The 57,671-nt window shown below is 41.3% G+C and carries 59 protein-coding genes and 3 pseudogenes; 41 read left to right on the forward strand and 21 right to left on the reverse strand.

The window, feature by feature from the left end; genetic code table 11:
- A partial coding sequence (locus ACIQXQ_RS16430; RefSeq protein WP_402958888.1) for a hypothetical protein occupies window positions 1-342 on the forward strand: 342 nt, incomplete at its 5' end.
- A gap of 151 nt (window positions 343-493) precedes the next feature.
- Here the strand turns inward: ACIQXQ_RS16430 and ACIQXQ_RS16435 are convergent.
- The gene (locus tag ACIQXQ_RS16435) at window positions 494-943 is read right to left on the reverse strand and encodes a MarR family winged helix-turn-helix transcriptional regulator (RefSeq protein ID WP_402958890.1); all 450 of its coding nucleotides are present in this window, start codon (window positions 941-943) and stop codon (window positions 494-496) included.
- Between the two features lie 187 nt (window positions 944-1,130).
- On the opposite strand from ACIQXQ_RS16435, the gene ACIQXQ_RS16440 reads away from it, so the two are divergent.
- Both ACIQXQ_RS16440 and ACIQXQ_RS16445 read left to right on the forward strand, forming a co-directional pair.
- Window positions 1,131-1,985, forward strand: coding sequence for an alpha/beta fold hydrolase (locus ACIQXQ_RS16440; protein WP_402958892.1), 855 nt, complete (start codon window positions 1,131-1,133; stop codon window positions 1,983-1,985).
- Between the two features lie 653 nt (window positions 1,986-2,638).
- Window positions 2,639-2,923: pseudogene (locus tag ACIQXQ_RS16445) on the forward strand (IS110 family transposase); the annotation flags it as partial.
- Between the two features lie 359 nt (window positions 2,924-3,282).
- Here the strand turns inward: ACIQXQ_RS16445 and csaA are convergent.
- On the reverse strand, window positions 3,283-3,612 hold the full coding sequence (gene csaA, locus ACIQXQ_RS16450; protein ID WP_402871847.1) for a chaperone CsaA: 330 nt from the start codon (window positions 3,610-3,612) through the stop codon (window positions 3,283-3,285).
- A 571-nt stretch (window positions 3,613-4,183) separates the two neighbouring features.
- Entirely contained in the window at window positions 4,184-4,528 is a 345-nt protein-coding gene (locus ACIQXQ_RS16455) for a winged helix-turn-helix transcriptional regulator (protein ID WP_402871844.1), read from the reverse strand.
- A 196-nt stretch (window positions 4,529-4,724) separates the two neighbouring features.
- On the opposite strand from ACIQXQ_RS16455, the gene ACIQXQ_RS16460 reads away from it, so the two are divergent.
- Together ACIQXQ_RS16460 and ACIQXQ_RS16465 are read left to right on the forward strand one after the other, a co-directional pair.
- Window positions 4,725-5,453, forward strand: a complete 729-nt coding sequence (locus ACIQXQ_RS16460; RefSeq protein WP_402871841.1) for an SDR family oxidoreductase — start codon at window positions 4,725-4,727, stop codon at window positions 5,451-5,453.
- Between the two features lie 584 nt (window positions 5,454-6,037).
- Window positions 6,038-6,652, forward strand: coding sequence for a TetR/AcrR family transcriptional regulator (locus ACIQXQ_RS16465; protein ID WP_402958894.1), 615 nt, complete (start codon window positions 6,038-6,040; stop codon window positions 6,650-6,652).
- Window positions 6,653-6,728: 76 nt separating this feature from the next.
- Here ACIQXQ_RS16465 and ACIQXQ_RS16470 read toward each other — a convergent pair whose 3' ends face one another.
- The 10 genes and pseudogenes from ACIQXQ_RS16470 to ACIQXQ_RS16515 form a co-directional block, all read right to left on the reverse strand.
- Window positions 6,729-7,607 carry an NmrA family NAD(P)-binding protein gene (locus tag ACIQXQ_RS16470; RefSeq protein WP_402958896.1) on the reverse strand — a complete coding sequence of 293 codons (879 nt, stop codon included), beginning with the start codon at window positions 7,605-7,607 and terminating at the stop codon, window positions 6,729-6,731.
- A gap of 24 nt (window positions 7,608-7,631) precedes the next feature.
- Window positions 7,632-8,042 carry a nuclear transport factor 2 family protein gene (locus ACIQXQ_RS16475; RefSeq protein ID WP_402958898.1) on the reverse strand — a complete coding sequence of 137 codons (411 nt, stop codon included), beginning with the start codon at window positions 8,040-8,042 and terminating at the stop codon, window positions 7,632-7,634.
- A gap of 87 nt (window positions 8,043-8,129) precedes the next feature.
- A pseudogene (locus ACIQXQ_RS16480) lies at window positions 8,130-8,680 on the reverse strand (IS3 family transposase); the annotation flags it as partial.
- Window positions 8,681-8,886: 206 nt separating this feature from the next.
- Window positions 8,887-9,753, reverse strand: a complete 867-nt coding sequence (locus ACIQXQ_RS16485; RefSeq protein ID WP_402871831.1) for a YihY/virulence factor BrkB family protein — start codon at window positions 9,751-9,753, stop codon at window positions 8,887-8,889.
- A 254-nt stretch (window positions 9,754-10,007) separates the two neighbouring features.
- On the reverse strand, window positions 10,008-11,231 hold the full coding sequence (locus ACIQXQ_RS16490; RefSeq protein ID WP_402871828.1) for a cation:proton antiporter: 1,224 nt from the start codon (window positions 11,229-11,231) through the stop codon (window positions 10,008-10,010).
- Between the two features lie 6 nt (window positions 11,232-11,237).
- Entirely contained in the window at window positions 11,238-11,735 is a 498-nt protein-coding gene (locus tag ACIQXQ_RS16495) for a cation:proton antiporter regulatory subunit (RefSeq protein WP_402871825.1), read from the reverse strand.
- 51 nt (window positions 11,736-11,786) lie between these two features.
- Window positions 11,787-12,350, reverse strand: coding sequence for a tyrosine-type recombinase/integrase (locus ACIQXQ_RS16500; protein ID WP_402958900.1), 564 nt, complete (start codon window positions 12,348-12,350; stop codon window positions 11,787-11,789).
- A gap of 79 nt (window positions 12,351-12,429) precedes the next feature.
- A complete protein-coding gene (locus ACIQXQ_RS16505; RefSeq protein ID WP_402958902.1) occupies window positions 12,430-13,107 on the reverse strand; it encodes a hypothetical protein in 678 nt (225 codons plus the stop codon).
- Between the two features lie 125 nt (window positions 13,108-13,232).
- The gene (gene mreBH, locus ACIQXQ_RS16510; RefSeq protein WP_402958904.1) at window positions 13,233-14,237 is read right to left on the reverse strand and encodes a rod-share determining protein MreBH; all 1,005 of its coding nucleotides are present in this window, start codon (window positions 14,235-14,237) and stop codon (window positions 13,233-13,235) included.
- 87 nt (window positions 14,238-14,324) lie between these two features.
- Window positions 14,325-15,581, reverse strand: a complete 1,257-nt coding sequence (locus ACIQXQ_RS16515) for an MDR family MFS transporter (RefSeq protein WP_402958907.1) — start codon at window positions 15,579-15,581, stop codon at window positions 14,325-14,327.
- 137 nt (window positions 15,582-15,718) lie between these two features.
- Here ACIQXQ_RS16515 and ACIQXQ_RS16520 point away from each other — a divergent pair, with 137 nt between their 5' ends.
- The 10 genes from ACIQXQ_RS16520 to map all read left to right on the forward strand — a co-directional run bounded on the left by ACIQXQ_RS16520 (window position 15,719) and on the right by map (window position 25,344).
- Complete coding sequence (locus ACIQXQ_RS16520; protein ID WP_402958909.1) at window positions 15,719-16,810, forward strand: AbrB family transcriptional regulator; 1,092 nt, start codon at window positions 15,719-15,721, stop codon at window positions 16,808-16,810.
- 177 nt (window positions 16,811-16,987) lie between these two features.
- Entirely contained in the window at window positions 16,988-18,127 is a 1,140-nt protein-coding gene (locus ACIQXQ_RS16525) for a YibE/F family protein (RefSeq protein WP_402958911.1), read from the forward strand.
- Complete coding sequence (locus ACIQXQ_RS16530; RefSeq protein ID WP_402958913.1) at window positions 18,124-18,897, forward strand: YibE/F family protein; 774 nt, start codon at window positions 18,124-18,126, stop codon at window positions 18,895-18,897. The genes ACIQXQ_RS16525 and ACIQXQ_RS16530 overlap by 4 nt, the downstream gene beginning before the upstream one ends.
- Window positions 18,898-19,506: 609 nt before the next feature.
- Entirely contained in the window at window positions 19,507-20,298 is a 792-nt protein-coding gene (motA, locus tag ACIQXQ_RS16535; RefSeq protein WP_402871803.1) for a flagellar motor stator protein MotA, read from the forward strand.
- A complete protein-coding gene (motB, locus tag ACIQXQ_RS16540; protein WP_402958915.1) occupies window positions 20,291-21,046 on the forward strand; it encodes a flagellar motor protein MotB in 756 nt (251 codons plus the stop codon). Before motA ends, motB begins: the two co-directional genes overlap by 8 nt.
- A 45-nt stretch (window positions 21,047-21,091) precedes the next feature.
- A complete protein-coding gene (locus ACIQXQ_RS16545; RefSeq protein WP_402871797.1) occupies window positions 21,092-21,373 on the forward strand; it encodes a late competence development ComFB family protein in 282 nt (93 codons plus the stop codon).
- Between the two features lie 201 nt (window positions 21,374-21,574).
- Window positions 21,575-22,150: a TetR/AcrR family transcriptional regulator gene (locus tag ACIQXQ_RS16550; protein WP_402958917.1), complete on the forward strand. Its 576-nt coding sequence runs from the start codon at window positions 21,575-21,577 to the stop codon at window positions 22,148-22,150.
- A gap of 56 nt (window positions 22,151-22,206) precedes the next feature.
- Complete coding sequence (locus ACIQXQ_RS16555; RefSeq protein WP_402958919.1) at window positions 22,207-23,427, forward strand: MFS transporter; 1,221 nt, start codon at window positions 22,207-22,209, stop codon at window positions 23,425-23,427.
- Window positions 23,428-23,970: 543 nt separating this feature from the next.
- Window positions 23,971-24,486 carry a type 1 glutamine amidotransferase domain-containing protein gene (locus ACIQXQ_RS16560; protein ID WP_402958921.1) on the forward strand — a complete coding sequence of 172 codons (516 nt, stop codon included), beginning with the start codon at window positions 23,971-23,973 and terminating at the stop codon, window positions 24,484-24,486.
- Between the two features lie 111 nt (window positions 24,487-24,597).
- Window positions 24,598-25,344 (forward strand): type I methionyl aminopeptidase, encoded by a 747-nt coding sequence (gene map, locus ACIQXQ_RS16565; RefSeq protein WP_402958924.1) that lies wholly within the window; start codon window positions 24,598-24,600, stop codon window positions 25,342-25,344.
- Window positions 25,345-25,390: 46 nt separating this feature from the next.
- On the opposite strand, the gene mobB is transcribed toward map, so the two are convergent.
- The 3 genes from mobB to ACIQXQ_RS16580 all read right to left on the reverse strand — a co-directional run bounded on the left by mobB (window position 25,391) and on the right by ACIQXQ_RS16580 (window position 27,493).
- Entirely contained in the window at window positions 25,391-25,909 is a 519-nt protein-coding gene (gene mobB / locus ACIQXQ_RS16570) for a molybdopterin-guanine dinucleotide biosynthesis protein B (RefSeq protein ID WP_402959064.1), read from the reverse strand.
- Window positions 25,906-27,171: a molybdopterin molybdotransferase MoeA gene (locus ACIQXQ_RS16575; RefSeq protein ID WP_402958926.1), complete on the reverse strand. Its 1,266-nt coding sequence runs from the start codon at window positions 27,169-27,171 to the stop codon at window positions 25,906-25,908. Before ACIQXQ_RS16575 ends, mobB begins: the two co-directional genes overlap by 4 nt.
- A gap of 97 nt (window positions 27,172-27,268) precedes the next feature.
- Window positions 27,269-27,493, reverse strand: a complete 225-nt coding sequence (locus tag ACIQXQ_RS16580; protein ID WP_402871786.1) for a DUF1128 domain-containing protein — start codon at window positions 27,491-27,493, stop codon at window positions 27,269-27,271.
- A 209-nt stretch (window positions 27,494-27,702) separates the two neighbouring features.
- On the opposite strand from ACIQXQ_RS16580, the gene ACIQXQ_RS16585 reads away from it, so the two are divergent.
- Together ACIQXQ_RS16585 and ACIQXQ_RS16590 are read left to right on the forward strand one after the other, a co-directional pair.
- Complete coding sequence (locus tag ACIQXQ_RS16585; protein ID WP_402958929.1) at window positions 27,703-28,104, forward strand: YtxH domain-containing protein; 402 nt, start codon at window positions 27,703-27,705, stop codon at window positions 28,102-28,104.
- 15 nt (window positions 28,105-28,119) lie between these two features.
- The gene (locus ACIQXQ_RS16590; RefSeq protein ID WP_402871780.1) at window positions 28,120-28,956 is read left to right on the forward strand and encodes a YihY/virulence factor BrkB family protein; all 837 of its coding nucleotides are present in this window, start codon (window positions 28,120-28,122) and stop codon (window positions 28,954-28,956) included.
- 347 nt (window positions 28,957-29,303) lie between these two features.
- On the opposite strand, the gene ACIQXQ_RS16595 is transcribed toward ACIQXQ_RS16590, so the two are convergent.
- Window positions 29,304-31,223, reverse strand: a complete 1,920-nt coding sequence (locus ACIQXQ_RS16595) for a heavy metal translocating P-type ATPase (RefSeq protein ID WP_402871777.1) — start codon at window positions 31,221-31,223, stop codon at window positions 29,304-29,306.
- A 329-nt stretch (window positions 31,224-31,552) separates the two neighbouring features.
- Window positions 31,553-32,719 carry an MFS transporter gene (locus tag ACIQXQ_RS16600; protein ID WP_402871774.1) on the reverse strand — a complete coding sequence of 389 codons (1,167 nt, stop codon included), beginning with the start codon at window positions 32,717-32,719 and terminating at the stop codon, window positions 31,553-31,555.
- 190 nt (window positions 32,720-32,909) lie between these two features.
- Here ACIQXQ_RS16600 and cax point away from each other — a divergent pair, with 190 nt between their 5' ends.
- Both cax and ACIQXQ_RS16610 read left to right on the forward strand, forming a co-directional pair.
- Complete coding sequence (gene cax, locus ACIQXQ_RS16605) at window positions 32,910-33,974, forward strand: calcium/proton exchanger (protein WP_402871770.1); 1,065 nt, start codon at window positions 32,910-32,912, stop codon at window positions 33,972-33,974.
- A 463-nt stretch (window positions 33,975-34,437) separates the two neighbouring features.
- Window positions 34,438-35,267, forward strand: a pseudogene (locus ACIQXQ_RS16610) (YfkD family protein).
- A 374-nt stretch (window positions 35,268-35,641) separates the two neighbouring features.
- Here ACIQXQ_RS16610 and yfkAB read toward each other — a convergent pair.
- On the reverse strand, window positions 35,642-36,763 hold the full coding sequence (gene yfkAB / locus ACIQXQ_RS16615; protein ID WP_402872303.1) for a radical SAM/CxCxxxxC motif protein YfkAB: 1,122 nt from the start codon (window positions 36,761-36,763) through the stop codon (window positions 35,642-35,644).
- 155 nt (window positions 36,764-36,918) lie between these two features.
- On the opposite strand from yfkAB, the gene ACIQXQ_RS16620 reads away from it, so the two are divergent.
- Entirely contained in the window at window positions 36,919-37,107 is a 189-nt protein-coding gene (locus ACIQXQ_RS16620) for an SE1561 family protein (protein WP_402871764.1), read from the forward strand.
- Between the two features lie 210 nt (window positions 37,108-37,317).
- On the forward strand, window positions 37,318-38,886 hold the full coding sequence (locus tag ACIQXQ_RS16625) for a fumarate hydratase (RefSeq protein ID WP_402958934.1): 1,569 nt from the start codon (window positions 37,318-37,320) through the stop codon (window positions 38,884-38,886).
- A 42-nt stretch (window positions 38,887-38,928) separates the two neighbouring features.
- Here the strand turns inward: ACIQXQ_RS16625 and ACIQXQ_RS16630 are convergent, their stop codons facing one another.
- The gene (locus ACIQXQ_RS16630; RefSeq protein WP_402958936.1) at window positions 38,929-39,174 is read right to left on the reverse strand and encodes a hypothetical protein; all 246 of its coding nucleotides are present in this window, start codon (window positions 39,172-39,174) and stop codon (window positions 38,929-38,931) included.
- Window positions 39,175-39,288: 114 nt separating this feature from the next.
- Between ACIQXQ_RS16630 and ACIQXQ_RS16635 the strand changes: the two genes are divergently transcribed.
- From ACIQXQ_RS16635 to ACIQXQ_RS16700, 14 genes are all read left to right on the forward strand, one after another.
- Window positions 39,289-39,474, forward strand: coding sequence for a hypothetical protein (locus ACIQXQ_RS16635; protein WP_402871756.1), 186 nt, complete (start codon window positions 39,289-39,291; stop codon window positions 39,472-39,474).
- A 45-nt stretch (window positions 39,475-39,519) separates the two neighbouring features.
- Window positions 39,520-39,894 (forward strand): hypothetical protein, encoded by a 375-nt coding sequence (locus tag ACIQXQ_RS16640; protein WP_402958938.1) that lies wholly within the window; start codon window positions 39,520-39,522, stop codon window positions 39,892-39,894.
- Window positions 39,824-40,600, forward strand: a complete 777-nt coding sequence (gene pdaA / locus ACIQXQ_RS16645) for a delta-lactam-biosynthetic de-N-acetylase (RefSeq protein ID WP_402959066.1) — start codon at window positions 39,824-39,826, stop codon at window positions 40,598-40,600. The genes ACIQXQ_RS16640 and pdaA overlap by 71 nt, the downstream gene beginning before the upstream one ends.
- A 123-nt stretch (window positions 40,601-40,723) precedes the next feature.
- Complete coding sequence (locus ACIQXQ_RS16650) at window positions 40,724-41,608, forward strand: DNA-3-methyladenine glycosylase family protein (protein ID WP_402958941.1); 885 nt, start codon at window positions 40,724-40,726, stop codon at window positions 41,606-41,608.
- Window positions 41,605-42,987 (forward strand): 23S rRNA (uracil(1939)-C(5))-methyltransferase RlmD, encoded by a 1,383-nt coding sequence (rlmD, locus tag ACIQXQ_RS16655; RefSeq protein ID WP_402871745.1) that lies wholly within the window; start codon window positions 41,605-41,607, stop codon window positions 42,985-42,987. The genes ACIQXQ_RS16650 and rlmD overlap by 4 nt, the downstream gene beginning before the upstream one ends.
- A 181-nt stretch (window positions 42,988-43,168) precedes the next feature.
- Window positions 43,169-44,146 carry a tRNA dihydrouridine synthase gene (locus ACIQXQ_RS16660; RefSeq protein WP_402958943.1) on the forward strand — a complete coding sequence of 326 codons (978 nt, stop codon included), beginning with the start codon at window positions 43,169-43,171 and terminating at the stop codon, window positions 44,144-44,146.
- A gap of 232 nt (window positions 44,147-44,378) precedes the next feature.
- Entirely contained in the window at window positions 44,379-45,026 is a 648-nt protein-coding gene (locus tag ACIQXQ_RS16665) for a hypothetical protein (protein ID WP_402958945.1), read from the forward strand.
- Window positions 45,027-45,064: 38 nt separating this feature from the next.
- A complete protein-coding gene (locus ACIQXQ_RS16670; RefSeq protein ID WP_402958947.1) occupies window positions 45,065-45,379 on the forward strand; it encodes a hypothetical protein in 315 nt (104 codons plus the stop codon).
- Between the two features lie 166 nt (window positions 45,380-45,545).
- Window positions 45,546-47,633, forward strand: coding sequence for a GmrSD restriction endonuclease domain-containing protein (locus ACIQXQ_RS16675; protein ID WP_402958949.1), 2,088 nt, complete (start codon window positions 45,546-45,548; stop codon window positions 47,631-47,633).
- A gap of 189 nt (window positions 47,634-47,822) precedes the next feature.
- Complete coding sequence (locus ACIQXQ_RS16680; protein ID WP_402958951.1) at window positions 47,823-48,659, forward strand: DUF1835 domain-containing protein; 837 nt, start codon at window positions 47,823-47,825, stop codon at window positions 48,657-48,659.
- A gap of 51 nt (window positions 48,660-48,710) precedes the next feature.
- On the forward strand, window positions 48,711-49,376 hold the full coding sequence (locus ACIQXQ_RS16685) for a hypothetical protein (RefSeq protein ID WP_402958953.1): 666 nt from the start codon (window positions 48,711-48,713) through the stop codon (window positions 49,374-49,376).
- A gap of 789 nt (window positions 49,377-50,165) precedes the next feature.
- Window positions 50,166-51,272 carry an acyltransferase gene (locus ACIQXQ_RS16690; protein WP_402958955.1) on the forward strand — a complete coding sequence of 369 codons (1,107 nt, stop codon included), beginning with the start codon at window positions 50,166-50,168 and terminating at the stop codon, window positions 51,270-51,272.
- A gap of 171 nt (window positions 51,273-51,443) precedes the next feature.
- Window positions 51,444-51,893 carry a hypothetical protein gene (locus tag ACIQXQ_RS16695; RefSeq protein WP_402958957.1) on the forward strand — a complete coding sequence of 150 codons (450 nt, stop codon included), beginning with the start codon at window positions 51,444-51,446 and terminating at the stop codon, window positions 51,891-51,893.
- Window positions 51,894-51,942: 49 nt separating this feature from the next.
- Window positions 51,943-52,146: a hypothetical protein gene (locus ACIQXQ_RS16700; RefSeq protein WP_402958959.1), complete on the forward strand. Its 204-nt coding sequence runs from the start codon at window positions 51,943-51,945 to the stop codon at window positions 52,144-52,146.
- An 87-nt stretch (window positions 52,147-52,233) separates the two neighbouring features.
- Here the strand turns inward: ACIQXQ_RS16700 and ACIQXQ_RS16705 are convergent, their stop codons facing one another.
- A complete protein-coding gene (locus ACIQXQ_RS16705; protein ID WP_402958961.1) occupies window positions 52,234-52,674 on the reverse strand; it encodes a GNAT family N-acetyltransferase in 441 nt (146 codons plus the stop codon).
- Window positions 52,675-52,793: 119 nt separating this feature from the next.
- Between ACIQXQ_RS16705 and ACIQXQ_RS16710 the strand changes: the two genes are divergently transcribed.
- The 6 genes from ACIQXQ_RS16710 (at window position 52,794) to ACIQXQ_RS16735 (ending at window position 57,546) form a co-directional block, all read left to right on the forward strand.
- Window positions 52,794-53,246: a MarR family winged helix-turn-helix transcriptional regulator gene (locus tag ACIQXQ_RS16710; RefSeq protein ID WP_402958963.1), complete on the forward strand. Its 453-nt coding sequence runs from the start codon at window positions 52,794-52,796 to the stop codon at window positions 53,244-53,246.
- Between the two features lie 24 nt (window positions 53,247-53,270).
- On the forward strand, window positions 53,271-53,789 hold the full coding sequence (paiA, locus tag ACIQXQ_RS16715) for a spermidine/spermine N(1)-acetyltransferase (protein WP_402958966.1): 519 nt from the start codon (window positions 53,271-53,273) through the stop codon (window positions 53,787-53,789).
- 260 nt (window positions 53,790-54,049) lie between these two features.
- A complete protein-coding gene (locus ACIQXQ_RS16720; RefSeq protein WP_402958968.1) occupies window positions 54,050-54,808 on the forward strand; it encodes an SDR family NAD(P)-dependent oxidoreductase in 759 nt (252 codons plus the stop codon).
- Window positions 54,809-54,960: 152 nt separating this feature from the next.
- On the forward strand, window positions 54,961-55,545 hold the full coding sequence (locus ACIQXQ_RS16725; RefSeq protein ID WP_402958970.1) for a helix-turn-helix domain-containing protein: 585 nt from the start codon (window positions 54,961-54,963) through the stop codon (window positions 55,543-55,545).
- 202 nt (window positions 55,546-55,747) lie between these two features.
- Complete coding sequence (locus ACIQXQ_RS16730; RefSeq protein ID WP_402958972.1) at window positions 55,748-56,809, forward strand: LLM class flavin-dependent oxidoreductase; 1,062 nt, start codon at window positions 55,748-55,750, stop codon at window positions 56,807-56,809.
- A gap of 203 nt (window positions 56,810-57,012) precedes the next feature.
- Complete coding sequence (locus ACIQXQ_RS16735; RefSeq protein ID WP_402958974.1) at window positions 57,013-57,546, forward strand: YehS family protein; 534 nt, start codon at window positions 57,013-57,015, stop codon at window positions 57,544-57,546.
- Window positions 57,547-57,671 lie beyond the last annotated feature (125 nt).

Genomic DNA, 57,671 nt, shown 5'->3' on the forward strand with positions numbered 1-57,671 from the left:
ATTAGTTATTTTTACATTTTTGGTGCAATTATATTAATCTTTACAGCAATATTTTTTGAACCTAATGCAGATGAATTAGGTTTAGTAGAAAGATTTGGAATAGACTACCTTCCAGAACGGCTATTTAGAATTTTATTGGCTGTTTTTACTTTTATTATGATTTATGGTTATATGCGATTAAAAAGATGGGGATTTTGGATGATGATTTTGTATTCAATTGGATTTGGTTTTATAAGCTATATACTAACTCCATCATTCAATCAACAACCTTTTATAGGCAATGTTATTTGGTCAGGTATCATGTTAATTTATTCATTCTCTATTAGAAAGTCCTTTCAATGACTTTTGCTTATTAAACTAACGGGGGCTTTAGCTCAACAAGGATTTCAATAATAACCAACCTATTTACAACACAACGGGTCCCCGAATAGTTATTAACCGATGCATACGAAAAATCCACTCTTAGGTAATAGAGTGGATTTTTCGTATGCATCTATTTCTCGTCTTTTACATTCAGCAGGTGTAACAGACGCATTATTGTCTTGTTTATTTCACCCAGTTCCTTTTTACTCATACCAGAAGCGTCGAATAAGGATTGAGGAACGCACGATGCCTTCTCCTGTAGAGCTTTGCCTGCTTTAGTAATGAGAATGTTCACGACGCGTTCGTCCACTGTGTCACGGCGACGCTCGATGAGACCGGCAGCTTCCATACGTTTGAGTAGAGGAGTCAGTGTACCGGTATCAAGATTAAGCGCTTCACCTAGCTCTTTAATTGTGCTTTGTTGCTTCTCCCACAACGTAACTAAGACCAGATATTGAGGGTAAGTGAGTTGAAGTTCATCTAGGTAAGGGCGATAAAGTCGTAATATAGCCCTTGAACAGGCATACAACGAGAAACATAAGTGATCCTCTAAGTTAAGATTATGCGGGTTAGTCTCCATGGTTGCACCTCGAATAATCAGTATTTTCTTCATTAATATTTTAACATAACTCGTGGACAATAAAAAATGTTTTGCAAAATTAAATTGTTGACAATATTTTGTAAATAGACTAAGATGAATTCACAAATTATATTTTGCAAAATACAATTTTGTAAAATATAAAATACTGATAATGGAGGAATTTATAATGAGTAATATTACAGTTGGATTTGAAAATGGTGCACCTATTGAGCTTCACTACGAGGATGTAGGATCTGGAAAGCCGGTCGTGTTGATTCATGGTTGGCCACTCAGTGGAAGATCTTGGGAAAAACAAGTTCCTGCACTTGTGGAGGCTGGTCACCGAGTTATTACGTATGATCGACGAGGGTTCGGACAGTCTTCTCAGCCCTGGAATGGTTATGAGTACAATACGTTTGCGGCTGATCTGCACAAACTGCTGGAGCATCTTGATCTTCATGACGTGACTTTGGTTGGATTCTCAATGGGTGGCGGTGAGGTGGCTCGTTACATTGGCACCTACGGAACGGATCGTGTATCGAAGGCTGTGTTAGCGGGGGCAGTTCCACCATACCTTTACAAGGCTACAGATAACCCCGATGGAGGATTTGATGATGCAGTGATCAAAGGCTTACAAGATGGGGTTAAGGCGGATCGACTTTCGTTCCTCGATACGTTTACAACTAACTTCTTCGCCTCCGGGGACAGAACGGATCTAGTGAGCGAAGAATTCCGGTTATACAATCGTGACATTGCAGCATTCGCGTCTCCAAAGGGCACGCTTGACTGTATCTCAGCGTTTAGTCAAACAGATTTCCGAGGTGATCTAGATAAGTTCGACTTGCCGACACTTATTCTTCATGGGGATGCGGATGCAATCATTCCGGTCGAAATCAGTGGCCAGAAGGCACATGAGCGCATTCCTAACAGCCAGCTTGTGGTGATTAAAGGTGGTCCGCATGGATTTAATGTGACGCATGCCGAGGAGTTCAACGCGGAACTCATTCAATTCTTGAATACTACTGAATCAGATTCTATATAACTGCTATTCTTAAAGCAAACAAGGAAGGCACCCAATTGTTAAATTAAGATATTAAATCATAGGATAGTTAGTCCATTCTGAGGGCTAATTATCCTTTTTTATTTACATATTGTATTAAGAAAATAAAGGTACTCAACAAATGATTGCTAACGCTGTATATTATGCAATTAAATCAGCAGATTGGTTGTTTCTATGAGCTTTATAGATATTTCTAACATAAATGAAGAGATTCGTAGTGTTATTTACGAAATTCTTGCCACTTATAACCTAATATTACTTGATAGAGGCGTGAGCCCTTACTGGATGTAATAAGAAAAGATTATAGACATATGGAAATTCTGGATTTGAATGATAAAGAATTGAAAAGCAAGTTATCATCTTTATTTAAAACCCAATGGGATGTTTCGTTAGAAGAGGTCATTAAAGAATGTAAGAGGATGACGTATTTTCAGAGATTACTAACACTCCAACTTTTCGTCTTATACTTAATCATTAAAATCTTCTTCAACTGACTGTCCTTTAGTAGTTTAAGTACAATCCACCACAATGTTATCTATGCAGTTTGTGTAATAAAAATATCCTATATATCAACAAAGGATTTTTATCGAATTTTTTTATAAACATCGGAAGTTTATTTCAAATCTACATCTATGGGACATTATCATCTGCCTATCGTTCAGTATTTCGAGAAAAGAGGATATCTGTTAATCATTATGAATCCACTCATTTCTTACAAAGCGAAAAGTTCAAGTTTACGCAAAGTCAAAGCAGACATAACTGATGCCCGCCTTCTCTGCGAGCTATATTATAAAGAGGATTTATAACCCTATAAAAAGCGTGGAATCCAGCTTTTGAACTTGCGTAATCTGATGAGACAGCACGATGATATACGGACTCACAAAGGGTTCCAGAGGCAGGTCAGCTTTTCTTCACTGCTACTATAAAAAAAAGTAGCACAAACCATGGCCTAGGTTTGTACTACTGATGTTAGTATGTTTTGTATGTATCAGTTAAATAGCTATTCAGGTACTCGTTGGGTTGTGAAAATTTTGGCTATTTCTCTTAGCATAAAAAGAAAACGGAAAAACTCATGTTAATCAGTTCTAGCCCCAGCGTGCTGGTTTTGTTCCACTACTTTTCTTAGCAAATACCGTTATCAGGATTTTCTTATTAATTGTTTTAGGAACGATTATTCTTTATCAAATGATCTTCCTTTAGTGCTTTTTGCACCGGTTCCATTACTTATGGCATTGAAGCCACGGCAAAGTAAATATCGTGGCATGCGATACAGATCCGATCAGGCAATCGGCGTTCCATTTTTGACAGTTTCATCCGGTTTTAAAAGCACGACATCGCCTTCTTCCGGCACACCTCCGATTACCAATACTTCTGATTCAAAACCAGCGATTCGCCGAACGGGAAAGTTTATTACTGCAGCAACTTGACGGCCGATAAGCTGCTGAGGTTCATACCTTCTCGTAATTTGAGCGGAAGAGCGTTTGATGCCCATCTCGCCAAAATCAATCTCTAACTTTAATGCAGGTTTTCGAGCTTCCGGAAACGGTTCTGCCGTTATTACAGTACCGACCCGAATGTCCAACTTCAAAAAATCTTCAATTGTTGTCACAGTAATCCCCCGTTTCAATTGTTCATACCAAATTGTTTTAAATAATAAATATTATACCATTTTTCTCCAGATCAATGAGCGATGCGTTACATGAAAAAATGGACCCTTATAAGGGAGGACCCTGAAAAATATACGTTTTACGTGAAGCAGCGTCTCCGTTTGCAACTAACCTACTTGCCCACTCACGCTCTTCAAATTGTGCCCGACAACCCGAACGCGCCCGGTATGCGGCGATTTTTTTGCCCCCACTCTATGATTTCGAGCCGCGGATATTCCACGCCCAGCAAGAGAATCGGGTCGAATAAAATTTTTAAGAAGAATGCTCCAGACAACGGATTAAAGCCGTCCAATCCATTTCATCATAACCATGGTTCATTCCTTCAGCAATAGTTATGGATCAGTTGGCCCACAGGCAGAGGAGCATAGACGGACTGCGCAACCTTTATAGTCAGTTCAATGTTTTAAAACCGGTCGGTCCAAAACGTGTTCTGTCATTATCGATTCATAGTTCTGATTTACCGGAGATTGAAAAAGAGCATCCACGACACGCTAAGACTTCCCAATCGCAGACTTAGGATAGAAACTCTTTTCCCCATACTCTTATAGAATCGATGATGCTCGACAATTTATTTCCTTGTTCAGTGAGGAAGTATTCTGTTTTGGGTGGCACAGTGTCATCTACCACCCTCTTCACAATTCCATCCGCCTCGAGTTCCCTGAGCTGTAATGTCAGCATTCGTTGTGAAATCCCCGGTATTAAGCGTCTAAATTCATTAAATCTGACCGATTTTTTGGATAGAATGTCGATAATGATTCCCTTCCATTTGCCTCCTATCATATGTAAAACTATTTCAACAGGGCAGGCCCTTATAACCTCTTCACTACAATCGCCATAATTTTTTAATCCATATCCCATATTTCCACTCCATTCTTTAAGTTACAAAAATGTGCCTACTTACAATTATCAATTTTTTCCATTATATTAATTATATCAAAAATGAAAGGAGTTCATATCATGATTACATGTACATATAAAAGGCCGGGACAAAGAAAGAAGTAAATATGTACTCGTAAGTACAGGTTTTAGAAAAATAGACTAGGGAGGCAATTTTATGAATAAATCCAAGATCGTATTAATTACAGGTGGAAACAAAGGTATTGGTTTTGAGACAGCAAGACAATTGGGAAACATGGGGTATGAGATTTTAATAGGAGCAAGAAACGAAAAAAAGGGACATGAGGCCGTAACGTTATTGGAAACGGAGAAAATTAAAGCTAAAACAGTGCTTCTTGATGTCACGAACCCCAGCTCTCTTCTCTCCGCAGCAGATTGGATTGAACAAGAATATGGATTGCTTGATATCTTGATTAATAATGCAGGCGTGTTTTCGGAAGGTAACATACCTCCAAGTGAACTGGAACTGTCCGTTCTAAAGAGCACATATGAAACAAACGTTTTCGGCGTATTTTCTGTTACTAAAGCAATGCTTCCATTGCTCAGAAATTCTTCTTCTGGAAGAATTGTTAATCTTTCCAGCGGATTAGGTTCCTTAACCTTGAATTCAGACCCAGCTTCGGAATTTTATAATGTGAATTCGCTCGCCTACAATAGCTCCAAAACGGCTGTGAATGCTTTAACTGTTTTCTTTGCTAAAGAATTAAACAATTCTCCTATTAAAATCAACTCAGTTTGCCCTGGATTTACAGCTACCGATTTAAATGGTAATAGTGGCTATCGTTCAGTCGAACAAGCAGCTTCCATTGTAGTGAAGCTTGCCACAATAAATAGTGATGGTCCAACTGGTGGCTTTTTTGATGACAATGGAGTTGTGCCTTGGTAAAACTGAAGGAATAAGTTAGCTTTAATGTCCAAAGCATCTGGATAAAAAATATTTCCTCATACATTATCTTATCCATTTTCTGCACGAGTGAAATACTACTATATATTTTAGCAGTTATATCCATTTTCTATGGATATAACTGCTAACTCTGTTACTTCTTACACTTCCCTACACTCTTGTTTTTCAACCTCATAGATGAGTTGATAATCCCCTTTCGTATTCTCTTTAAGATTTATTATACTTGTTTTTTTCTTTATAGACCCCAAGATTTACGTTCATTTTAATCAATTGTTACATGTAGATCGCCATAATCCACTTTTCCTGACGACCTACCGTGTGAGGAGTTCTGACCAAAGCTATTCAGCGTTTTGACTATCTATTTAGCAACAACAAGTATCAGATTTTGGTTCGGATACGGAATATGTGAATCAGGAGTAATTGGGCGAATAAACCATATGGTGGAACAGTCCCCAAGTGGTCGGTTTCTTAAAGAAACGGATGGATTTCGGGGAAATACGTCAAAGCGGGTTCGCCCATAGCATAGTATAATTACTTATATGAATAATTGGAAAGGGGCGCTTACAGTGGCAAGAACGAAGGCCTTTGATACGAAAGAGATTCTGCATAAAGCCATGTATATCTTCGGGAATCGTGGCTATGAAGGCACCTCGTTGCCTGATTTAATCAATGGGCTGGGCATTGCCCGCCAAAGTATATATGATACTTATGGAACGAAATGGGATCTGTTTTTTACAGCTGTCCAACATTATATGGAACAGAAAAATCAAGAGTTGAAGAGACTTTGCGATGGGCCGGGAACGGTAGTTGACAAGGTAGAACTAGTATTTACTACAATTGTTAAAGTCCTTATAGACCCTGAGCTGCGTCTAGAGTGCTTCATTATTAGCAGCGCTATTGAGCAGGCGCCTCACAATGAGGAGCTGGCAGCTTATCTGCAGACGAACACCGAACTGTCGGAGCAAATCTTTTACAATATGCTGGAACGCGCGGTGAAAGAAGGGGCAATAGGCCCGGAGGTGAATATCCGAGATCTGGCCCGGTTCCTGGTACATGAGCGAATCGCCCTGATCACGTCAGCCAAGTTGGGAATGGATGAGCCGAGGCTGTTTGCCATCTCAAATATGGTACTAACGGTCTTTCGGACTATACAGGGCAGCCAAGCGAAAGATTTCATATAAATGTGGACATCAAAAGGCTCTCCTATGGTCATCTTAAACGGTGATGACTGGAGAGCCTTTTATCTTAAAGTACCTCTTAGTTAATTAGACGGAAACCATGTTTATGCTGCAAAATGAATTGCTCTAGGTAACGCGGCTCTCGCCCGGCTACTCGAAATACCGTGTCTGTTATCTGATTCTCCATTCCTTCGAGACAAATACGAACATCCATTCCGGCTAGGTATTCGGCATAGTTATCCGGCAAGCTGGCTGCCTTATGCCTCTCTGTAAGTTGCTCCGGTGTAACACGAATATGCTTGGCTTCCAGGCCGGTAACGCTGCGGATCACTCCGGCCACATCATCATAAGTGAGGGATTCTGGGCCAGTAATGATATGCTCCCGGTTATGGGGCTCCTTGTCGGTTAGGGCATGAAAGCCGACAGCTGCAATATCATCTACGTCGACGAAGCCTACCTTACCGTCTCCGGCAGCAGTATAGATGTGCCCGCTGTGGCGTAAGGAGTGCCCGTGACCATGGCTGGGCTCCGTGAAGTTCTGCATGAAATAGGAAGGGCGCAGGACGGCCCATTCGGGGGCATGGTCATGCAGGTAACGGTGAACTCCCCCGAAGACGGGGCCATCCTCCGGAATCGAGGCACTGGATAACAGGACGAAGCGCTTAACTGAAGCGTCAAGTGCTCTGCGGATAAAAGGAATCATGACTTCTTCAGGATGCAGACTTGCAGGTGCAACCAAATATACGGCATGGACGTCCTGCAGGACGTCATCATGGTTAGAGTCATCGAACCAGTCGAATGGTATGTGTTCACCGACTTGTTCATCCCCAGGCTTGGGAAAACTGCGTCCGGCTCTCCGAATCAGATAGCCCTGATCTTGTAGCAACTGTGCAATGCGGGAGGAGGTCTTGCCCTGTCCTCCGGTTAGTAGAATACGAGTAGAGGATTGATTTTGCATACGATTATCTCCTTTAGTTCTTATTTATGTCATGTTTAAAGTGACTGCTAATGGATTCCAGTAGTCCTGATAGCGGATAATCCTACCATTTTGAACTTCGACTACGGATATATAGCTTTGTTCGTAAGATCCGCCTGTGACTAGGATTTTGCCACTTGCTTTGAACTGAGCGAAGAACACGGGGGCATCGGCTGCTATATGAATGACCGGTGTGGTGAATGAAGTGATTTTAAGCACATCCTCTAATTCTTCCAGATATTGCTGCAGCACCGCCTTCCCATCCAGTCGTTTTGGATTTGGTTCCTGGGCATAAGGAAATTCGAAGACGATATCGGCAGCAAACAAATCTAGAAATGTAGCATACTCCTTACGAATATAAAGGTCTGAGAAAAGTTGAATGAGCTGCTCAACTTGATCATAAGACAAGGTACTCATTTCAGGTGCCTCGCTTTCTTGAGAGAATGGAGGGGTGGAAAATGGTGGAATTTATAAGACTACTATATCACTTTTCGGACCGAACAGTCAAATATATTCGGACCGAACAGGGGTCATCTTTTTTAGGTTCCATTGGTGTCTATAGTAATGTAAGCTTCATCCTTAAAGTGGCCAAAGAAGGACTCCTGAGGAGCATTATCCCAACAGTTTCCTCGTCTAGACATCGATTGATATAATCCTAATTTCTTCACTAACTTTTGAAAGTCGGGGTGTGTGTAGTGGGTACCTTGATCCGAGTGTAATAAGGCACTTTCTGCTTTTTTATATCATCGATTCTTCTTTAGCTTCAGAAAGGTGTCTATAGCTAAATCCATGGTGATTCGGTCTGATACGTGGTAGGCCAAGATTTCATTGGTCGAGCCATCTTTAATGGTAGACAAATAGGCTTTGTGGCCCGTTCCGTAAAATAAATATGTGATATCGGTTAGGAGTACTTTTCCGGGGATATCTTGCTTAAATTGACGCTTTAATAGGTTTGGCATGACCCTATGTTCTTGGGTTGCTTTCATCATTCTCCGATAGGGATTTGCTTTTCTAATGGGGCAGACAATCCCATACTTCTTCATTATTCTTCGGATCTAATCCCCTTTCGGCTAATCCCCTTAACATAAGGATTCTTTGATAAGGCCTTCATTTCTTTTTCTGTAAAAGTCTTGTTACTCATTTTGATGTATCTCCAATCCCATGTATCTTCTTTATACATAAAAGTACCCTACAGAGAGACTTTTTTTAAGTGTCTACTCTATAGGGTACATTCTATCATTATAGGAACCTGGTTTTTTCTTTATCGTTTTAAAGGTACAGGATGTACGAGTGTTCGAGACTTCTTTTGAGGTGTGGTATTTTGACGGTGTAGAATCGCATTGATTTCGCCGCCGAGCATTAAGATCAAACCGGTCAGGTACAGCCATAACATTAAAACGATGACGCCCCCTAAACTGCCGTACGTGGACGAATAATTAGCGAAATTGCTGACATAAAAGGAAAAACCGATGGAGATGACAAACCAGAGTATTGTGGCCGTAATTGCACCCGGAATGACGTGTTTGAACGGGAAGTTCTTATTCGGTGCGTAACGGTATAGAATGGCTAGCACGAAAGAGATAACCGCAACGGCGATCACCCATCGCAATATACTGAATAGACTTTGTGTTTCTTCTGGAAGGGACACGACTTGTTCCATTAAATCGATGAGTACTTTCCCAAAAACGGGAAGAACCAGCATCACGATAAATGCAAAGACCAATCCTAATGTTAACAGGATGGAAATGAGGCGAGCCTTGATGAAGCTGCGCGTTTCTTCCACATCATAGGCAATGTTCATCGAATGAATAAATGCATTCATTCCATTCGAAGCGGACCAGATGGTACCAAGGATACCAAAGGTCAGCAAGCCGCCATTCCGTTCATTCAATATCTTGATAATATTCTCTTCGATGGTTTTCATCGTTTCCGATGGCATGAATGTCTTTAACGTATCCAAAGCTGTTTGCGTATCGATGTTCAAGTATGGCAAAATCGACAGCAATAAAATGAGTAAAGGGAATAGTGCGAGGAGGTAATAGTATGCCTGTTCAGCTGCCAATCCTGTGACACGATCCTCCTTGACTTCCTTGATGAGTTTCTTGCTAAAATCAATCGACTTATTCAATCGGCATCACTCCTGAAAAGTTTCTTCGTTTATCTGCTTCTTTTCCCTCAGATGGGGTACCTTAACCCTCCTGAGAGGAAATATTGTAAAGTGGTTACCCATTTAATATTCGAAAATCTCTTTCAACATGTCTATGGGATGGAAAATAAGAAGGGATGACTAGGTGGGAGTCGGCACATCTTGCAAGTTAGTAATCTAAGAAACTCAGAGAATATCGAAAAAGGTCCAGACGTAGGTGTCTGGACCTTTTTCGATTAGCCTTCTTTTTGTTGTTCTTTTTGGACTTTTGGCGGCGTCCATTTGAAGATTTTATTGAGGATATTATATATATGCTTGGATTCTTTCGTAAGGACTGGTCCAAGAATCGCTAATGTCAGCACATATAATGCCGCAAACGGGGTTAGGATAGGCATCAAACCGCCGGCAATGCCTAGGTTTGCGAGAATGATGGAGAATTCACCGCGTGAAACGATCGTCAAGCCGATATTGGCTGAGGCTTTATGGGACAAACCGGATTTACGTCCAGCAATCATACCAGCAACGAAGTTACCGATAATGGTAATGATGACGGCTCCAAGTACCATCCAGACTGCTCCACCTAGCGTTGTCGGATCGATACTCAATCCAAAGCTGAAGAAGAATATGGCTCCAAAGAAGTCCCTGAAAGGAATGACAAGTTTTTCGATGCGGTCACTATGTTCCGTTTCAGAAAAGACGAGTCCGAGCAGTAATGCGCCGATTGCTTCTGCAACATGAATCGTTTCAGAGAAACCTGCGATAAAGAACAGTAAGGCGAATACGACAATGATGAAAATCTCATCAGAGGTAATATTGAATAATTTGTTGAGGAAACCGGATGCTTTTCGAGCGATGACGAAAAATAATAGCATATATCCGATTGCGATAAACGTAGATAATAATGTTCCCCAGACTGAACCGGATGAGCTTAATACCAATCCTGATACGACGGATAAATAAACGGCAAGGAATATATCTTCAAACATGATGATTCCCAGGATAAGTTCCGTTTCGTTATTACCGGTCCTTCTTAAATCAACAAGTACTTTGGCTACTATGGCACTTGATGAAAAGCTGATGATCCCGGTTAAAATGAGGACTTCTTTCAGTGGAAGACCCATGAGGAAACCATAAGCCATCGCTAAACCAACGTTTATGACAATATAGATGGATCCGCCTGTCACGATGTTTTTTCCGGATTTCATCAATTTTTTAACGGAGAATTCAAGTCCTAAATAGAATAGAAGGAATAGAATACCGACTCTTCCGAGAAAGGCAATGATCTCTTCACTTTCGATGAAGCGTAAATCGATCATTCCAAAATGCGGGGCATGAGGTCCTACCAACATGCCGACGATAATTAAGATGGGTACATTCGATATTTTGAATTTCCCTGCTATGAGAGCTGCGGCTGCAACCAATAATAGGGCCGTTCCTACTTCGAAGACTAAGTGATCCATATGTACTTAGTCACTCCTTTCGTCGGTCAGTAATTCTCTAATCAGATTTTTGATGTCTTTTCTTTCACCAGAGATGACCAGCGTGTCGCCTGCAGCAATGATTGAATCAGGACCTGGGTTATTCAGTTGTTTTTTCCCTTTTTTCGAATGGGCGATAACCGTCACGTTGTAATTGTTACGAATGTCAATGTCACCAATCGTTTGGTTAATCGCTTTGGAACCTGGTTCCACTTTGAACCATTCGATGACCAAGTCACCTAATGACATTTCGATTGTTTCGAGTGCCTGTGGTTTATAAATCATACCGCCGATGATGGACGCCATTTGACGCGCTTCCTGATCATTGAGTGTGATGCTTGAAATAACATCCTCATGATCGGTATCAAAGTGGTATAACTCCCTACGGCCATCATCGTGAATGACAATCACTAATTTTTCATCATTTCTCGTGATAATCTCGAATTTCTGGCCTATACCAGGAAGTTCGCTTTCTCTAATTTTCACTTGAATTCCTCCTTAAAATGGTGGTTTGAGATTACAAAAGATAGAAATATGCTATAAATTCACGTCGATGATCGTCTTGAATTTACTCTCCTTGGAGATGCCAATGTACTTCAGTGTCTCGGATGGACTAGAATGATGGTAATGCTTTTGGATCAAGGCGAGGGAGACCCCTTGCTTATAGGCGTGATATCCAAATGTCTTACGCATTGAACTGGCCCCATATTTACCAATCAATCCGGCACCTTCCACGGCATCATGGATGATTCGGTGTGCCTGTTGGCGTGTGATCGGTTTTTTTGTCTTAGGTGATAAAAACAAAAATTGGCCTTCCATCACTTTCGAGTCTTTGATGTATTCTTGTAAAGCTGTCCGGACTTTCTGATTCAAATAGATTTGAGTGACCTCGTCATTTTCCAAGCGGTGCTCATAAAACTCTTTAACTTTACCCGTTTCATCGAGAACGCTTGCCACGGTCACTTCCAACATCTCATTGATTTTCATTCCCGTATTGATCCCTAAAACAAATAACAAATAATCGCGGCTGGAGTGAGATCGCAAGTAACTTTTGATCTTGCTGATTTCATTGACATCCTTAAAGGCTTCTACATATTCCATAATTCTTCTCCTCTTACCAATGTAACTTAATTATATTATAACACAAGTTATGTTACATTGCATCCAATGATGCTTGTTACTAAAACTCTGTTTTTTGGCGTTGCCCTTCATGGTCTTGAAAATGCTTCGTGGCAAGTAGTGAAATCAGGAGGATGAGTTCAAATCCGTTCATGTACGCATCGCTTTTGATGGGGAGAGGAACGGCGCTACCGATGGTCATGATGACCGTACCTAGCAAATACCATATCCATTTTTGTTTTCGCCAGATCAAGAACCCCGAAATAATCAGTACGAGGGAGATGATCAATACCATGATGGGCGGTCCGCTCGTCGGCTCTGAACTGGTATAACTTAAAACCCCATACTTCCAATCGGCCTCCAGTTTAAGCCCAATCGTTTCAGTGAATAATTCAAAGCATATTAGGGCGATCACCAATACGTAACTGATATACTTGGCAAGTTTTCTTTGGGCCCACGCGATGTCGGCCTTTTTCAGGGAATCCCAAGCAAAGAGAACTAATGTGGGCGTGAAGAGGGCATGTCCCCAAAAGCGGGCATAGCTGATTGATTCTAGAAAGTGCCCCGTTCCGATATACCGTCCGAGTGCGAGCAGGGTGTTATCCACGATTAGCCCGAAAATCACGAGTAAGAGAACGTTGGAAGCAGAGAGCCATCCGTATTTATTAGCGAGGGTGATTCCCCAAATGAAAAGGGCCACATATCCGGCAAGATAGAAGAAGTAAAGAAAAGTATCCAAATTCTGGCCTCCTTTTTTTATGTATTCTTTACTGAATGGAAAAGAAATATATCTGGCATGGCTAAATAGCTTTTTAGGCATGAAAAAGAGGGAACCCCCTAATAAGGATTCCCTCTCGCATACTATCAATAAACGGCTTTTTGTAATTTGGTAATGATCTCGAGTGAACGGCCTGTCCCAATGGCAACAGATTCAAGTGGACTATCGGCAAGCTCGACGGGCACGATGAGTTCTTTCATCAACCAATCTTGCATCCCGCTAAGCAAGGCTCCGCCCCCGGAAAGGACCACGCCTTGGTCGACGATGTCCCCACTTAATTCAGGAGGGCATTCTTCCAACGTGGAACGGATGGCTTCTAAAATATGAAGCAAGGATTCTTGAATGGCTTCCTGAACTTCCAAGGACGTAATCGTAATGGGCTTCGGAAGACCCGTCACGAGGTCACGCCCCCTGACTTCCATGGTCAATGGAGAATGGTCGATGAGCGCGTAGCCGATTTCCATTTTTATTTGTTCGGCAGTTCGTTCCCCAATCAATATGTTATGTTTTTTTCTTACATATTGACAGATATCCTCATCCAGTTGATCGCCACCGATACGGACCGAATTACATGAAACGACTCCACCATACGAGATGATCGCTACCTCAGTCGTACCGCCACCAATGTCGACGATGACATTCGCGACCGGTTCTTCTACAGGAAGTCCAGCTCCTATGGCAGCAGCAACGGGCTCTTCGATCAGATGAACCTGTTTGGCTCCGCAATTTTTAACCGCATCCTGAATGGCCCTTCTTTCAACGGATGTGGAACCGGATGGTGTACATACGACCACATTCGGTTTACGGATCGATAAGCCGATCGCCTTGCTGGCTTTTTTCATGATTTCCTTAAGCATTTGTGCGGTCACATCGAAATCCGCAATGACCCCGTCTTTCAATGGGCGGATGGCGACGATATGGCCAGGTGTCTTCCCAATCATATTCTTCGCTTCCAGGCCGACTGCCAACACTTTATTAGTCACTATATCTATGGCCACTACAGATGGCTCATTGAATATGATTCCTTTGTTTTTACTGTAAACGAGTGTATTTGCCGTTCCTAAGTCTATACCAATTTCTGTATTTAACATCTAGTCACCCCTCCATAAGAGTTTTGACCCCTATATAATGATTCTACCTCTAATGGTAAGTTTATGGGGGTAGGAAATGGAGTTAGATTATGGAATCTGGACTTTCGCCTTTTCATACAGGGAAAACATGATGAAATATAGAACGGCACTCAAGACGGCCAGCATACTGATCATGAGGAATGTCCCATTATATCCAATCCACCCTGTCATCGGTATGGCTAGTGGAGCAAGCATTCTACCGATGGTGAAACGTAAGCTTGATGCAGCGAAATACTGGCCACGCATATGTGCTGGGGCCAATTTCGAAACAAATCCTTGCTGGATGCCGGCCGTTAATAGCTCGGCGATGGAAAATAGGGCGATGTCGATGAATAATCCCCAAACCCATTGGGTCGCACCAAATAAAATCATGGAAAAACTGTATATCAGAGAAGAGATGATGAATATATTTCTTTCTTTATACATGGATGCCCATTTCGTGACGGTGATGGTTAAGAGGGCCACGAATAATCCATTTTCCGCAAGCAAGAACCCGAAAATCTGCTCTTCCTGCAGTGTGATCGAAAATATGGATTGCGGATCGACCATTTCATTAATATAGACAGGGAACAAAAGGTCGAGTTGCATGAACGTTTGATAGACCAAGACGCCTGCGATGATGAAAAGTAGAAACACCTTATCACGGAAAATGACTTGATAGTCTCGTAGTTGGTTCAGTAAAAAAGAGAATCCGTTAACCCTTTTTCCCAATCCCTTTTCCTGAATGGATAGGAGAGCCGTTTCTTTGACCCATGTTTGCAGGATGAAACCTAACAGGATATTGATGATGGCAGCAAGGGCTAACAGTTCGAAACGGTGGGTCGCATAAAAAATCCCTCCCAAAATCGGACCTATGACCACGGCAATATTGATGGATGTATAAAATACGGCGAAGACGCCACTGCGGTCTTTTTCTGGAATCACATCAGCGACCATTGCCTGGCTGGCAGGGTTATAAAAGGCGCTGAATATGCTGACGGCGGTGAAGCTGATAAACCCGATGCTGGGCGAATCCAGCCAAGGGGAGCTCGCCCATGCAAAGAATATGTAGGCAATGCCTTGGCCGAAGGTGGAAATGACCATCATCCGCTTTCTTCCGAATCGATCAGCACAATATCCCCCGAATAAATTGGCCACAACCGCAAAGAACTGCGAGAAAATCAGCAGTAATCCAGCGGTTGTTTTCCCGAACGATTCGGAGAAGTAAATCGCAAGGAACGGAAAAAACATCCAAAATGATATATTGACGACAGATTCCCCGGCAAGGCGAATCTTTAAGTTCGTATCCCAATCTCGTAAACGCATAGTAGAATTCCCATACTTTCTGTTATTTTCCCCATCATACTCTGAGTTTGAAATGAAGACAAGACAAGGGATAAATTCCGTCAAATAAGTTATGGTACTATGTAAGTGGAATTTTTATAGATAAGAAGGTTATGGAATTGAAGACATTCATATCGGATCATAAGAGTTTAAGAATGACTTTCACAGCTTTACTGGCGTTTCTAGGAGGGTACCTGTTCGACAAACTTGGCATCTATTTACCATGGATGCTCGGACCGTTATTTGTGGTGATGATCGCAAAAATCAAATGGGGACACTCGATGTTGTGGTCGAGAACGCTAAGGAGCACCGGACTGATCATCCTCGGCTTACAACTGGGCAGTTCATTTACGAAACGATCGTTACATGAAATGAGCGAATATTTGCCCGTCATGCTTTTTACCACGGTGGTGCTGATTTTGTTCACCGTAGTAACAGGCTTGTTCGTAGGAAAAAGAATGAACCTATCGATGAGCACCTCGCTTCTTGGAAGCTTCCCAGGAGGCCTGTCTCAAATGGTGATCCTGAGCGAGGAAATGAAAGATAGTGACGAAACGGTTGTCGGCTTCATGCAGACGCTTCGGGTTATTCTCGTCATATCGATCGTACCTTGGCTCGTCACCCATGTCATGTCGATGGATTCCGAAGCAACGGCGACGATGGCAAAAGGGCCGTTCTTTATGTTTGATTATGACGGGACCTTGGCTCTCCTACTGATTGCAGCTCTGGCGTTATTCATTTTCATTGCCATAAAGGTTCATTTCCCACTTCCTTTCCTTTTAGGACCACTCATTGCGGCGGCTCTGTTCAATTTGACAGGATCTGAAGCACCACATATTCCTGGCTTCTGGTTGAACTTGTCCCAGGTTCTGATTGGTGCCCATCTGGGATTCACATTGAAAGTCGATAATCCACGGCTTTTCAGGAAGATGTTCGCGGTGGTTTTCGTGAGTAATGTTTTGCTAATCGGTTTTTGTTACTATCTTGCGGTTTACTTTTCACCAGTCCTATCCTTGCCGGCCAATGAATTGTTTTTAAGCATGGCCCCCGGTGGTGTGGCAGAAATGGCGGTCACGGCCATGTCCGTTTCCGTTGATGTATCCGTGGTCACAAGCTTTCACTTATTCAGGATTTTATTCATCTTGTTTTTAGTGTCGCCACTCATCAAAGTGCTGGATCGGAGACAGGGAAGACAGAAAAGGCGGGAGTGAGGGCTCCCGTCTTTTCCGTCTGCCTCAATGAAAAAGTTATCATCCATTGGTTTTAATTTCGTAAACGTCATGTGTTCATGATAAGATAAAAAAATTACATACTGGTAAGGTAGGATGTAGTCAGCCAAACCTGCCGCCAGCTTTCCTTTTGGCCACCTGATATATGGAGGTTTTTTTTTGAACATTATCGCAAATACAGTTAAAAAAATCGGTTACAAGAAAGTTTGGGTGTACATCATCATTGCCCTTTGTTTTGTCGCTTCCGTTTTCTTTGTGACTCACAATTATTCTTTCTACGAAGGCCCTATAGCCAAAGTCATCAAGACAAATCTGGAAAGTACAACGGAAATGGATGACATGTATCTCAATGAAGATCGGCTATTTACACAGAGTATCGTAGCCCAATTGCAAAATGGAGAAGAAAAAGGACAGCTTATCGCGTTAAAGAATGAATATTCCTCATCTGGTGCCTATGATCAAGAATACAAAGTTGGAAATGATTTATTCGTTTCGATCGATGCAAAAGATGGAGAGGGCCCGGAATTAGCCGGAACGATTAAAGATGTCAAACGTGATAAATATGTGGTGATTGTGGCATGGGTGTTTATTTTTACCCTCCTGATTGTTGGAAAAAAGCAGGGGCTGCTTTCCGTTATAAGTTTGGTGGTCAATGCCGTTTTGTTGTCCTATGCCCTGGACTTTTATATGAGTACATCAGGCATCAGTTTGGTCTGGATATGCGGCATAGCGATCATACTATTTACGGTCCTTTCCCTCTTACTCGTTAACGGTTTTAATGAAAAGACATACGCAGCCATCATTGCGACGCTCATAGGGACTTTTTCCTCGTTGTTCATTACCTATCTTGCTATGTGGGTAACGGGAGAAAATGGCCTCCGATATGAAGAAATGCAATTTCTCACCAGGCCTTATAAAATGGTGTTTTATGCAGGCTTGTTTATCGGATCGTTAGGAGCTGTGATGGATATAGGGATTACCATGTCTTCTTCGATCTTTGGGTTGTATGAAAAGAATAATGACATATCCGTAAAAGCCCTGAAAGCCTCTGGATTGGAAATAGGGAAAGATATTATGGGAACCATGACGAATATTTTGTTTTTTGCCTACATAAGCGGTTCCATCCCCGTGATTCTTTTGTATTTGAAGAATGCTTCCACGTTGGGATTCACCCTTTCCATGAACCTATCATTAGAATTGGCCCGTGCCCTTGCCGGGGGGATTGGCATCGTGTTAACGATTCCGATAGGTTTATATATTTCGATCTATTTCGTTAATCGAAGGAAGGGAAGAACATGAATGTATTGGTATTACTAGCAAGCATATTATTTATCTTGATGATCTCGATCGGTGGTAAAAAAGGAGCACGTTCATTTTTTGCTTTATTCTTGAACTTTGGTGTGTTGCTTTTTGCCATCTTCTTTATGAAAAATCCACATAATGATCCGTATATCGTCACATTGATTGCATGTACGGTGATTAGTTATATCACGTTGTTCTTTATTAATGAAGTAAACAGTACGACCAAGACAGCCTTCGTTTCTACGATCATCACGATTGTCATCGTCCTCTTTTTTATCGTCGTGGTGACGGAACGTGCGATGATCCAGGGGTTTGGTGAAGAAGAAATTGAAGAGCTTAGCATCTTTTCCCTTTATATAGGTGTGGACTTTTTGAAGGTAGGCGTTTCAGTCATTATCATGAGTACGATTGGCGCCATTATCGACACAGCCATGGCCATTTCGTCTCCCATGCGGGAAATGTTTCTCCACCATCCATCCAGCACCAGGAAAGATTTATTTACATTTGGAATGAGCATTGGGAGGGACATTTTGGGAACCAGTACGAATACATTGTTCTTTGCTTTCTTCGGTGGCTATCTGGCATTGCTTATCTGGTTTAAGGACTTAGCTTATTCTGTTGGAGAAATCGTCAATTCGAAAATATTCAGTGCTGAAATGATCACGATATTTTGTGCGGGAACGGGTGTAGCCCTTGTGATTCCTATTACAGCATTGATAACGGCTTACTACTTAGTGAAAAAAAGGGGGAAGGTAAAGGTCGTGTAGTTTCCTAGGGTCCTAATGAAAAACGAATAGAGTGGAGAAGGCCGCCAATCTCAACGGGTGGCCTTTTTGCTGTTGTTACGGCTCCAGAAAGGGCATATGACAATCCTTATTCATCATACCTATAGAAAAAAAGATGAAAGTATGTGATTGGTTGACTACAAAAAAACAACATCAAATTGTATTCTATAGCATCAAAGGATCATCCATCAAAAACTTTATAATCATCGATCTCATAACGGGTACTGGGATTTTTTACGCGGTCAAAATTATTTCTGCCAGCGTAATAATGGGGATGGTAGGAAGTGTCATTGGAACGGAGGGCATCAAATGTGTACCTAAACTTTGGAGAAACAAGTGAACTCATCCAAAGGGAAGGGATAAACACGACTGGTTAAAATAACCGTTTCTTCCCTTTTTGTCATAAATTGTCCCTATATTGCGAAATATGCGATAGAATGGTTGCTGTATAAGGATGAATATAGGGAGACTTTGTGAAAAAAGATAGAATTTTTACATTCAATCTATCGGAATAGTAAAATAATCCTCACTTTTTCCGAACTTTATCCGATATAAGGAGCAGACGAGATTTTATATGAATGGGTGAGTATGATGGATATAACATCGGTTGTAGGTATAGTTCTTGGTATAGTGGCTATTTTAGTGGGAATGGTTCTGAAAGGCGTAAGCGTAACGGCGCTGATTAACCCGGCAGCTATCATGATTATCATTGTGGGAACAGTGGCTGCGGTTGTAACGGCTTTTCCTTTATCTGAATTGAAAAGATTGCCAAAAATATTGAAGATCCTTTTCCTTGAACAAAAGCTGACAAAGCCTGAAGAATTGATTAAAACCTTTTCCGAATGGGCGGTCATCGCCAGGAAAGAAGGGTTATTGGCCTTGGAAACCATATCGGATCAGGTGGATAACACCTTTTTGAAAAATGGGTTGAACCTTGCAGTGGAAGGTCAGAGTGCTGATTATATTCGAGATATATTGGCTGAAGAAATAGAGGCAATGGAAGAACGTCACCACAGTGGAGCGGCCATCTTTAGCCAGGCAGGCACCTATGCCCCGACGCTTGGCGTGTTGGGTGCTGTTATCGGGCTGATTGCGGCATTGGGTAACATGGCTGATAGCGAGGCATTGGGGCATGCGATATCTGCCGCTTTCGTTGCGACCCTTATGGGGATTTACACAGGATATGTGTTATGGCATCCCTTTGCGAATAAGCTGAAACGGAAATCGCAACAGGAAGTCCGCATCAAGGAAATGATGATTGAAGGGATTTTGTCGATCATCGAAGGAGAAGCGCCAAGGACGATTGAACAAAAACTAACATCTTATTTGCCTGCTGGAGATCGTAAAAAGTGGTTAGAAGGCGATGTGAGAGAAGATGGCTAGGCGGAAAAAGAAACAAAAGCATGACGAACATATTGATGAATCTTGGTTGGTCCCCTATGCGGATATATTGACGCTGCTTCTGGCTCTTTTCATCGTTCTATTTGCATCAAGTTCGGTGGATGCAGTCAAATTCCAACAATTGTCCAATGTGTTTAACCAAGTGTTCACGAGCGGAACGGGATTCATGGAATACCCGAGTGACTCCCCCAGTAATAATCCCACGTCCCCTGAACAAATGACAGGGATTAAAGGGACGAAGGGGCAGGGTAAGAGCGAGGAACAACAACTTATGGAAGTACAGAAACGGGTTAATGCCTATATTCAGGAAAATGATTTAGTGGACGAGCTTGATACGAACCTTACGGATGAAGGCATGTTGATTTCCATCAGGGATAATGTGCTGTTCGAATCGGGAGTATCGGAAGTGAGAATTGAAGATCGCAGGATTGCCAAGGAGATTTCGAGTCTGCTTGTTATGGACTTGCCTCGGGGCATTGTCATAAGCGGCCACACCGACAATGTTCCCATCAAGACGTATCGCTATGATTCGAATTGGGATTTAAGCGTCATGCGTGCAGTGAACTTCATGAAGCTGCTTCTTGAGAATACGAACTTGGATCCTGAAATGTTCAGTGCTAAAGGCTACGGGGAATTTAAGCCGGTCGCATCCAATAAGACGGCACAAGGCCGGGCTAAAAATCGACGGGTTGAGATTTTGATCGTTCCACGTACCCCGATAAATGAGTGAGAACCTGTCTGGAATGGACAGGTTTTTCTTTACGAAGGAGTTTTTATGGAAAGAGAATTTACTAATGTGATGGAAGAAATCGTAGTCGCTTGGGTCCAGATACTAATGGCCGGTACGGATTATCAAACATTTTGTCCATGTAATAAATGCAAGAATGATATCATCACCATTTCGTTGAACGCCCTTCCCACTTATTATGTAACGACGGATGAAGGGCGGAGAATCGTATTCGAGAGGTTGAATACGGAAGAAAACCGGAAATGGATCAACAAGAGAATTATCAGTGCGATTCATGTGGTGGGCAAGTACCCGAAGCACCAACTATAGACGACAACATGTGATAAGAGATCAGGACTCTTATCTTTTTTTTTATTTAGGCTGTTTTCTCAAAGGTTGTTGCTATGGAGAAAAGTGGGCCTTCTTCCACAATTGCGCCCTTTAACGGAAGACTTGATTTCAAGATAAATTTCTCTGGACTCATCATTCCGAAATCTTTATACTAAACTACATGAACGGAGGTGTTATAAATTGGGTAGAAATATTAGTTTTAACAAAGAACATGCCTTAGATAAAGCTATGTATTTATTTTGGGAAAAAGGTTATGACGCTACATATATCTCAGATCTTATTGAAACAATGGGAATAAGTCGGTCTACTCTCTATACTAGTTTTGGTGATAAAGATGAACTATTTAAACTCGTTTTAGAGCATTATAAAAACTTTGGCTCTCGAAAGAGAGATTTACTTTTTAATGGAATAAACACTAAAGTATCACTTAAATCTTTTTTTTATCAACATATTGAAAAATGCTATTCAGATGACATTCCTAAAAGTTGTATTATAACTAATTCTTCATTGCTTATTGGACACATTGATCCTTCCATAGAAAAAATACTTATATATGATTTTAATGAACTTGAAAAAGTATTTAAGCAAGTTATTGAAAAAGGAAAAGACAATGGAGAAATTTCACAAGAAGCAAACTCTGAATTAGTGGCATATTCTTTATTAAGTTTAAATCATAGTATTAATTTAATGTCCAAGTATAAAAAAGAAAAAAATCTAGCCTATAATTTAGTGGATAAGACTATTGAAGACCTATAGTCTTTCTTTTTTAAGCTTTTTGGAACGAACGTACCAAAAAATAATAAACAAAAGGAATGATGAAATTGACTAAGAAGATAAATTTTCTAATATTTATTTTGGCAATTAGTTGTGGTTCACTTGCTGCTAATATTTATTATGCACAACCAATTGTACAATTCATTGCAAAAGATCTGAACATCTCTTCTGATTTATCTGGATTGCTCACTACCTTTACACAAATTGGGTATGGATTGGGCTTATTTTTCATCGTACCAATGGCTGACTTATTTAAAAGTAAGAAAATAATAGGAATTCTTATCGGGCTTACTATTATTTCATTAATTGGTATGCTAATTTCGACAAATGGAATTATTTTCACAATATTAACAACCATAATTGGCATTGGAGCATGTGCGGCTCAAATGTTAGTTCCACTAACAATGAGGATTGTACCCATTGAAGAGACAGGTAAATATGTGGGTAAAGTGATGAGTGGTTTATTGATTGGGATTATGATTGCTCGCCCTTTATCTATCGGAATAGCTGACTGGTTCGGATGGAGAATGGTATTTCTTTTTTCATTAATCACGCTAGTTGCCGTATTACTGTTAATTATAAAATTTTTGCCCAACTATGAGGTAGTAACGTCTAGTAACATGTCATATCCATATTTAATCGCTTCTATGGTGAAGTTATTAATAAATACATCTCCTTTACAACAAAGAGCTTTTTATCACGCATGTTTATTTGCAACATTTAGTCTCTATTGGACGATAATGCCAATATTATTAAGGTCTGAGCCACTAAATTTTTCGAATAATGAAATTGCATTAATTGGCTTTGTTGCAATAGCTGGAGCTTTGTTAGCTCCTACTATTGGTAAAATAGCAGATAAAGGTTATATTTTTACAATGACGAATGTATCAATGGCGCTCGTACTATTATCTATCTTACTATTATTTTTTGTTCAAGATCATTCACTATTGAGTATAATTTTAATTCTTATCTCCGGAATTAGCATCGATATTGGGGTATCAGGAAATTTATTATTAGGTCAAAAAGTTATCTTTGGTTCGAATCCCGAAATAAGAAACAGACTTAATGGATTATATATGACTATTTTCTTTTTGGGAGGAGCCTTTGGTTCATGGATTGGAAGTTATACTTACTATAAATTTAATAGTGAAGTAGCTTTACTCATTGGAACAGCCTTGCCTTTATTCGCCTTATTAGTTCATTTAATAAAAAATAATACAATAAACTTATCAAAAACCAAAAGCAAATACATGTCCTAACGCATGTCCTAACTATTAATGTACCCCAAAAGTTAGAGTGAAAATCTAATTTTCAGGGTACATTAGTAGCATTATCTTCTACATCATGAGCAAATTAATCACTATTATTGCTTATCTTTATTCGTTTTGGCCCATGCCAAAAATAAGATTATAACCAAAGCACCTCATAAATTTCTCCACTGCCTTATTGTATAATCCTATTCTTCAATTATTCTATAAGGTAGTTTGAGTATTTTTTTAGAATGTCATTTATATTCAGTTTTATTTAAAGTTGTTGCTCCACAATCTGGCCCGATTGTTGAATACCATTCTTTACCCAAAACAATAAAGTTTACGAAAACAGCCTTTATTTAAAAGGATTATAGTAGTACATGCTACTGAAGGGGTGCTTTTGTAAAAACAAGTTTTAAGAAGCAAGCATTCGATAGGGACTACCATGGGAGACTTCTATGAAGAGGGCAATTTATGTGTTTAATCCTGTCCAATCAGGGAATATAAATAAAGTAAGTTCATTCGATCAAAATTGAGGAGATGAATTTTTTTATGAGTAAGAAAATAGCATGTGTAGTAACTGATATGGTTGAGGATTCAGAGTATAGTGAACCGGTCAAAGCTTTTAAAGAAGCGGGTCACACGGTAACGAAGATTGAGATGGAAAAAGGCAAAACGGTTAAAGGGAAACAAGGTGACGTTGAAATTACAATCGATGAGAGCATAGATTCTGTGAAAGCGGAAGACTTTGATGCGTTGCTTATCCCAGGTGGCTTTTCACCGGACATTCTACGGGCGGACGAACGCTTTGTAACGTTTACCAAGGCATTCATGGATGCCAAGAAACCCGTGTTTGCCATCTGTCATGGACCACAGCTGTTAATTACGGCTAAAGCCCTTGAAGGACGCCATGCAACAGGGTATACATCCATCAAGGTTGATATGGAATATGCAGGTGCAACATACTTGGACGAAGAAGTCGTCGTATGCGGCGATCAACTTGTTACAAGCAGGACGCCTGATGATCTTCCGGCATTCAATCGGGAATCACTCAAGTTATTAAAATAATAAAAAAATCCTGGCAGCCGTCAGGATTTTTTTATTTATAAGGTTTTTGGATTCATATACTTCTATCTTTGCAGTAAAATAAAAGAAGAATGAAAAAAGGAAGTGTAACGATTGATCGTAATAAAGTCTGAACGTGAAATTCAAGCGATGCATGAATCAGGGAAGATTTTAGCTGCTTGTCATAGGGAAATTGCAAAATTAATCGCACCAGGTGTGACGACATGGGAAATCGAGGAATTCGTGGAAGGATTCTTGAAGAAACATGGCGCCAAGCCTGAACAAAAGGGCTACAAGGGATATGAATACGCGACATGTGCAAGCATCAACGAAGAGATCTGTCATGGTTTTCCTCGCAAAAAGCCATTGAAGAACGGGGATATCGTCACGATTGATATGGTCGTGAATTATAATGGGGCACTTTCGGATTCGGCCTGGACATATACAGTCGGCAAGGTTTCCAAAGAAACGGAACATTTAGTGGAGGTAACGAAGGAATCCCTATATAGGGCGATTGAAGTGTCTATCGCTGGTAATCGTATTGGGGACATTGGGCATGCCATCCAATCTTATGTGGAGGCGGAAGGTTTCTCTGTCGTCCGTGACTTTATCGGCCACGGGATTGGGAATGTCATACACGAAGAACCGCAAGTCCCTCATTATGGATTGCCGCACAAAGGCCCGCGCCTTAAGGAAGGCATGGTCTTCACGATTGAACCGATGGTGAACGTAGGTACATATAAGGCTACTCGAGACCCGAATGGATGGACGGCTTCGACCGCCGACGGGAAGTACTCGGCACAATTCGAGCACACGATTGCCATCACGAAGAACGGCCCGCTAATTCTGACGGAACAATAAGCAATAAAGGCAAGAGGCACCCTTCATGGAAGGGTGCCTCTTGCCTTTATTCGTGTGTTTTTACCTGCTTGATGAACCATTCAGCAAAATGTTCGTAATCCAGTGGGAACACGGGAACCTCTGCCAATCTTTTTGCTTGATCAAGGCAGGCGGGCCAAGCCATCACGGCCTGAATATTGGTAAGCTGCTTCAATAATGTTAAGTCCTCTTCCTCTTTAACGAGGATGACCTTTGGAAAGTCCTCCTGCTTATATCCCTCAATCAAGATCACGTCGGGGTGGAAGATCTCCAATAAGTGAAGCAAATCCGGGAGCGTGGCCCCAGCTTTGAAATTCCCAAGCAACTCGATGGAACCGTCTCCTTCCACGAGTGAAGCGGCCGCTCCAGCCTGAAAGTGCTTAGTGGAATCTTTCTGACCTGTATTGTCCGGCTTGCCACCATGGCCATGATGCTTCAAGACGGCCGTCTCCAGATTTTCTATCCGAAGCTCTTGGATCAGTTTGGTAATGAACGTCGTTTTCCCTCTGTTTTGGTACCCGACTATTTGAAATAGGAACGGTCTCACCAAGGCCAGATGGATCCTTCTTGATCATCAAGAAGCAGGACATCCACGCTATCCCCCGTTTTGAATCCGCGTGTTCCGCCAGGGAGGACCGTAAGCGAATTCGCCCCAGCAAGGCTTGTGGTGATATTCGATTTATCGACGCCGCTCGGGACGACACGAAGCTGTCCGTTTTCATAATACAATCGCGTACGAAGCAGGCGGGAGAATGGGTTGGCCTTCAGGAAATCTTCAGCCAGTACAGCTTGTTCCTTCCGTAAATGCGGTTGATCGGAAAACAGCATAGTACGGATGATTGGCCGGGCAAACAATTCAAAACCGACATAGCTTGCGGATGGATTACCGGATAAGCCGAATAAAAACTTGTTCCCGTGAACGGCTACCGTCGTCACGCTACCTGGACGCATGGCCACTTTATTGAATAATACATCAGCGCCAAGCTTCTTATAGATGTCAGGAAGAAGGTCAAAATCACCGACAGACACGCCGCCTGTTGTGATCAGGAGATCGACTTCTTCCAAGGCTGTGGAAATGGCCTCGTAGCTCATGTCAAACTCGTCCTTGAGCTTCCCGTAGAAACGGACTTCCCCACCTGCTCTTTGGATTTGGGCGGAGATGGCATGAGAGTTACTATTCCTTATTTTTCCTGGTTGCAATGGTTCATTGACATCAAGCAGTTCAGATCCAGTCGCGAATAGGCCCACGACGGGTTTCTTCGCAACTGGTACTTCGGCATACCCGAAAGTAGCAAGCAACCCGATGATGCCAGGATTGATCATCGTGCCTTTTTTGACTAGGATATCGCCTTTCTTCGCGTCTTCCCCTTTAATGGATACGTTTTCGCCTTGCTTAAGGGAACGTTTGAAAGAGATATATTTCTTGCCATCTTTCTCGAATTCTTTCGTTAGTTCGAGCATGATGACGGCGTCACATTCCGCTGGCATCTGGGCGCCGGTCATGATCCGAGCCACTTGGTTTTTCTGTACAGGGATGGTCGAGACCATTCCGGCGGCCAACTCTTCAACGACCTCGAACTCCAGCGGATTATCTAGGGATCCTTCGGCTGTATCCGCGGATCGTAGTGCAAATCCATCATAAGGTGAGCGGTTGAAGTGGGGAACATCATTTGTGGCGACAATATCCTGCGCCAAATAGCGGTAGTGGCAGTCCTCAAGAGGGACCATCTCCATTTGTCCTTCCAATGCATGTTTCATGATCTTATCTAGCGCTTCACTCAGCTTGATGGGTGTTCTTCTTTCTACCATACTTATCGCTCCTATCTGAAATCGTTACTATGTATTGTTATTCAAGTATAGCAAAAAAATAAAAAAATCCTCACAAGGAAGGGAGGATTTCAAAGATTTATTTATTGCGTAATTTTCCAAGTTCTTCTGCAATGGCTTCCATTTCACGGACACTGAAATTCGTTTTCTTCATGACCAAAGTATAAATATCATGAAGTTCTTCATACATTTCGATATCGAAATGGGTGGATTTTATCGCACCAAAGTTCATTACTCTTAATTTGTCCTTTATTGCTTCGACCATGTACTCGACGCTCTCTGCCGTATTCTGTGATAAATCCAATTCTATCATCCTTCCACACATTTCTAAATTATTTTTATCTTTGCATGATTGCCCTTATAAGTCAATGGGAATTCATGCAGATATATCTTGTGACTTCCTGCTTGGAAACGTTTTAAAGCGCTCTGGTTTGGGAAAAGATAAAAAAACTAGGTAGTAAAATAGTATAATGGAAATATACATTAATTAAAATATGCCAAGGAGGAGAATATATGAGTTCTGTTCGAGAAGAATATAGGAACGAAAAGAAAAGTAAGTTTATGCAAGCTGTTTTGATTGGGGCTTTGGCCGGTGCCGCGGTAAGTCTTTTTGATAAAAACACAAGAAAAACGGTGATCTCCAATAGTAAAAATGGTTTGACATGCATGAAGGAAATGATTCAGAATCCTTCTAACTTGTTAACGCAAGTACAGGAAACATCTTCGGAATTCCGTTCCACTGTCGAGAAGATTTCCAATGACGTCTCCTTCATTTCGAAAAGGGTCGAGGAGATGAAGAATATTCCCTCACAGGTTGCCAATGTCGTCATGGAAACGAAGGAAGCTTTTACTTCGGAAGATATGCACACGACGGCTGGTAAACAAGATTCAGAAAGACGGAGTCCTTTAAATTAGAATTGAGGTGAAGGGATGGCCAATAAAAAGGAATGGCTGAAATGGTCTTTCTATAGAAAGTTTATCAAGCAACTTCAGATAGATGAGGTAACGGGGCTTGCTGCCCAGCTATCCTTTTACTTTTTACTTTCCCTGTTTCCCTTACTTATTTTCCTTTTTACTTTATTGGCCTACCTGCCGTTTACTCAGGAGGATATTCTGAATCTGGTACGTTCTTACACGCCTGACGATTCCATGACGATCATCGAGGATACTTTGGGCGATGTGATGCAAACAAATGGCACGTTATTGTCGTTTGGTGTCATCGGGACTATTTGGTCGGCTTCTAACGGGATGAATGCCATTATTAAAGCCTTTAACCATGCTTATAGGGTAAAAGAAAACCGCCCCTTTTATATTTCCCGGGGAATGTCGATTCTTCTCACGTTTGCGATGATTTTCGTTTTTATTGTCGCATTATTGCTTCCTGTGTTCGGAAAGCAGATTGGAATCTTCTTATTCGATGGAATGGGCCTTTCCGAGGAATTTTTGTCGATTTGGAATAGCCTCCGTTGGGTGATCAGTACGATTGTATTATTCATTGTGTTCACCATGTTGTATTGGCTGGCGCCAAACAAGCGGTTGAAATGTTTGACGGTCCTTCCAGGTTCCATTTTCACCACGGCTGGCTGGGCACTCGTTTCGTTGCTGTTTTCTTACTATGTAGAGAACTTCGGCAACTATACAGCTACATATGGCAGCCTTGGAGGCATCATCGTCCTGATGATCTGGTTTTACTTATCCGGGCTCATCATCATCGTCGGCGGAGAAATCAATGCTTTCCTCAGTAAAAAGGATCCAGGTTGTGATTGAACGTCCTTGAACCATTTAGGCGGCGAATCCGACGTTCATCTGGATATTTCGACTTTGGACGGGATAATCCGACGGTGAGCATGAATAATTCGACATTCAGAAGAATAATCCGACATTCAACCACATACGGCAATAGTTACCGGACTAGCTCAAGAACCTTCGACACACACTAATGATGAACACATCTTGTAAGTGGGGAGGGTTCATTCATGAGTAAGAAAGGGAAGCATAAAGGCAAAAAAGGGAACCACAAAACGTCAGGTTCCGCTAATGGAAAGAATGGCTATCACTAACTAGTTACAGGATACAATACAAAAAAAGGAAGCCTTCGTCGGGCTTCCTTTTCTTTAGTTCCTTAGTAACCGTAAGCTGTTTAGGATGACGAGAATCGTACTTCCTTCATGACCGATGACGCCAAATGGTAGGTCAAGGAATTGCAGGAAGTTGGATAAAATCAGAATCATGATGACCGAAATCGAGAAAATCACGTTCTGTTTGATGATTCGATTCATTTTCTTCGATAACTTAACGGCTTCCGCAATACGCGGAAGGTCATTCTTCATTAGTACGACATCTGCCGTTTCCAAGGCAACGTCGGTTCCTTCACCCATGGCGATCCCGACAGAAGCGGTAGCTAGTGCAGGTGCATCATTGATTCCATCTCCGACCATCGCAACTGTGCCGTATTGTTCTTTAAGTTTTTTCACTTCATTTACTTTCGTTTCAGGCAGGCATTCCGCAATATAATCATCGATATGGCTTTCGGAGGCAATCGCTTTTGCCGTATTGTGACTATCGCCAGTCAGCATGATGGTATGGATGCCTTCTTCTTTCAAGGCTTCGATGGCTTTAATCGTTTCTTCACGGACCACGTCTTTCAATGTAAGGATGCCGGCAATCCCTTTATCATCTCTTGCATACACAACGGTCTTTCCTTGTTCAGCCAGTGTCAGTGCAATACCATTCTGGAATCGTTCAGCTTCATTACGGCCGACGAAATCGGCTTTTCCGACTTGCCAAAGGATCCCATTGAAATAGGCTTGCACGCCGTTACCAGAGATATCTTCCATGTCCTCGGGTTTGATGATTTCTCTTTCAATCTTTGTTTTAGCATAGCGGACAATGGAAGTCGCCAATGGATGGTTCGAATAATTTTCAACCGATGCAATATGGAATAGGAATTCTTCTTCGTTCAAATCTTCACGGATGATGACATCCGTCACTTCAGGTTTTCCTTTCGTCAAGGTACCCGTTTTATCCAAGGCGATGGCCTTCAGGTTACCTAAGTTCTCCAGGTGAACGCCACCTTTAAACAAGATGCCATGACGTGCGCCATTCGAAATGGCGGAAAGTGTGGCCGGCATGATAGAGGCGACCAGGGCACAAGGTGATGCGACAACAAGTAAGATCATGGCCCGGTAAAAGGTTTCGGTCCAGCTCCAACCGAGTGCGAAATGAGGAACGAACATCATCAAGGCTACGATGGTTAAGACGATTTTTACATATTTCCCTTCAAATTGTTCGATGAATAGTTGGGAAGGGGACTTTTCACTTTGGGCCGATTGAACAAGCGTAATGATTTTTTGAAAGAGCGTTTCGCTTGTTGGCTTCGTAATCTCCACATTGATCGTTCCACGCAGGTTCACGGTTCCGGCGAATACCTCATCGTCGATGGATTTACTGACGGGGATGGATTCACCTGTGATGGCTGCTTCATCGAGATTCGTACGCCCATCCGTGATTTTTCCGTCTGATGGCACTCTTTCACCTGGTTTAACCAAAATGGTATCGCCGACCGTCAAGTCAGAAATGGCCACGATTTCTTCATATCCATTCGTGATGCGGAGTGCTTCTTCCGGCTGCAGGTCCATGAGGGCCGAGATTTCCTTATGGCTTTTATTCATGGTGTAGGTTTCAAGCGCCCCGCTTAAGGCGAAGATGAAGATGAGAATCGCGCCTTCTGTCCAGTAGCCAATGATGGCGGATCCGATGGCTGCAAAGATCATCAACATTTCCACGTTCAGTTCTTTATCCGCGATGGTATCTTCAATGCCTTCCTTTGCTTTTGCATATCCACCGATCACAAAGGAGGCCAAATAGATGATGATGGATGGTGTTTCCATTCCGTTTTTAGATAACAGCCAACCTACCAGGATCAATACACCGCTTAGTAGGGCGGCAATCAGTTCAAGATGTGGCTTTGTTTTCTCGAGCCAAGAGGTGTTGCATTCAGTTGGCTGGGTCAATTGTTTAGTGTCTGTTGTCATTATGTTCCTCCTGTAATCTTCTCTCTATTGTTCGTAACTGATATTAATTATCATTTATAGGATATCTAATTGAGAAAGATAATCAGCGTCATCTTTCGGGTCGATATTTAGGGTCAATCAATGAATTGGTGATGAAATCAACGTTTTTTAAGCGTTTTTTATCATCTATTTCATATGGTAGTATTATCTTAACACATATATTAGGAAAAAATAAAGAAGAATGATTCTAATCTAGGAAAAAATATAAATAAACAGAAAAGCTAATTTTAGGATATGTAAAGAGAATGAACCTGAATAATATAAGAGGGAATCAAGATACTACAAAACAATTAGATCCCGGTGGCAGACTGTTTTTCTTTGAAAAACATCAGCGCAAAGAAGATGAGCACTAGCATGATGCTGATTAGATAGAAAAAGCTTCCGCCTGGTAAGTGTTCGATGGCCAATCCACCGAAGTAGGGACCGGCGATGCTGCCCACGCTATAGAAAATGCTGCATAATAAATTTCCGGCCGGCATAAGATGGCGAGGCAGGATATCAGCCATATAGCTGATGCCAAGAGAGAACGTCGATCCTACCATCATTCCTCCCAACAAAAAACAGAAGAAGAGGCCGCTGACCAAAGGAGTAAGAAGCCCAGCCGCAGTAAAGATAAGGGACCCGGAAAAAATAATGACCAGCAAGATGTTCCTCCGACCGAAGCGATCACTCAACATACCCAAGGGAATCTGTGTGAGCAATGTACCGGCCGAGAAAGCAGGAATGATAATCGCTACGGCGGTCAGACTAATGCCGGAACGCAATGCAAAGACTGGAAAGTTGCTATTAAGAGATGCTTCAAGCACGCCAAAGGTGAATGGCAGTAAGAAGGCAACCCAGGCGATCCGGCTCACTTTCCAAAATCGCTTGAGCGTATCGAGGAAAGAGGTACTTTCGGTATCATCGTGTTCGGGAATTTCGTTCTTAATCAGGAAAACGGACATCCACGTAAGCAGGCTAAGAATGGAAGTGATGATGAAGGGCAAGGCTTGATTCACATCAAGCAACTTCGTCATAAGCGGTCCAATCATGAAGCCAAGGCTGAAAAATAAACCGTATATCGCGATATTCCTGCCCCTTTTCGCCAGGGGCGAAATGGCCGTTATCCATGTTTGGGTCGCAAAGTGTAACGTATGATCGCCGATTCCAATGAAAAATCGCAATATAAACCAAAACCAGAACGATTTCCAAAGCGGAAATAAGGCAAGCGAGAGAATGACCGTCAATCCACCAAACAAAATCAATGGTTTATAACCGAATCTACGGAGAGGCGCTTCCATAAAAGGTGAAATTAAAAGGATTCCAATATACAGGGAAGCGGCATGCAGTCCATTTAAAGAGGAGCTGAGTCCATCATTTTCGAAAATGACGGCGATGATCGGAAGAAGCATACCTTGTGAGAAACCGGATATGCCGACCATGAAGATTAATACAGGAATAAGCAGTTTTTGATTCATATTTTTCGTCTCCTATTTTATGTATACTAGTTGATGTTACATGGAAAGAAGAGGATTAAGCAATAGAAAATCGGGTAAATATGGACATGAAGAGGATTTAGAAAAAATTTATCTTTTTCATTTAAATAAAGAAATGTATGATTACTTTTGTTACATAATAAAATGGACATGAGAAGTGAGGGGAAGTTTCTTGGATAAAATATTTTTGGGGCTCGTCGTATTAGGGGTGCCTCTATCGTTCATTGGGTCTTTTCTCCATTGGCCTAGCGTCGTGATGTTCATCGTCTATTGCTTAACGATCATCGCGCTTGCAGGATTCATGGGCCGGGCGACAGAAAGCCTGGCGATTGTGATGGGACCGAGGATTGGCGGTTTACTGAACGCAACCTTTGGTAACGCCGTCGAGTTGATCATTTCGATCTTCTCATTAAAGGCTGGGTTGATTGGCGTCGTATTAGCCTCTTTGACAGGATCGGTTTTAGGAAATTTATTGCTGGTCGCTGGACTATCTTTCTTTATCGGTGGGACGAAATACAAGCGTCAGAAATTCAATGTATTTGATGCGAGGCATAACGCAGGATTATTGATTTTTGCCGTCGTTGTCGCTTTTGTTATTCCTGAAGTGTTCTCTCAGAATATGAACGAAACAAGCACGATGTCGTTAAGTGTCGGAATTTCCGTTATTTTAATTTTATTATACTTAGCTGCCCTATTCTTTAAATTGGTGACACACCGCGGTGTATACCAACCGGCGGAAAAAAGAGAAGGGGAAGAACCGCATGAAGAAGAAGTTCCGGAATGGAGCAAGAAAAAGGCAATCATGGTTCTTGCCTTGGCCACCGTTGCAGTTGCTTTCGTATCGGAAAAACTGGTTCATACCTTCAGTGAAGTCGGGGAAACCTTCGGATGGACTGAATTATTCATCGGGGTCATTATCGTGGCCATCGTAGGAAATGCGGCTGAGCATGCATCCGCCGTCATCATGGCCTACAAAAACAAAATGGATGTTGCCGTCGAGATAGCCGTCGGCTCGACCTTGCAGGTAGCGATGTTCGTCGCACCGGTTCTTGTGTTGATCTCGTTAATGTTCTCAACGAATATGCCACTTGTCTTCACCTTGCCAGAGTTGATTTCAATGGTGACGGCCGTTCTCTTGATGATCATGATCTCGAATGATGGAGAGACGAACTGGTTTGAAGGGCTTACCCTATTGGCCGCTTATTTCATCATGGGAATTGGTTTTTATCTATTATAAACGTGGAAGGTCTTCCGTATTGGGAGGCCTTTTATTCATAAAAAGGCATACAAAAATGACTCTGCTGTGATTGAGACGTAGCAGAGTCATTTTTATAAAGGTATAGTACAATCCATAGATTCATCCAAAATCTTTCATCATGCTTCTGTTAAAGTAAAAAGATACTTCTGTTAAAGTTGTGAAATATTCTAGAGTGTTACACCGTCCTTTCGCATAGTGAATTTAAGTAGTGGCGAATACGTTTTCTGTCATCCTTTTAAAGGGCATCGTAGATTGAATCGATAAGCATACCTCCTGAATGGTATTAGGTATGAACGTTTTCGCCTCCTTTTTATAAGGTAGGTTAAGTATACTCCATCTTTAAAGAAAAGTAAATATTCAGAACTTTACAAATATGTTACAAAATAGACTTCCACCCAACATGTATAGAAAGTTGAATAGAAACAAAATCTATAAACAAAAGATGGAACCCTTTAAAGGAGACGACAGCATGAGACGACTTATTCTTATCACATTGATTACAGTAGTGGCTTTCATTCAGACGAATGCAGGTGTGGGAGCGGAAGACAAACAAACTCGGAACAAGGTGAATATCCCGCCTTCCGTTTTAAATGTCGCCAAGGAAAATACGTATCCGAACCCGACTCAAGATCTGCCAATGCTTCAGGCAAGCAAATTTGCCCAACAATTGATTGATTCATCGGATATAAAAATTGAAAATCCAGAACTCATTCATATGCTGAATGAATCAGCGATTGCGAAAGCGCCACTTGCCTTTGGGTATAGAGCGACGATTTACCTTGGCCATTGGGCATTGAATTATGAATCGTTGGAGACATCCCCTAATTGGGAGTATCAAAAGATCAACATGAACTACTATGATAATCGCGGCGGCGAGGTTCCATACCGGATCCGCTATGTCCAAGAAAGTCAAAAGGAAGTGACCGGGGGCTTGACCGCGAAAATTCCAAAGGCTGAAGATGTCCAGAAAATGATGCTGCTAAAAGCAACGGAAAAGACGAATTTGCCACTCGTTTTAAAACCATCATCGGAGCCGGGACAAAAAAGGATGAAGTATACAATATTGCTTCCAACCGGATTGGTTATTTATCCAGCTATGCATCTGCCGTCAATGAAAAAGGGAAGGTCACCTATGGGGAAGTGTATCTGAACTTGAGGGGGAATAAGCGCACGATTGTGATTAAAAACATCACCTCGCAAGGCATCGGTGCATGGATACCCGTTCAGGACCACGTATCCTTCAGCTTTACGGTTACACAACAGCCAAGATAAAAAAAACTCGCCGGTTTGGCGAGTTTCTTTTTTATCTTCTAAAATGGGTGTTGATTTGCGTTCCAGGCATTTCGCTTTCCGCGGGCGGGCGGTGAGCCTCCTCGTCGCATACGCTCCTGCGGGGTCTCACCTGTCCCTCAATTCCCGCAGGAGTCTTCACGCCTTTCACTCCAATCAACTCTCTTTCTAAACGTCTGAAAAAGATGGCCAACTGGATTTGGAGACAACCGGAAATGGCCTAGGAAGAGGCAATGGACAGCCTTTTTAAGCCAAAAAACCATGAAAAGTGTTCAAATTTAAAAGAGGTCCGTAATGAACCATTCTGGACCTCTTTTGTCGACAAACTAAAACTCGCCGGTTTGGCGAGTTTCTTTTTATATAAGGGACTTTCTCGTTTTGAAGTCCTCTTTTGGATAGTAGGCATTTTTGACAAGGACGTTAGGTCCAAGGCATTTGACCGCTGGGCAGTGGCAGTTCAATTCATTGGCCAGTTTTGAATTCATCCATGTTTCATACGATTCAGTCAGTGGCTGATCCTGGATGTTCCCCAATGTTGGAGCATCGCCGAAGTCGGTCACGATGACCTCCCCGGTGAAGATGTTGACATTCAGGCGGGATCGTCCATCCGGGTCATTGCGAACTGTCACTTTTTTTGAGCTATAAAGGCGCTTTAAAAGTTCAAGGTCTTCTGGATGGGCATTACAAGGATAGAATGGTAGCGTTCCGAACAGCATCCAGACATTTTCGTCCCGGATATCAAGCAGATGATGAATGGCTTCGCGCATTTTTTCCAATGATAATGTTTCAAGGGCCGAAGCAAAATCACTAGGGTACATCGGATGGATTTCGTGGCGCTGACAGCCCATTTCCTCGACAATCTGTTTATGGATATGCGCAAGATGGGGCAGTGTGCTTTTATTCAGCATCGTTTCAGCCGAAACCAACACACCGGCCTTTGTAAGGGCACGGGAATTTTCAATCATTTTATCGAATAATTTCTTCCGCTGTTCACGGGTAGGTTTACGATCCATCATGGCAAAGCCGACATCAATGAATTCATCAATCGTTCCCCAGTTATGTGAAATGTGAAGGACATCCAAATACGGGATGATTTCTTCATATCTTTCCAAGTCAAGCGTCAAGTTGGAATTCATTTGGGTGCGAACGCCGCGGCTACGCGCATATTTCAATAGAGGCAAGACATAATTCTTCACTTGTTTTCTTGAAAGCATCGGTTCGCCGCCTGTTATGCTTAGCGAGCGGAGCGATGGGATTTCGTCAAGGCGCTGAATCAATAATTCCAAAGGAAGAGCATCGGGATCTTTCGGTTGCAGTGTGTAACCGACTGCACAATGTTCACAACGCATGTTGCAAAGGGTTGTGGTTGTGAATTCCACATTGGTAAGAGTGAGCTTTCCATATTGATCGACGTCCATATATGCTTCCCAAGGATCATACTTGGGTGTAATTGGTGTTAAGAGATCTTGCTTCAGTATAGACATGTTTAAAACTCCTTACGTAATAATGCACTAACCCATTATGAACAATGGGAACAAAAATTGTCAAATGGCGAACCCCGGACAATAGCTTACCATTGCACTTTGGAGCATTTTTCGTTACGATGGAAGGAAGAACAGAAGGAGAGTGCCTCATGGGAAAATCCATTACAGATAAAAACGACCAATTATCCTATCTTAAGGAACGCCTAACGATGTTCGTGGAGGTTCTGGACCATATCGAACCCGAGAGTACAGACCTGGAAGACATCGACCGTCTAATCGGCATGCTAGATGATCTTGAAGATAAAGTGCAACAATTTAAAACTCGTTCAGAAGAATAATACCTGTAGGATACTATGATTTTTTAAATATGAATATGCTCAAAAGGGATGACGGGATAAATCGTCGTCCCTTTTTATATGCCAATTTTTATGAAGGAAAATGAATTACTTGTTTTCGAAAGATTATGGAAGATGTATAATAAAACGGGTGTCAAGTCATGACTACTTTTGTCGTGATATATCTAGGGGATTAAGAGGGGGAAGAGAAATTTGGATATTCAGAAATTCCAAGAAAGCATGTACAGTCTTATCGTTGAAACTTCAACGAATCTTCCAAAGGATGTTCGTCGTGCGGTCAAGAGCGCGAAACAACGTGAAAATGCAGGTACGCGTTCAGCATTGAGCCTAGCGACCATCACGAACAATATTACAATGGCTGACGACAATGTATCTCCGATTTGCCAGGATACAGGTCTACCGACTTTTAAAATAAAAACTCCTGTTGGTGTGAACCAACTTGAAATAAAAGAAGCAATCCGCAATGCCCTTATTTTAGCGACAAAGGCCGGCAAGCTTCGTCCAAATGCTGTCGACTCTTTGACAGGAAAAAACAGCGGGGACAACCTTGGGGAAGGTCTACCTGTCATGAAATTCGATCAATGGGAAGAAGATTATATTGATGTGCGCCTGATCTTGAAAGGTGGCGGCTGCGAAAATAAAAATATCCAATATAGCCTACCAATGGAGCTTGAAGGATTAGGGAAAGCGGGCCGTGATTTGGACGGGATCCGTAAATGCATCCTTCATTCTGTCTATCAAGCACAAGGTCAAGGCTGCAGTGCCGGGTTCATCGGTGTCGGTATCGGGGGAGACCGTTCATCCGGATATGACTTGGCTAAAGCGCAACTTTTCCGTAGCAATGAAGATGTGAACCCGAATGAAGATCTTCGCAAGCTAGAAGAGTATATTATGGAAAAAGCGAATGAACTTGGAATCGGAACAATGGGCTTCGGCGGCGAAACGACATTGCTTGGCTGTAAAATCGGCGTCATGCATCGCATTCCTGCAAGCTTCTTCGTATCTGTTGCATACAACTGTTGGGCTTTCCGCCGCTTAGGTGTGAAAGTAAACCCGGAAACAGGTGCAATCAACGAATGGTTGTATCAAGAAGGCGAGAAAATCGACTTTGCTCGTGAAGCTGAAAAAGCAGCACGTGAAGAAGTGGCCGTCTCCATCGAAACAGACGTGGAAGCACCACGTGAAATCACGCTTCAAGCACCAATCACGGAAGAGCAGATCCGTGCGCTTCAAGTCGGGGACGTCGTCCACATTAACGGCAGAATGTACACAGGCCGTGACGCCATCCATAAGCACTTGTCTGAAAACCCTTCACCAATCGACCTTGATGGACAGATCATCTACCATTGTGGACCGGTTATGCTGAAGGATGAAGAAGGCAAATGGCATGTGAAAGCAGCCGGACCGACAACAAGTATCCGTGAAGAACCGTACCAAGGCGATATCATGAAACGTTTCGGTATCCGCGCGGTCATCGGGAAAGGCGGCATGGGACCAAAAACGTTGGAAGCCCTGAGTGACCATGGCGGCGTTTACCTTAACGCAATCGGCGGAGCGGCTCAATACTACGCAGACTGCATTAAATCGGTCGAAGGCGTGAACTTCACTGAATTCGGCATTCCTGAAGCCATGTGGCACCTTAACGTCGAAGGCTTCACTGCCGTCGTGACGATGGATTCACACGGAAACAGCCTACACAAAGATGTTCAACAATCATCATTGGACAAACTGTCTCAATTCAAAGAACCCGTATTCAAGTAATAGAAAAAAGACGCTCGCCGATTTGGCTGAGCGTCTTTTTCATTACTCTTCCTTTCTGGGATTGGCATCAGACGTTAACTCTGGTTCTAGTTCAGTTGCAGACTCCAGATCCGGTTCCGTTATGGAAGCAGATTCTTGAAAAGACTCAGATTCCGTTTCAGGTTCTGGAAAGGGATCGATTCGTGAAATGTCACTCGAATCAAACCCGCTTCTCACAAAATAGACGAACACTCCTGCACCAAGCGCGAGACAACCGACAAACCCCATCGTAATCAACCATTCCAGCATGACATACGCCCCCCTTTTCTTATGTATATGAAAAAAAGGGCGATTATTACCTGAAAGGAGTACAAACTAACGGAATTTACGGAACATATATTAGAAGGGAAAGGAGGGGATTTTATGCAGAACAATTACTTCCTATACTTCATCGCCTTGTTGACAGGTTTTGCGTTCATTCTTCTTCCTGTGGCAGGCACGATTTTCTCCGGTCTAGGAACATTCCTAGTCGTTATCGGAATCGTCATCGTCCTTGTTTTTGCCATCGCCATCATTTGGCAGGCAGCACAGGCATTATTTAAAGGATAAACAGACTTCGGGGGCCTATCCCAATTTTGGGACAGGCCTTTTTTTGTGAGGATTTTTTACATAAGAAGCGGGAATTCGACTGTTACGACCACTAAATTCGACGGTGGGCAAGTGGAATTCGACTTTCAGGGAGATAATTCGACCGTCAACCGAGATAAATCGACGTTTACCTCATTTGAAGCTGTCCACCGGTGCGGGAATTCGACCACGCGAGTAGATAATTCAACCACGGCGAGCCATGATTCAACCAGAAACGAGAATAATTCAGCCAGACACAAAATCGTGCATATAAATCCTTCCGTTTCAAACACTAAGAAAAAGGAAATTGGGGGACGATTCAATGAAGAAGATGGCGATGATGTCGGCTATTCTCTGTTTACTCTGGTCTTTGGCGAGCCCGGCTTTTGCAGAGTCCTATAATTGGGGCTTCAATAAAGGGAAAAACGGAACTCCGGCGGATGCGGGTAAAAATTTCAATGAGATGCTGCCTAAATATGAAGCGATTTATAAAGGGGATACCTCGAAAAAGGATATTTACCTGACATTCGATAATGGCTATGAAAATGGCTATACGGCGCAGATCTTAGATGTGCTAAAAAAACATAAGGCACCGGGTGCTTTTTTCGTCACCGGCCATTATTTAAAGACGGCGCCTGAACTTGTCGTCCGGATGGCGAATGAAGGCCATATTGTCGGAAACCATTCATGGAACCACCCAGACATGACGAGCGTGACAGACGGAGTCATCCGCACCGAATTACTTCGGGTCAAGGATGCGACGGAAAAATTGACGGGGCAAAAAGGGATGAATTATTTACGGCCGCCGCGTGGGGTTTTTAACGAACGGACGATGAAAATTGCCCAACAAGAAGGCTACTACCATATTTTTTGGTCACTTGCTTATAAGGACTGGGTCGTCGACGAACAGCGTGGAGCGGCTTTCGCCCATGATGAAGTCATGAAACAGATCCATCCGGGAGCGATTTTACTGTTGCATACGGTTTCAAAAGATAATGCTGAAGCACTCGATTCGATTCTGACGGATCTTGAGAAACAAGGGTACACATTCAAAAGCCTGGATGATTTAATGATAGAAAAACAACTGCCGAACAGGATGTTGTATTAACATGAAAGGCGGAACCTGACTAGGAAAATCAGGTTCCGCTTTTTGCCATTATCCTCAATAACAAGTAATATTTTCGAAAACATGCTATAATACCTGGAAAACTGCTAAAAGGATGGATCGCTTGTGTGGACGGAAAAAGTAGAGGTCCAAGGACCCTATAATTTTGATCTTGTACTCGAACGATTATCGTTGGACCCACTTCAAGTAGTTGATTTTATGAACAGGACGGTAAAAGTTCCATTATATATAGAAAAAGTACCAACCGTTATACACGTACAGGCAATCGGTGACACCGAAGAACCGGTCTTCATCATCAAAGGCCAATCAGAGGAAAACAAACCAAAGGCGTTGCAACGCTTGAAAAAGGTTTTCCATTGGCATGAGCCATTGGCTGCCGTTTCCCGGCACTTCCTGGAGTCAGATTTACGGGACATTTTCGAAGAGCACCGTGGCACGGCCATTGTCCTTGACTTCGATTACTATAGCTGCCTCGTCAAATGCATCATTCACCAGCAATTGAACCTGGCTTTTGCTCATACATTAACGGAACGATTCGTTAAAACATTCGGCTACCAGATCGATGGGGCCTGGTTTTACCCGACACCGGAAACGACTGCGCAGCTTCAGGTCGAACAGCTGAGGGCGATTCAATTCAGCGGCCGAAAAGCGGAATACGTCATCGGTTTATCTCAGCAAATCGTCCGTGGCCACCTTGATGTGGATCAGCTGGACAAGCTATCCGATCAAGAGATTATGGATACACTTATAAAAATACGCGGAATCGGCAGATGGACGGCGGAAAACTTCCTGCTATTTGGCTTAGGGCGACCGAACCTTTTCCCAAAATCCGATATTGGCATCCAAAATGCCCTGAAACAATTATATGGCTTACCGCAAAAGCCGACCCAAGAAGAAATGGAGACCTACAGTTTGAAGTGGGCCCCATATCTAAGCTACGCTTCCCTCTATTTGTGGAGAAGCATCGAAAAACGGAGTGAAAAGAAATGACAAACTTTCAAGATACAACCCTAGAAGTAAACCAAACCTTACCCTTAACGATTAAACGCCTTGGCATCAACGGAGAGGGAGTCGGCTATTTCAAAAAGAAAGTCGTCTTCGTCCCAGGTGCCCTTCCTGGTGAAGAAATCGTTGCGATGATCACAAAGGTGCAGCCGAATTTTTCCGAAGCAAAAATCAAAACGATCCGGAAAGAATCACCGCACCGCATTGCCGCACCATGTCCGGTCTACGAGCAATGTGGTGGCTGCCAGCTGCAACATTTAAGCTATGACCAACAATTGGTCGAGAAACGCGATATGGTCATCCAAGCGATGGAACGCCACACGGATTTCCCGATTGATTCATTGGATATCCAAGAAACGATTGGCATGGAAGACCCTTGGAACTACCGCAATAAAAGCCAATACCAAGTCGGCCAGAAAGATGGCAAGCTGATTGCCGGACTTTACGGCTTGAATTCCCATACATTGATTGATATCCCGAACTGCCTTGTACAGCATAAGGCGACGAATAAAATCACCCGTACGGTGAAAAAAATCCTGAAGAACCTGAACATCTCGATCTATAATGAGAGAAAAAGAAAAGGTGTCATCCGTACGATCATCACACGCGTTGGATTTGAAACGGGTGAAGTGCAAGTGGTCTTAGTAACGGGAGCGGAAGAGATTCCACAAAAAGATCAATTGCTTAAACAAATCCGCGACCAATTGCCAGAAGTGAAATCGGTCGTTCAAAACGTCAATAACCAAAACACATCGCTGATCTTCGGCGAAAAAACGATCCACCTTGCTGGCGAAAAAGTCATTAACGAAACATTGGGTGACCTATCGTATGAACTATCGGCGCGCACGTTCTTCCAATTGAACCCGGTTCAAACGGTTCGCATGTATGAAGAAGTGAAAAAAGCGGCAGCCCTAACCGGTACGGAAAAAGTCGTCGACGCTTATTGCGGCGTAGGGACGATCGGACTTTGGTTATCGGAAGATGCAAAAGAAGTACGCGGCATGGACGTCATCAAGGAATCGATCGAAGACGCCAAGAAAAATGCCATCAAACATAAACGCACCAACATGCACTACGAAACAGGAAAAGCCGAAAACATCCTGCCACGCTGGATCAGAGAAGGCTGGAAACCAGACGTACTCGTCGTCGATCCACCAAGAACCGGCCTGGACCAATCCTTATTGCAAACGATCCTGAAGGTCAAACCAAAAACCATTGTGTATGTATCATGTAACCCATCCACATTGGCAAAAGACCTGCATGAATTGAGTGCTCTATATAACGTAGAAACCATGCAGCCTGTGGATATGTTCCCGCAGACATCTCATGTTGAAGTTGTCACGAAATTGACGTTGAAAAAGTAATTCATATAAAATAACATTTCTAATTTTAGTCTCGGTTTTCGGTTCACTAACATGACCGAATTCCGGGCCTTTTTCATGGCAGCCCATGGCTGGATTTTTAGAAGGTAAAGAAGATTTTAAAATAGTGGGAAGCTGGTTCAATAGCTTGGTAACCCTTAAATGAGAGGACTTGAATCTGAAGATGAAAGATAATTTTTGGCGTGACTTACCACGACCTTTTTTTGTACTGGCACCAATGGAAGAAGTGACGGATGTTGTGTTTCGCCATGTAGTGGCTGAAGCAGGCAGACCCGATGTATTTTTTACAGAGTTTACAAACTCGGAAAGTTATTGTCACCCTGAGGGGAGACAAAGTGTGCGTGGGCGATTGACCTTTACAGAAGATGAACAACCAATGGTTGCCCATATATGGGGAGATAGGCCTGAAAACTTCAGGGAAATGAGCATTGGTATGGCAGAGCAAGGGTTTAAGGGAATCGATATCAATATGGGCTGTCCTGTCCCTAATGTAGCAGGAAATGGGAAAGGTAGTGGCCTGATCTGTCGTCCCGAAGTCGCAGCAGAATTAATCCAAGCAGCAAAAGCAGGCGGATTGCCTGTTAGTGTAAAGACAAGGCTTGGTTACACGGAAGTGGACGAATGGCGCGACTGGCTAACACATATCTTGAAACAAGACATTGCGAACCTTTCCATCCATCTGCGTACAAGAAAAGAAATGAGCAAAGTGGATGCTCATTGGGAACTGATCCCGGAGATCAAGAAACTTCGTGATGAAGTGGCACCAGATACCCTTCTGACAATCAATGGAGATATCCCTGACCGCGAAACTGGCTTGGAACTCGCACGTAAATACGGTGTGGATGGAATCATGATCGGACGTGGCATTTTCCACAATCCATTTGCCTTTGAAAAAGAATCGAAAGAGCATACTAGTAGGGAATTGCTTGGTCTCTTAAGATTGCATATGGACCTTCATGATAAATATTCAGAAATCGTACCACGTTCGTTCAAGCCCCTACCTCGCTTTTTCAAGATCTATGTCCGTGGATTCAGAGGGGCAAGTGAACTGAGAAATCAATTGATGAACACAAAATCAACTGATGAAGTGCGTGCCTTGCTTGATACCTTTGAACATCCTGAAGTGGTGGAGGAACAGTAGGAATAAAATCAGACCTGGTTTTCGGTAAAGTAACATTTTCCGAATCCAGGTCTTTTTCATGTGTAGCTTGTCCTCACTCCTTCTCTAGAACTCCCGTATTAAAAACTGTCATGGCTGGATCCGACCTTTCTGAATCATTATAAAGGTTTATTTTTGTTACAGTAAATTACATGTAATGGTAAAATAGTAATAGAATGTTACAAAACCTTTTTATCAGGAAGGAAGACTCCTAATGGACAAGCAATACTTTAATCTGATGCAATTTTTTGATGGGTATGTACGAAATTACCGAAGAATGAATCTGGCCAAATTACATAACCGTTCAATGTTTACGAAACGTGAAATAGATTATTTTGCCAATCTAGGTGAGATGTTGGGGTTTGATTCATTTATCGAAGATACCAAGTTTGATAAAACAATGGGACGTTCAAGACCGATGGATTTGTCATGGTGGAAATACGATGGGAGAGTTGATGAAGAAAATTTTTTATACCTTGCCCTGCATTTAGAAAGGGAGTCTATTTGGACTAAGGATATGGAGACAATCGAAAAACTCTTTTCAGATACAGAAGAAGGGTTTATTCCACATAATGTGATAGGTATCCAATACATAGAATCGGTAGACAGAATGGAATCTCTTAATGAATTAATTGTTCAAAAGAACGTAGTGCAGAACTCGAATGTTCTAATGATCTATCGTTATTATGACGCTCTATTTGATGTACAAAGAGTTTATGCATATAGCTTTACTCCCAATGGCTTAAAGGAAGTGAGGAAGGCTATCTGTGACAAGGACGATTCTGGCTACTGGTTTATGTCATTTGAAGAAGAGTATGCTAATTTTCGAAAAAATAAAGAGGCCACTAATATAATGCAATAATCGTTTTAAAAACAGGAAGTACAATGGAGGGACTTATATTGCTGAGTTTTGAACATAAGAAGTCAATTTTTCATTCATTTAAAGAATTGCAGGAAAAACTAATCAGTAATAATAGAATAAATTTTGTTTATCCTAATAGTTTGCAAAAAGGGAAGACTCTTGCTACCCAATTACATCCGAGTGGAAATGGGTATGTAGTTGGAAAATATATGGACCCTGAAACAATTATAAAAAAGGGTTATGAAGTGGATCCACGAGGATGGATAAAGATTAAGAATTTTTCATTGAAAGAGTTAAATGAGATTATTTCAACTGCAATGATTTCTATGTCAGGTACAGAAGCAAGAGGATAAGGAGCGAACGCTATAAGCTCTAATTAGGATACTGGAATTAAGAAAAAACATGTACCACATGATTTTCCTTGGAATAAATTGGTTAATTGAGTGAAGCACTTCTTCTAATGTTTCTTGTTATACTTGTCTTAGTAGTTAGACTGGAATATTGAAGGGTGATGTGGAAGTGAAAGCATCTGAAACGAATTTTTTGAAGTTTCTTCAAGGTACAAAACAATTTATAATCCCGATTTATCAGCGGAAATATAGTTGGACTGCAGAGCAATGTAAACAACTTTTGAATGATATTTTACGAGCTTCTAAAGATGATGATATAAAAGGACATTTTGTGGGGTCTATCGTATACATTGAAAAGGGTCTATATCAAATATCAGCTGTACCGCAATTACTTGTCATTGATGGACAACAGCGTATGACTACACTTACTTTGCTATTGCTTGCTTTAGGTGAGGCAATAAAAGACAGTGGACAAACATTTGATATAACTAGAAAGAAAATCATGAATTACTATTTAGTAAATAATGAAGAGGAAGATGAGCTTTATCATAAACTTCTCCTGACTCAAACAGATAAAGAAACACTACTCAGCTTAATAAATGGGCAAGAGCTTCCTGAAGAATACTCGCAAAGAGTGTTTGAAAACTTCAAGTTCTTTTTAGATCAAATTAGAAAAAGTGGGATCGATCTTAATTTACTTTATCGGGGCATAGCCAAACTCATTGTTGTTGATATATCCCTTGACCGTGATCACGATAATCCACAACTGATTTTTGAAAGTTTGAATTCAACAGGACTTGACTTGTCACAAGCCGATTTAATCCGCAATTATGTTTTGATGAAACTTGACCCAGCCGAACAAGAGGTCCTATATAAGAATTATTGGCATCCAATGGAGAAAAGATTTGGTGACCTAAGTGAATCTTCCTTATTTGATAGGTTCATGCGTGACTATTTAACGGTCAAGATGGGTCGTATACCGAATATTAGAAACGTATATGCGGATTTTAAAGAGTATGTTGCACAACTAAAAGAGGTGGATATTGAGACAATTCTAAAAGATATTTATCAATATTCTAAGTACTTTGTGCACTTAGCTTTTCAGACCGAAAAGGATAAAGAGATTAATGCTATTTTAAAAGATATAAATTCATTAAAGGTTGATGTTTCATATCCATTCTTACTTGAAGTTTATGATGATTATTTCAACCAAAAGATAACTCAGGCTGAATTTATATCGATTCTAAAATTGGTTGAGTCGTATGTTTTTCGTCGAGCAATTTGTGGAGTGCCAACAAATTCACTTAATAAAACATTTGCAACGATAAGCAAGGAAATAAACAAAGAAAAATATGTAGAAAGTCTACAGGTTATTTTAGCACTTAAAGACTCTTATAAGAGGTTCCCGAATAATGAAGAATTCATTAGGGAACTTACCGTAAAAGATGTATACAACTTTCGGAACCGCAACTATTTGTTAAGGAAGTTGGAAAATTACAATAGAAAAGAAATTGTCGAAATTGAAAGCTATACGATTGAACATATCATGCCTCAAAATGAAAATATGTCTATTGCATGGAGAAATGATTTAGGAGTAAATTGGGAAGAAGTTCATAAGACCTATCTTCATTCATTAGGGAATTTAACTTTAACAAGATATAACTCTGAATTGAGCGATAGACCATTCAAAGAAAAAAGGGACATGGATGGTGGCTTTGCTGATAGTCCGTTACGTTTGAATCGAGGTATAGGTCAACTTGAACTATGGAATGAGCATGAAATTGTGAATAGAGGAAAGAGGCTTGCGGAACAGGCAATAGTAGTCTGGAGCTATCCAGAGCTTTCCGAAGAAATCATTTCACAATATAAGAAAAAGCCTAATGAAAATGAGAAAGTAAAATATACAATCAATGATTTTCCTGAATTAACAGGAGCAATGTTAGAATTATTTGAACAACTAAGAAAAAGAATTTGTAACCTGGATAGTTCTGTAAGGGAAGAATTCAAAAAACTATATATTGCTTACAAAACAACAACAAACTTTGTAGATATTGTTCCACAGAAGAGTAGGCTTCGTTTAAGTCTTAACATGCCATTTAGTGATATACATGATCCAAATGAAATATGTAAAGATGTTACGAACCTGGGCAGATGGGGGAATGGTGATGTCGAGTTCGGAGTTGCTAATGAAAGTGAAGTTGAATATGCCATGTTCCTCATACAACAATCTTTTGATAAACATAGGGACGAAGAGTAAGGATCTCAAATATCCATTAATAATAACCTGTCTACTTTAGGCAGGTTATTTTTTCAGTTAATTCTTTCTCCTCTATACTTGAAAATGTAATAGGAATTGCCATACTCTATTGGTACTTTTATCATGTTATTGCTTTGAGTTTAATTTTAGTTATATATAATTAAAAATGAAACAAGATGGGGGCTTACAATGATACATATCGTTTTCGGTGCATCCGCTTCAGGAAGCGTAAAGTTCTTTTTAAGGGAATTGGGTCTTGATAAAAGGGAGAAGGTTATTTCTTTTTGGGATATGTTTTCAATCGGACCCGTTTGGCAGCTGCATGAGGAAAAGGGGATTCAAGCTAGGTTTGAGTGGATGAAGACGTATATACATGACGAATTTGATGAATGTCCCGATTATGAAAAGAAATTTGAAAAGACGATCAAACAAATACATTCTATTCCTGAAGGAAGTCATCTAACCATTTGGACTTCAACTAATGCACATGAACAGACAGGATTGCGGTTGATTGTTTATCTTTTAAAGGATAAGAATATGGATATTAGTCTTATTAACACGACAGAAGAGTACGAAGAACTGTTTCAAGTGAAAAAAGTGAAATATACACCACTTCATACAGGTGAAATTCCCTCTGAAAAGCTTCAATACATATATGAACAGGGTAAAAGAACGTTATGTACTGACCATGATCGAGAAGATTTAGAAAAAGAGTGGCAATCCCTTTCAGATAACCAAGAAACGTTACGAATTTGGAAAAATGGAAGGATTCAGAGCGTTCCTGAAGATTATTATGATGCATTCATTATGAAGAAAGCCAAAAACCTACATGGCCAACAAAAGACTAAAGATTTTATGATATCCGCAAGGCTCATTGGTGAGGTGTTGGGGCATTTAGATCAGTATGTAGGGGATTCGTTTCTTGAATCTCGATTGAAAAAGCTGATTGAACAAGGGGCATTTGAAACGGAAGGTAATCTTGAAGGTATGAGATTTTATAAGGTTAGATTAAAACAGGATAGCTGAGGAAGCGAATAGGAACGGATCTCTTTTTTATTGAATTCAGGGGGGAAAAGAATGAAGCAAATTAAATGGCTCGCGATCCCTTTAATGGGATTGATCCTTGCAGGATGTGTGGATTCCACAGCGCGGGTTGAAATAAATAAAGATAAAAGTGCGGATCTCTCGCTTGAAGCAGCCATGGACGGTGATATGTATGCGCTGGCCGGTCCCTATATTGAAAAGGCACTGAAGGGGACGGATTACAAGCTGGAACAAGGCGAAAATGCCATCAAGGTGTATAAACATTACCCTTCTCTTGAAGCGCTGAACTCTATCCAGGACGGATCAGGTGAGAGTAAGATTTCCGTGGATGAGAAGGACTCTTTCTTTTATACAGCTTATGATGTGAAGGCATCCGTTGATTTACAAAGCCAGCTCAGCCGATACATAGGGGATGTAACCAGCAACACCTTCATACAATCCATCATTCTTCAAAAGCTGGACCAATCGGATCTTAAACTGGAAGTAGCGCTTCCGTATAAGCTCTTTGGCTCAAACAATGCCGATGAGGAGAATGGTAAAACCCTATCTTGGGATATCTCGACAGCTACCGAAACGCCTGTCGAGTTTGAAGTGATTGTTCCGAAGGTTAAAACGATCGCCACTACGGCGGGAATTGTGGTTGTCTTCATTATCGGGGCCGTCATCTTGATTGTGAAAGGCAAGAGAAAGAGGAAATAATTGAGTGGAGACTTTCATGTACGGCATGGAGGTCTTTTTTTCTATCTAATTGCTTGTGATATATTTAGAGTCATAAAAGTCAGGGAATCCATCTACTTGAAAGCTTTCGGAAAAGAGGATGGGAATGGCGGAACGAGGCATTTAAGGGGAGAGTTTATATCTTGCCCAACACTTAGAAGGTGAATTTACTTGGACTAAGGAAATAGATATTGAAAAAAAATTTTCCGATATTGAAGAAAGATTCGTTCCTTATAGTAAGATAGGTATCTAATATATAGAATCTGTAGGCAGAAAGTTTATCTTAACGATTTAATCATTCAAAAGAATGTAGTTCAGAATTCGAACGTGCTAATGGTCTACCGTACTTATAATACTTTTGATATAGAAAGAGTTTTGCATTTTATAGGTCTATTCCAAAAAGTTTAAAGGAAAAAAGGAAGGATATCTGTGACCAGAAGGAGATTGGTTTATATCATTGAAGAAGAGTATGCTCCTTTTCGATAATGCAATGGCCTCTATGTTAAATAATAAGCAGGATAGAAGTGAGGTAACAGAGAACAAAGAACAAATATTCCTACTGAAATTACAAGTTCATAAAGGTTGGATCTTCAAAGGACTATGTCTTGATCAGGTTGTGTAGGAGAGTAAGACTAGTAGGAACAACGCTATTCAGATAATACATTTTTTGCTATAGTAAGAATGGATTGTTATAGATTATTATAAAAGAGTATTACGTATACGACGTTCATTTTTTCATCCAGATTACTAATAAAGGAGTTTGTTAATATTTTGAAGAAAAAAAAGGTATTTTATGATGAAGTCACTTTCATTAGGGCTATTGCATGTATATTAGTCCTTACTGTACATGTAACAGCCACGTTATTTTATAGCAGTAAAGAATTCACAGCCGAACCTTTGTTGTTTTTCAATCAAATTGCTAGAATGGGAACGCCAATTTTTGCTATTATTAGTTCCTTTTTGCTCATGATTTCGGTTGTTAATAGGGGATTTAATTTAAATTATTTCCTTAAGACAAGAATTACAAAAATTCTTTTTCCATATATTATATGGTCCTTTGTATATTTAGTTTTCAATATTTATTTCTTAGAGAAAGATAATAATTTTGGTGAATTCTTTGGGCAGCTTATGTATGGAACGGCATATACACATCTCTACTTTTTCTTGGCGGTTTTTCAGTTTTATATAATTTTTCCTTTTGTCCAACGACTGAGTAATCCGAAACTCATTATTTTCACCTGTTTGACAATCATCGTGAATGTTATTTGGATTAATCATACCCCCATTCAATTCAACAGTGAATTTTTAACAAACTTCTTTTATGGTAGACGATCCTTTCTTTTAAACTGGATTGGCTTCTTCGGAATTGGATTAGTTTTCGCTAAATTTTTCCATGAGATTAAAAGTTTCATTGCTAAAAATCAATTTCTATTCTTAATTCTCTTCGGGTTGGCCTTCATGGAGACTTGGATTATCATATCCACAAATAATGGAATCTTTAGCTCAACAAGGGTGGAAAATCTGTATTTGGTACCACTGTTCATTTCAGTTTTACTCATTATATATAATCTCATCAAAAAAGAAACAATTGTACGCGAAATCTTTAAGAAGATAGGGAATTATTCAATGGGGATTTACCTTATTCATCCGCTTGTCCTATCATTTTTTAAAACTAAGATCATAGATCATTATGGAAGTATGTCTGTATTGGAAAGTTCGATGTTTGTTTTTGCACTTATAGCCGTGTTAGGTGTCTGTATGGCCTTGGTTCATTTAATCAGTCTCCTACCGTTTTCTTCCTATGTTGTTCCAATTCCTCAACGGAAAAACAAAAAGGTTAAAAAGGAAGAGGAAGTGCCTTACCTTAAAGCCAATTAAGAAGGATATTAGTCAAAATAAAATAAAACCCGAATACGTTGATTCATCAACATTTTCGGGTTTTTGGTCATTTTTGAGAGAATATCAGGTGAATGGTAATATGTTTCATATATTGAAAAGGCACTGAAGGGGACGGATTACAAGCTGGAACAAGGCGAAAATGCCATCAAGGTGTATAAACATTGCCCTTCTCTTGAAGCGCTGAACTCTATCCAGGACGGATCAGGTGAGAGTAAGATTTCCGTGGTTGAGAAGGACTCTTTCTTTTATAAAACTTATGATGTGAAGGCATCCGTTGATTTACAAAGCCAGCTCAGCCGGTATATAGGGGATGTAACGAGCAACACCTTCATACAATCCATTATTCTTCAAAAGCTGGACCAATCGGATCTTAAACTGGAAGTAGCCCTTCCGTATAAGCTCTTTGGCTCAAATAATGCCGATGAGGAGAATGGCAATACCCTATCCTGGGATATCTCGACAGCTACTGAAACGCCTGTCGAGTTTGAAGTGATTGTTCCGAAGGTTAAAACGATCGCCACTACGGCGGGAATTATGGTTGTCTTCATTATCGGGGCTGTCATCTTGATTGTGAAAGGCAAGAAAAAGAGGAAACAATAGAGGGGAGACTTTCATGTAGCATGTTAATAAATGAGGGGAGTGGAAAGAAATGAAATTTAAAACAAAGTTATATCTAAGTGCAGCAGCTTTAGTTGTTTTGATGAGTATCTTTTTAGTTACCACTAAGTCTTATTTTAATAATCAAGAAATAAATGTAGCGAGTGATCAATGCTATGAAAAAGAGGGGCAACCGAATGTTAGTATGACTGCCCTTACTCTTAATTATTCTTTTTCTTGTGAAAGTGAACAATAATTACCTTAATAAAAGTGTAACTTATATGACATCTATCAACCTGACAAGCTTTTTTTTGTCGGGTTTTCTTTAGTGTATTGGTCGTCTCTATTTACTGGATAATTCCTTCATCATTAAAATATGTGGGATTCCGTCTTCCATAAATAGATCGGATGAAGTCTGATATCCGAGTTTGTCATAAAAGCCTTCTGCCTGTTTTTGTCCATGCAATTTAACTTTGGATACTTCATTTTTTTCTGCTATTTCTTCTAATACTTTTATGATTATTTTTCCATAACCCAATTTACGGTAAGGTTTTAGGATGCAAATTCTTTCTAGCTTACCAAAGCCATCAACGGTTCTTATTCTGCCTGTACCTACTGGTAGTTCATTATGATAAGCCAAAATGTGTTCGCATTGACTATCAAGTGTATCAAATTCGTCAAATTCATCTTCTAATGGAACGCCCTGTTCTTCAACAAATACCTTGCTTCTGATATGGAATGCCTGTTTTAGCTCATTCTCTTCGATTATCTTTTTTACTTTCACTTTTCTTCGTCCTTTCTCAACTGTTTCAAGTTATATCGTACAATATTTTTTGTTGCAAATGCAACAAAAATCCATTAATATTTGTATAAGTAATTACGAGTTATTGGGGTGTTGAACATATGAAGGAAGTTCTTCGTGAGATTGGAATGGTAGCAAGGGCCTTGGATTCTATAAGCAATATAGAGTTTAAAGAGTATGACCTTACAAAAGGGCAGTATTTGTACCTTGTGCGCATATGCGAGAATCCAGGAATCATTCAAGAACGGTTAGCAGAAATGATAAAAGTAGACCGAACCACGGCAGCTCGTGCAATAAAGAAATTGGAGATACAAGGTTTCATTGAAAAGAGAGAGGATACACATAACCAAAAGATCAAAAAGCTTTTCCCAACTGTAAAAAGCGAAAGCGTTTATCCTTTCATAAAAAGAGAACATGATTATTCCAATGCAGTCGCATTAGCTGGATTATCCGAAGAAGAAGGAGAAACCCTTTTTCGTCTTCTGCAAAAAGTGAGAAAAAATATAGAAATAGACTGGGAATATGTGAAAAAGGGAAACAAGAGAAATTATTGATAAGTAGAGGAGCGGACTATTACAATGTCGATACATATACGAAAGTGTACCCTTGAAGATTTGCCACTACTCCAAGAGATTGGCTGCGAAACATTTAATGAGACATTCAAGGATCTGAATTCGCCCGAAAATATGAAAGTTTATTTGGAAGGGGCCTTTAATTTAACACAATTAGGAACGGAATTATCCAATCCCTCTTCGGAATTCTTTTTTATCTATTGTCATACAGAAGTCGCCGGGTATTTAAAGGTGAATGTCGATGAAGCCCAGACAGAAAAGGAGGGTGATGAGTCACTTGAAATTGAGAGAATTTATATAAGAAAGGAATTTCAAGGGCAGGGATTGGGTCATCATCTTATAAATAAAGGAATAGAATTGGCGAAAGACCAGAGTAAGAAGAAAGTCTGGTTAGGCGTTTGGGAAAAAAATGAGGGGGCCATCAAATTTTATGGAAAAATGGGCTTTACTCAGAGTGGAACGCATTCCTTTCACATGGGAGATGAAAAACAGACCGATCTTGTTATGACTAAAATACTTATGTGAATTTGAATGTCCACTTACATTATGACGCTCAATGTATCTAAAAAAAATTGACCTTCAATCAAACCTGACAGGTATTTCTGTTAGGTTTTTCTAGTCTGAAAAAGTGTTTTGTAACAAGATTTTGCCATTGCAACCTCCGGGAAATTTACAGTTTTAAATCATACCTATGGGGTAAAGTATAAGAGAGTTAGGGAATTTATCCTAAATGGAAATACACTAGAAAAATACCGATTAATCATTTACTACATGGAGGTTTTTTCATGACAACTAAGAATAAAGTAGCGATTATCACAGGAGCAGGAAGCGGTTTAGGACAAGCTACAGCGGTTCGAATGGCTGAAGAAGGAGTCAATATCGTTGTAGTGGACGTTAATGAAAAGGGTGGGAACGAAACAGTTGAAATGGTGAAAAAATTAGGAGTGGATTCTTTTTTCATCAAAACGGATGTTTCCAAAGCAGAAGAAGTGAAGAACTATGTGGATAAAACAGTAGAGAAATATGGCCAAATCGATTATTTCTTTAACAATGCAGGGATCTCTGGTAGCGGTAAGTATTTCTTGGATACGGACGTGGAAGAAATTGAAAAGATCGTTCAAATCAATTTAATGGGTGCTTTATATGGCGTTCGTTATGTAGCCGAGGTCATGCTGAAAAATGGCAGTGGATCGATTGTTAATACAGCTTCAAGCGCGGGTGTGATCGGACAGGATTCAGTAGTGACCTATTCCGCTACGAAACATGCTATTGCAGGGTTAACGAAGTCCATGGTGGCTGAATATGCAAAAGAAGGTTTGCGCGTGAATGCAATTGCACCAGGACCTACTGAGACACCGATGGTCAAGGCTTTCTACGAAGCTAATCCGGCCATGAAAGAGAACGCAACGAAGGGCATTCCTCAAAAAAGACTGGGAACTCCTGAAGAGGTTGCGGAACTTGTAACCTTCCTATTAACGTCTAAAGCCGAATATATCAATGGAGAAGTTATTCGCATTGATGGTGGATTTACTAATACCAAATAATCATAGATCAGCAAAAAGCCTGTTTCGATTGGAACAGGCTTTTTGTATGCTCACTTATATGGCATTCACCTCTCAAACTGGAAAACTCAACGGAGCGTTTGTTGCCGGATCGGGTCATACCTCTTATGATGTAATGAGTAGGGGGTGAATCAATGGATAGTAGCAAAGTGGGCCATTTGATTTTACGATTGCGGAGGGAAAAAGGGTTCACGCAAAAGGAATTGGCCGACAGGATGAACCTTTCTGACCGGACCATTTCAAAATGGGAGCGTGGCCAAGGCTGTCCGGATATCTCCCTGTTACCGGAATTGTCCTCCCTCCTAGGTGTGAACATTGAACATATTCTGGAGGGCGAACTCGCTTCCAATGATTTTGTAGGAGGAAATATGAAAAGGTCAAACTATTTTGTGTGTCCATCTTGTGGGAATATTACCTTAAGCACCGGTAACGCTGCTGTTTCTTGTTGTGGAAGAAAGTTGGAGGCACTTGTACCGAAGAAAGCGACGGACGAGGAAAAGCTGGAAGTTACACAGGTTGAAGAGGATTGGTTCATTTCAAGCGATCATCCTATGACCAAAGAGCATTATATTTCTTTTATTGCCTTTGCTACAGGAGACCAGGTCCAACTTATCAAACAATATCCGGAATGGGGGCTGCAAACCCGCATTCCGAAGCGTAAACACGGCATGTTGCTTTGGTACTGCACGCAGCACGGTTTGTTTTATCAGTTGATTTAAGGAGAAAAAAAGCCATCAATCTATAAAATAGTTCTACCAACAGGCAGTCAGCCCTTGATAGGGGCCCTGCCTTTTTACTGTGGATAAGTGAATTGGAAATTTGAGAAGTATTCACATGATATTGTATGATGAATGATAGGATCTTTTTTAATGATAAGAACGGAACATGGTATATCAACCATACATAGAGGGGGGAAAGTACATGGAAATTGGATTGACTACTTTTGTAGAAACGACACCGGATGTAGAAACGGGTAAGGTACTTAGCCATGCGGAACGTATACGTGAAGTAGTGGAGGAGATTGTATTAGCGGATGAGGTGGGGCTTGATGTCTATGGAGTGGGCGAGCATCATCGGAGGGATTATGCGGCTTCCTCACCAGCCGTCGTATTGGCGGCGGCAGCTTCACGGACAAAACGGATACGGCTTACCAGTGCTGTAACGGTGTTGTCTTCCGATGACCCGGTACGAGTGTTTAAGCAATTTTCGACACTTGACGCGATTTCGAATGGACGTGCGGAAATCATGGCGGGCCGGGGTTCCTTTATCGAGTCCTTTCCGTTATTCGGGTATGATTTGGACGATTACAATGAATTGTTCGATGAGAAGTTGGATCTGCTGTTGAAAATCCAGCATTCCGAAAAGGTGACCTGGAGTGGCAAGCATCGTCCAGCCATTCAAAACCGTGGGATTTACCCGATTCCTGTTCAGGATCCTTTACCTGTTTGGATTGCGAGCGGTGGTACTCCACAATCTGTTGTTCGCGCAGGCATGCTTGGACTACCACTTGTTCTTGCGATTATCGGCGGAAGCCCGAGACAGTTTGCAGGGCTCGTCCAACTGTATAAAAGGGCGGTCAAAGAGGCAGGGCATGACCCAAGCAAGTTACCAGTTGCCTCCCACTCACATGGATTCATTGCCGAGAGTACCGATCTTGCAACAGAGAAATTTTTCCCTTCCACTCAGAAAGCGATGAACGTGTTAGGAAGAGAGCGTGGGTGGGGAGAATACACCCGTGAAACCTTCGATTCGGCACGTAGTTTAGAAGGTGCCCTATATGTAGGTGACGCGGAGACCGTGGCGAAAAAAATCATTCACCTTCGTAAAACCGTGGGAATCACGCGCTTCATGCTGCATGTTCCCGTCGGATCGATGCCACATGATGATGTGATGAAAGCCATCGAACTATTGGGTAAAGAGGTGGCCCCAATAGTACGGGAGGAAATTGCGAGATGGGAAGCAGAGGGCGGCGAGGAATCGTAAGCCTTTGAGGCGATTCACCCAAACTTAATGTCGGATCCATCTTTTTTAGGTATAATAAAACATACAGTACACTTACAGCATCCGGGAATCTGTAAACGATTCTCGGATTTTCAGTTGCCTTCGTTTTTAGTATTGGAAGAATTTACTCGGGCAATGATAAAGAGGAAGCTACTGAAAAGGGTGCGAATATAGGAGGTTTATGGATGCATAATCATGATATTTTAATCAGAGTGCGATATGCTCTCGATATAAAAAATAAAGATATGGTAGAGATTTTCAAACTTGGCGGCGTGAACGTGACACAAGAAGAAGTGATGGAGATGCTGACCAAGCCAAAAGAAGACGACTATGACGAATACGACGATGATGATGTCGACTTTTACGAATATGAAGAAGAAGAGGATACAATCAAATGCAATAACAAGATGATGGAGTCATTCTTGAATGGCCTTATCATTTTCAAAAGAGGCAAACAAGAGCCAAAACCGGGACAACCAGAGAGCCCGGCACCAACTGGCAAGGAAAGTGTGAACAACGTCCTGCTGAAGAAATTGAAAATCGCGCTCACCCTAACAAGCGAGGATATGATTGAAATCCTGGGAGACGCAGGAGTCAATATCACCAAAGGGGAGCTAGGCGCCATTCTACGAAAAGAAGGCCACCGGAATTATAAACAATGCGGTGACCGATACGCTCGTAACTTCTTAAAAGGATTAACTTTGAAATACCGGGGATAACTATGGTGGACACGTGCAAGTAGTGGCGACAAGTTTATGCATTAACCCAGTTAGACTCAGTCATTGACTGAGTCTAACTTATTTTATTGTGCTAGAAATACAAATTTTTAGTGACACTAATAAAG

The sequence above is a fragment of the Peribacillus sp. NPDC097198 genome (genome assembly GCF_044762055.1).
Classification (GTDB): Bacteria; Bacillota; Bacilli; order Bacillales; family DSM-1321; genus Peribacillus.

What these genes read in the sequence shown, in the direction of transcription:
- ACIQXQ_RS16530 (WP_402958913.1), top strand. Translation starts at nt 18,124, where the DNA reads ATGAATGTATTGGTATTACTAGCAAGCATATTATTTATCTTGATGATC.
- ACIQXQ_RS16560 (WP_402958921.1), top strand. Translation starts at nt 23,971, where the DNA reads ATGAGTAAGAAAATAGCATGTGTAGTAACTGATATGGTTGAGGATTCA.
- ACIQXQ_RS16700 (WP_402958959.1), top strand. Translation starts at nt 51,943, where the DNA reads ATGAAATTTAAAACAAAGTTATATCTAAGTGCAGCAGCTTTAGTTGTT.
- ACIQXQ_RS16685 (WP_402958953.1), top strand. Translation starts at nt 48,711, where the DNA reads ATGAAGCAAATTAAATGGCTCGCGATCCCTTTAATGGGATTGATCCTT.
- mreBH (WP_402958904.1), bottom strand. Translation starts at nt 14,237, where the DNA reads ATGTTAAATACAGAAATTGGTATAGACTTAGGAACGGCAAATACACTC.
- ACIQXQ_RS16500 (WP_402958900.1), bottom strand. Translation starts at nt 12,350, where the DNA reads ATGGAATATGTAGAAGCCTTTAAGGATGTCAATGAAATCAGCAAGATC.
- paiA (WP_402958966.1), top strand. Translation starts at nt 53,271, where the DNA reads ATGTCGATACATATACGAAAGTGTACCCTTGAAGATTTGCCACTACTC.
- ACIQXQ_RS16585 (WP_402958929.1), top strand. Translation starts at nt 27,703, where the DNA reads ATGAGTTCTGTTCGAGAAGAATATAGGAACGAAAAGAAAAGTAAGTTT.
- ACIQXQ_RS16620 (WP_402871764.1), top strand. Translation starts at nt 36,919, where the DNA reads ATGGGAAAATCCATTACAGATAAAAACGACCAATTATCCTATCTTAAG.
- ACIQXQ_RS16725 (WP_402958970.1), top strand. Translation starts at nt 54,961, where the DNA reads ATGGATAGTAGCAAAGTGGGCCATTTGATTTTACGATTGCGGAGGGAA.
- rlmD (WP_402871745.1), top strand. Translation starts at nt 41,605, where the DNA reads ATGACAAACTTTCAAGATACAACCCTAGAAGTAAACCAAACCTTACCC.
- motB (WP_402958915.1), top strand. Translation starts at nt 20,291, where the DNA reads ATGGCTAGGCGGAAAAAGAAACAAAAGCATGACGAACATATTGATGAA.
- ACIQXQ_RS16680 (WP_402958951.1), top strand. Translation starts at nt 47,823, where the DNA reads ATGATACATATCGTTTTCGGTGCATCCGCTTCAGGAAGCGTAAAGTTC.
- ACIQXQ_RS16630 (WP_402958936.1), bottom strand. Translation starts at nt 39,174, where the DNA reads ATGCTGGAATGGTTGATTACGATGGGGTTTGTCGGTTGTCTCGCGCTT.
- ACIQXQ_RS16575 (WP_402958926.1), bottom strand. Translation starts at nt 27,171, where the DNA reads ATGGTAGAAAGAAGAACACCCATCAAGCTGAGTGAAGCGCTAGATAAG.
- pdaA (WP_402959066.1), top strand. Translation starts at nt 39,824, where the DNA reads ATGGCGATGATGTCGGCTATTCTCTGTTTACTCTGGTCTTTGGCGAGC.
- ACIQXQ_RS16735 (WP_402958974.1), top strand. Translation starts at nt 57,013, where the DNA reads ATGCATAATCATGATATTTTAATCAGAGTGCGATATGCTCTCGATATA.
- ACIQXQ_RS16470 (WP_402958896.1), bottom strand. Translation starts at nt 7,607, where the DNA reads ATGCAAAATCAATCCTCTACTCGTATTCTACTAACCGGAGGACAGGGC.
- ACIQXQ_RS16590 (WP_402871780.1), top strand. Translation starts at nt 28,120, where the DNA reads ATGGCCAATAAAAAGGAATGGCTGAAATGGTCTTTCTATAGAAAGTTT.
- ACIQXQ_RS16710 (WP_402958963.1), top strand. Translation starts at nt 52,794, where the DNA reads ATGAAGGAAGTTCTTCGTGAGATTGGAATGGTAGCAAGGGCCTTGGAT.
- ACIQXQ_RS16475 (WP_402958898.1), bottom strand. Translation starts at nt 8,042, where the DNA reads ATGAGTACCTTGTCTTATGATCAAGTTGAGCAGCTCATTCAACTTTTC.
- ACIQXQ_RS16730 (WP_402958972.1), top strand. Translation starts at nt 55,748, where the DNA reads ATGGAAATTGGATTGACTACTTTTGTAGAAACGACACCGGATGTAGAA.
- ACIQXQ_RS16490 (WP_402871828.1), bottom strand. Translation starts at nt 11,231, where the DNA reads ATGGATCACTTAGTCTTCGAAGTAGGAACGGCCCTATTATTGGTTGCA.
- ACIQXQ_RS16595 (WP_402871777.1), bottom strand. Translation starts at nt 31,223, where the DNA reads ATGACAACAGACACTAAACAATTGACCCAGCCAACTGAATGCAACACC.
- ACIQXQ_RS16555 (WP_402958919.1), top strand. Translation starts at nt 22,207, where the DNA reads ATGATGAAATTGACTAAGAAGATAAATTTTCTAATATTTATTTTGGCA.
- ACIQXQ_RS16665 (WP_402958945.1), top strand. Translation starts at nt 44,379, where the DNA reads ATGGACAAGCAATACTTTAATCTGATGCAATTTTTTGATGGGTATGTA.
- ACIQXQ_RS16545 (WP_402871797.1), top strand. Translation starts at nt 21,092, where the DNA reads ATGGAAAGAGAATTTACTAATGTGATGGAAGAAATCGTAGTCGCTTGG.
- ACIQXQ_RS16435 (WP_402958890.1), bottom strand. Translation starts at nt 943, where the DNA reads ATGGAGACTAACCCGCATAATCTTAACTTAGAGGATCACTTATGTTTC.
- ACIQXQ_RS16660 (WP_402958943.1), top strand. Translation starts at nt 43,169, where the DNA reads ATGAAAGATAATTTTTGGCGTGACTTACCACGACCTTTTTTTGTACTG.
- ACIQXQ_RS16460 (WP_402871841.1), top strand. Translation starts at nt 4,725, where the DNA reads ATGAATAAATCCAAGATCGTATTAATTACAGGTGGAAACAAAGGTATT.
- ACIQXQ_RS16600 (WP_402871774.1), bottom strand. Translation starts at nt 32,719, where the DNA reads ATGAATCAAAAACTGCTTATTCCTGTATTAATCTTCATGGTCGGCATA.
- ACIQXQ_RS16455 (WP_402871844.1), bottom strand. Translation starts at nt 4,528, where the DNA reads ATGGGATATGGATTAAAAAATTATGGCGATTGTAGTGAAGAGGTTATA.
- ACIQXQ_RS16440 (WP_402958892.1), top strand. Translation starts at nt 1,131, where the DNA reads ATGAGTAATATTACAGTTGGATTTGAAAATGGTGCACCTATTGAGCTT.
- motA (WP_402871803.1), top strand. Translation starts at nt 19,507, where the DNA reads ATGGATATAACATCGGTTGTAGGTATAGTTCTTGGTATAGTGGCTATT.
- ACIQXQ_RS16720 (WP_402958968.1), top strand. Translation starts at nt 54,050, where the DNA reads ATGACAACTAAGAATAAAGTAGCGATTATCACAGGAGCAGGAAGCGGT.
- ACIQXQ_RS16515 (WP_402958907.1), bottom strand. Translation starts at nt 15,581, where the DNA reads ATGCGTTTACGAGATTGGGATACGAACTTAAAGATTCGCCTTGCCGGG.
- ACIQXQ_RS16635 (WP_402871756.1), top strand. Translation starts at nt 39,289, where the DNA reads ATGCAGAACAATTACTTCCTATACTTCATCGCCTTGTTGACAGGTTTT.